General features: G+C 47.9%; 58 protein-coding genes, 3 tRNA genes and 1 pseudogene (2 of these 62 running past the window's edge). 40 read left to right on the forward strand and 22 right to left on the reverse strand.

Going from position 1 to position 55,825, the window contains the following annotated elements; all coding sequences use genetic code 11:
- Positions 1-173, forward strand: partial view of an ATP phosphoribosyltransferase gene (gene hisG / locus WHS43_03425; protein MEJ5338689.1) — the 3' portion only. 433 nt of this gene lie to the left of the window's left edge; 173 of the gene's 606 nt are visible here — the last part of the coding sequence; its start codon lies beyond the left edge, outside the window; the stop codon is at positions 171-173.
- A gap of 26 nt (positions 174-199) precedes the next feature.
- Positions 200-421, forward strand: coding sequence for a DUF2283 domain-containing protein (locus WHS43_03430; GenBank protein ID MEJ5338690.1), 222 nt, complete (start codon positions 200-202; stop codon positions 419-421).
- Here the strand turns inward: WHS43_03430 and WHS43_03435 are convergent.
- Positions 397-1,041 (reverse strand): hypothetical protein, encoded by a 645-nt coding sequence (locus WHS43_03435; protein MEJ5338691.1) that lies wholly within the window; start codon positions 1,039-1,041, stop codon positions 397-399. The two genes, WHS43_03430 and WHS43_03435, sit on opposite strands and share 25 nt — an antisense overlap.
- Before the next feature lie 60 nt (positions 1,042-1,101).
- On the opposite strand from WHS43_03435, the gene WHS43_03440 reads away from it, so the two are divergent.
- The 6 genes from WHS43_03440 (at position 1,102) to bioA (ending at position 7,469) form a co-directional block, all read left to right on the forward strand.
- Positions 1,102-2,169, forward strand: coding sequence for a bis-aminopropyl spermidine synthase family protein (locus WHS43_03440; protein MEJ5338692.1), 1,068 nt, complete (start codon positions 1,102-1,104; stop codon positions 2,167-2,169).
- Positions 2,170-2,207: 38 nt separating this feature from the next.
- Positions 2,208-2,283 (forward strand) — tRNA-Glu (locus tag WHS43_03445).
- A 10-nt stretch (positions 2,284-2,293) separates the two neighbouring features.
- The gene (gyrB, locus tag WHS43_03450) at positions 2,294-4,675 is read left to right on the forward strand and encodes a DNA topoisomerase (ATP-hydrolyzing) subunit B (protein MEJ5338693.1); all 2,382 of its coding nucleotides are present in this window, start codon (positions 2,294-2,296) and stop codon (positions 4,673-4,675) included.
- The gene (locus tag WHS43_03455; protein ID MEJ5338694.1) at positions 4,665-5,459 is read left to right on the forward strand and encodes a universal stress protein; all 795 of its coding nucleotides are present in this window, start codon (positions 4,665-4,667) and stop codon (positions 5,457-5,459) included. Before gyrB ends, WHS43_03455 begins: the two co-directional genes overlap by 11 nt.
- Before the next feature lies 1 nt (position 5,460).
- A complete protein-coding gene (gene rsmI, locus WHS43_03460; protein MEJ5338695.1) occupies positions 5,461-6,132 on the forward strand; it encodes a 16S rRNA (cytidine(1402)-2'-O)-methyltransferase in 672 nt (223 codons plus the stop codon).
- Positions 6,129-7,469 (forward strand): adenosylmethionine--8-amino-7-oxononanoate transaminase, encoded by a 1,341-nt coding sequence (gene bioA / locus WHS43_03465; GenBank protein MEJ5338696.1) that lies wholly within the window; start codon positions 6,129-6,131, stop codon positions 7,467-7,469. The genes rsmI and bioA overlap by 4 nt, the downstream gene beginning before the upstream one ends.
- 163 nt (positions 7,470-7,632) lie before the next feature.
- Here bioA and WHS43_03470 read toward each other — a convergent pair whose 3' ends face one another.
- From WHS43_03470 to WHS43_03485, 4 genes are read right to left on the reverse strand one after another with little or no spacing between them, the layout of a single operon-like run.
- Entirely contained in the window at positions 7,633-7,887 is a 255-nt protein-coding gene (locus WHS43_03470; GenBank protein MEJ5338697.1) for a hypothetical protein, read from the reverse strand.
- The gene (locus WHS43_03475; protein ID MEJ5338698.1) at positions 7,856-8,143 is read right to left on the reverse strand and encodes a nucleotidyltransferase domain-containing protein; all 288 of its coding nucleotides are present in this window, start codon (positions 8,141-8,143) and stop codon (positions 7,856-7,858) included. Before WHS43_03475 ends, WHS43_03470 begins: the two co-directional genes overlap by 32 nt.
- Positions 8,097-9,026 (reverse strand): folate-binding protein, encoded by a 930-nt coding sequence (locus WHS43_03480; GenBank protein MEJ5338699.1) that lies wholly within the window; start codon positions 9,024-9,026, stop codon positions 8,097-8,099. The genes WHS43_03475 and WHS43_03480 overlap by 47 nt, the downstream gene beginning before the upstream one ends.
- Before the next feature lie 52 nt (positions 9,027-9,078).
- Complete coding sequence (locus WHS43_03485) at positions 9,079-10,713, reverse strand: lipopolysaccharide core heptose(II) kinase RfaY (protein ID MEJ5338700.1); 1,635 nt, start codon at positions 10,711-10,713, stop codon at positions 9,079-9,081.
- Between the two features lie 71 nt (positions 10,714-10,784).
- Here WHS43_03485 and sucC point away from each other — a divergent pair, with 71 nt between their 5' ends.
- From sucC to WHS43_03515, 6 genes are all read left to right on the forward strand, one after another.
- The gene (gene sucC, locus WHS43_03490; GenBank protein ID MEJ5338701.1) at positions 10,785-11,942 is read left to right on the forward strand and encodes an ADP-forming succinate--CoA ligase subunit beta; all 1,158 of its coding nucleotides are present in this window, start codon (positions 10,785-10,787) and stop codon (positions 11,940-11,942) included.
- Positions 11,943-11,945: 3 nt separating this feature from the next.
- Positions 11,946-12,827 carry a succinate--CoA ligase subunit alpha gene (sucD, locus tag WHS43_03495; GenBank protein ID MEJ5338702.1) on the forward strand — a complete coding sequence of 294 codons (882 nt, stop codon included), beginning with the start codon at positions 11,946-11,948 and terminating at the stop codon, positions 12,825-12,827.
- Positions 12,828-12,898: 71 nt separating this feature from the next.
- A complete protein-coding gene (locus WHS43_03500) occupies positions 12,899-13,117 on the forward strand; it encodes a ferredoxin (GenBank protein MEJ5338703.1) in 219 nt (72 codons plus the stop codon).
- The gene (locus WHS43_03505) at positions 13,081-13,302 is read left to right on the forward strand and encodes a ferredoxin (GenBank protein MEJ5338704.1); all 222 of its coding nucleotides are present in this window, start codon (positions 13,081-13,083) and stop codon (positions 13,300-13,302) included. The genes WHS43_03500 and WHS43_03505 overlap by 37 nt, the downstream gene beginning before the upstream one ends.
- A gap of 1 nt (position 13,303) precedes the next feature.
- Positions 13,304-14,059, forward strand: coding sequence for an MBL fold metallo-hydrolase (locus WHS43_03510; GenBank protein ID MEJ5338705.1), 756 nt, complete (start codon positions 13,304-13,306; stop codon positions 14,057-14,059).
- Positions 14,059-14,535: a VTT domain-containing protein gene (locus WHS43_03515; GenBank protein MEJ5338706.1), complete on the forward strand. Its 477-nt coding sequence runs from the start codon at positions 14,059-14,061 to the stop codon at positions 14,533-14,535. The genes WHS43_03510 and WHS43_03515 overlap by 1 nt, the downstream gene beginning before the upstream one ends.
- Here WHS43_03515 and WHS43_03520 read toward each other — a convergent pair.
- Positions 14,536-14,607 (reverse strand) — tRNA-Ile (locus tag WHS43_03520).
- An 83-nt stretch (positions 14,608-14,690) separates the two neighbouring features.
- Between WHS43_03520 and WHS43_03525 the strand changes: the two genes are divergently transcribed.
- Entirely contained in the window at positions 14,691-15,296 is a 606-nt protein-coding gene (locus WHS43_03525) for a M23 family metallopeptidase (protein ID MEJ5338707.1), read from the forward strand.
- Here WHS43_03525 and WHS43_03530 read toward each other — a convergent pair.
- From WHS43_03530 to atpC, 3 genes are read right to left on the reverse strand one after another with little or no spacing between them, the layout of a single operon-like run.
- A complete protein-coding gene (locus WHS43_03530) occupies positions 15,293-15,844 on the reverse strand; it encodes a DUF507 family protein (GenBank protein ID MEJ5338708.1) in 552 nt (183 codons plus the stop codon). The genes WHS43_03525 and WHS43_03530 overlap by 4 nt on opposite strands.
- A gap of 29 nt (positions 15,845-15,873) precedes the next feature.
- Entirely contained in the window at positions 15,874-16,578 is a 705-nt protein-coding gene (locus tag WHS43_03535) for a methyltransferase (GenBank protein ID MEJ5338709.1), read from the reverse strand.
- Positions 16,565-16,966: an ATP synthase F1 subunit epsilon gene (atpC, locus tag WHS43_03540; protein ID MEJ5338710.1), complete on the reverse strand. Its 402-nt coding sequence runs from the start codon at positions 16,964-16,966 to the stop codon at positions 16,565-16,567. The genes WHS43_03535 and atpC overlap by 14 nt, the downstream gene beginning before the upstream one ends.
- Before the next feature lie 17 nt (positions 16,967-16,983).
- Between atpC and WHS43_03545 the strand changes: the two genes are divergently transcribed.
- From WHS43_03545 to thiD, 12 genes are all read left to right on the forward strand, one after another.
- Positions 16,984-17,775 carry a lipoate--protein ligase family protein gene (locus WHS43_03545; protein ID MEJ5338711.1) on the forward strand — a complete coding sequence of 264 codons (792 nt, stop codon included), beginning with the start codon at positions 16,984-16,986 and terminating at the stop codon, positions 17,773-17,775.
- Positions 17,776-17,793: 18 nt separating this feature from the next.
- The gene (locus WHS43_03550; GenBank protein MEJ5338712.1) at positions 17,794-18,270 is read left to right on the forward strand and encodes a DUF29 domain-containing protein; all 477 of its coding nucleotides are present in this window, start codon (positions 17,794-17,796) and stop codon (positions 18,268-18,270) included.
- Positions 18,271-18,306: 36 nt separating this feature from the next.
- Positions 18,307-19,878 carry a flagellar hook-associated protein FlgK gene (flgK, locus tag WHS43_03555; GenBank protein ID MEJ5338713.1) on the forward strand — a complete coding sequence of 524 codons (1,572 nt, stop codon included), beginning with the start codon at positions 18,307-18,309 and terminating at the stop codon, positions 19,876-19,878.
- Positions 19,879-19,889: 11 nt separating this feature from the next.
- Positions 19,890-21,062 carry a flagellar hook-associated protein FlgL gene (gene flgL / locus WHS43_03560; protein ID MEJ5338714.1) on the forward strand — a complete coding sequence of 391 codons (1,173 nt, stop codon included), beginning with the start codon at positions 19,890-19,892 and terminating at the stop codon, positions 21,060-21,062.
- A 177-nt stretch (positions 21,063-21,239) separates the two neighbouring features.
- The gene (gene dnaK / locus WHS43_03565; GenBank protein MEJ5338715.1) at positions 21,240-23,105 is read left to right on the forward strand and encodes a molecular chaperone DnaK; all 1,866 of its coding nucleotides are present in this window, start codon (positions 21,240-21,242) and stop codon (positions 23,103-23,105) included.
- Between the two features lie 16 nt (positions 23,106-23,121).
- Positions 23,122-23,520: a hypothetical protein gene (locus tag WHS43_03570; GenBank protein ID MEJ5338716.1), complete on the forward strand. Its 399-nt coding sequence runs from the start codon at positions 23,122-23,124 to the stop codon at positions 23,518-23,520.
- A 23-nt stretch (positions 23,521-23,543) separates the two neighbouring features.
- Positions 23,544-24,635 (forward strand): L,D-transpeptidase family protein, encoded by a 1,092-nt coding sequence (locus WHS43_03575; GenBank protein MEJ5338717.1) that lies wholly within the window; start codon positions 23,544-23,546, stop codon positions 24,633-24,635.
- The gene (locus WHS43_03580) at positions 24,632-25,177 is read left to right on the forward strand and encodes a DUF882 domain-containing protein (GenBank protein ID MEJ5338718.1); all 546 of its coding nucleotides are present in this window, start codon (positions 24,632-24,634) and stop codon (positions 25,175-25,177) included. Before WHS43_03575 ends, WHS43_03580 begins: the two co-directional genes overlap by 4 nt.
- Positions 25,177-25,734, forward strand: coding sequence for an RNA 2',3'-cyclic phosphodiesterase (thpR, locus tag WHS43_03585; GenBank protein MEJ5338719.1), 558 nt, complete (start codon positions 25,177-25,179; stop codon positions 25,732-25,734). Before WHS43_03580 ends, thpR begins: the two co-directional genes overlap by 1 nt.
- Positions 25,727-26,728, forward strand: coding sequence for a phosphoribosylformylglycinamidine cyclo-ligase (gene purM, locus WHS43_03590; GenBank protein MEJ5338720.1), 1,002 nt, complete (start codon positions 25,727-25,729; stop codon positions 26,726-26,728). Before thpR ends, purM begins: the two co-directional genes overlap by 8 nt.
- Positions 26,712-29,045 (forward strand): outer membrane protein assembly factor BamA, encoded by a 2,334-nt coding sequence (bamA, locus tag WHS43_03595; GenBank protein MEJ5338721.1) that lies wholly within the window; start codon positions 26,712-26,714, stop codon positions 29,043-29,045. Before purM ends, bamA begins: the two co-directional genes overlap by 17 nt.
- Entirely contained in the window at positions 29,045-29,845 is an 801-nt protein-coding gene (gene thiD, locus WHS43_03600; protein ID MEJ5338722.1) for a bifunctional hydroxymethylpyrimidine kinase/phosphomethylpyrimidine kinase, read from the forward strand. The genes bamA and thiD overlap by 1 nt, the downstream gene beginning before the upstream one ends.
- Here the strand turns inward: thiD and acpS are convergent.
- The gene (gene acpS, locus WHS43_03605; GenBank protein ID MEJ5338723.1) at positions 29,827-30,180 is read right to left on the reverse strand and encodes a holo-ACP synthase; all 354 of its coding nucleotides are present in this window, start codon (positions 30,178-30,180) and stop codon (positions 29,827-29,829) included. The genes thiD and acpS overlap by 19 nt on opposite strands.
- A gap of 15 nt (positions 30,181-30,195) precedes the next feature.
- On the opposite strand from acpS, the gene ccsA reads away from it, so the two are divergent.
- From ccsA to bioF, 5 genes are all read left to right on the forward strand, one after another.
- Positions 30,196-30,954, forward strand: a complete 759-nt coding sequence (gene ccsA / locus WHS43_03610) for a cytochrome c biogenesis protein CcsA (protein ID MEJ5338724.1) — start codon at positions 30,196-30,198, stop codon at positions 30,952-30,954.
- Positions 30,944-31,459, forward strand: coding sequence for a shikimate kinase (locus WHS43_03615; GenBank protein ID MEJ5338725.1), 516 nt, complete (start codon positions 30,944-30,946; stop codon positions 31,457-31,459). Before ccsA ends, WHS43_03615 begins: the two co-directional genes overlap by 11 nt.
- A gap of 20 nt (positions 31,460-31,479) precedes the next feature.
- Positions 31,480-32,223 carry a DsbC family protein gene (locus tag WHS43_03620; GenBank protein ID MEJ5338726.1) on the forward strand — a complete coding sequence of 248 codons (744 nt, stop codon included), beginning with the start codon at positions 31,480-31,482 and terminating at the stop codon, positions 32,221-32,223.
- 69 nt (positions 32,224-32,292) lie between these two features.
- On the forward strand, positions 32,293-34,899 hold the full coding sequence (locus tag WHS43_03625; protein MEJ5338727.1) for a hypothetical protein: 2,607 nt from the start codon (positions 32,293-32,295) through the stop codon (positions 34,897-34,899).
- Between the two features lie 48 nt (positions 34,900-34,947).
- Positions 34,948-36,063: an 8-amino-7-oxononanoate synthase gene (gene bioF / locus WHS43_03630; GenBank protein ID MEJ5338728.1), complete on the forward strand. Its 1,116-nt coding sequence runs from the start codon at positions 34,948-34,950 to the stop codon at positions 36,061-36,063.
- 43 nt (positions 36,064-36,106) lie between these two features.
- Here the strand turns inward: bioF and WHS43_03635 are convergent, their stop codons facing one another.
- From WHS43_03635 to WHS43_03645, 3 genes are read right to left on the reverse strand one after another with little or no spacing between them, the layout of a single operon-like run.
- Positions 36,107-37,477, reverse strand: a complete 1,371-nt coding sequence (locus WHS43_03635; GenBank protein ID MEJ5338729.1) for a flagellar hook protein FlgE — start codon at positions 37,475-37,477, stop codon at positions 36,107-36,109.
- Positions 37,478-37,479: 2 nt separating this feature from the next.
- On the reverse strand, positions 37,480-38,154 hold the full coding sequence (locus tag WHS43_03640; protein ID MEJ5338730.1) for a flagellar hook capping FlgD N-terminal domain-containing protein: 675 nt from the start codon (positions 38,152-38,154) through the stop codon (positions 37,480-37,482).
- The gene (locus WHS43_03645; protein ID MEJ5338731.1) at positions 38,114-38,371 is read right to left on the reverse strand and encodes an AbrB/MazE/SpoVT family DNA-binding domain-containing protein; all 258 of its coding nucleotides are present in this window, start codon (positions 38,369-38,371) and stop codon (positions 38,114-38,116) included. The genes WHS43_03640 and WHS43_03645 overlap by 41 nt, the downstream gene beginning before the upstream one ends.
- 127 nt (positions 38,372-38,498) lie before the next feature.
- Here WHS43_03645 and WHS43_03650 point away from each other — a divergent pair, with 127 nt between their 5' ends.
- From WHS43_03650 to WHS43_03670, 5 genes are all read left to right on the forward strand, one after another.
- A complete protein-coding gene (locus tag WHS43_03650) occupies positions 38,499-40,079 on the forward strand; it encodes a dehydrogenase (protein MEJ5338732.1) in 1,581 nt (526 codons plus the stop codon).
- Positions 40,076-40,741 (forward strand): nicotinamide-nucleotide amidohydrolase family protein, encoded by a 666-nt coding sequence (locus WHS43_03655; protein ID MEJ5338733.1) that lies wholly within the window; start codon positions 40,076-40,078, stop codon positions 40,739-40,741. The genes WHS43_03650 and WHS43_03655 overlap by 4 nt, the downstream gene beginning before the upstream one ends.
- Position 40,742: 1 nt before the next feature.
- A complete protein-coding gene (gene lpxA / locus WHS43_03660; protein MEJ5338734.1) occupies positions 40,743-41,534 on the forward strand; it encodes an acyl-ACP--UDP-N-acetylglucosamine O-acyltransferase in 792 nt (263 codons plus the stop codon).
- Between the two features lie 10 nt (positions 41,535-41,544).
- On the forward strand, positions 41,545-42,930 hold the full coding sequence (glmU, locus tag WHS43_03665) for a bifunctional UDP-N-acetylglucosamine diphosphorylase/glucosamine-1-phosphate N-acetyltransferase GlmU (GenBank protein MEJ5338735.1): 1,386 nt from the start codon (positions 41,545-41,547) through the stop codon (positions 42,928-42,930).
- A gap of 32 nt (positions 42,931-42,962) precedes the next feature.
- Positions 42,963-43,035 (forward strand) — tRNA-Lys (locus WHS43_03670).
- On the opposite strand, the gene WHS43_03675 is transcribed toward WHS43_03670, so the two are convergent.
- The 5 genes from WHS43_03675 to purS are packed head-to-tail and all read right to left on the reverse strand — an operon-like array spanning position 43,033 to position 47,292.
- Positions 43,033-43,752: a Crp/Fnr family transcriptional regulator gene (locus WHS43_03675; protein ID MEJ5338736.1), complete on the reverse strand. Its 720-nt coding sequence runs from the start codon at positions 43,750-43,752 to the stop codon at positions 43,033-43,035. The two genes, WHS43_03670 and WHS43_03675, sit on opposite strands and share 3 nt — an antisense overlap.
- Complete coding sequence (locus tag WHS43_03680; GenBank protein ID MEJ5338737.1) at positions 43,710-44,786, reverse strand: aminopeptidase; 1,077 nt, start codon at positions 44,784-44,786, stop codon at positions 43,710-43,712. Before WHS43_03680 ends, WHS43_03675 begins: the two co-directional genes overlap by 43 nt.
- Before the next feature lie 32 nt (positions 44,787-44,818).
- The gene (locus WHS43_03685; protein MEJ5338738.1) at positions 44,819-46,387 is read right to left on the reverse strand and encodes an MlaD family protein; all 1,569 of its coding nucleotides are present in this window, start codon (positions 46,385-46,387) and stop codon (positions 44,819-44,821) included.
- Between the two features lie 15 nt (positions 46,388-46,402).
- Complete coding sequence (gene purQ, locus WHS43_03690; protein ID MEJ5338739.1) at positions 46,403-47,083, reverse strand: phosphoribosylformylglycinamidine synthase I; 681 nt, start codon at positions 47,081-47,083, stop codon at positions 46,403-46,405.
- On the reverse strand, positions 47,080-47,292 hold the full coding sequence (purS, locus tag WHS43_03695) for a phosphoribosylformylglycinamidine synthase subunit PurS (GenBank protein MEJ5338740.1): 213 nt from the start codon (positions 47,290-47,292) through the stop codon (positions 47,080-47,082). The genes purQ and purS overlap by 4 nt, the downstream gene beginning before the upstream one ends.
- Before the next feature lie 25 nt (positions 47,293-47,317).
- Between purS and pdxA the strand changes: the two genes are divergently transcribed.
- Together pdxA and WHS43_03705 are read left to right on the forward strand one after the other, a co-directional pair.
- On the forward strand, positions 47,318-48,280 hold the full coding sequence (gene pdxA / locus WHS43_03700; protein ID MEJ5338741.1) for a 4-hydroxythreonine-4-phosphate dehydrogenase PdxA: 963 nt from the start codon (positions 47,318-47,320) through the stop codon (positions 48,278-48,280).
- Positions 48,271-49,719, forward strand: coding sequence for a GGDEF domain-containing protein (locus WHS43_03705; GenBank protein ID MEJ5338742.1), 1,449 nt, complete (start codon positions 48,271-48,273; stop codon positions 49,717-49,719). The genes pdxA and WHS43_03705 overlap by 10 nt, the downstream gene beginning before the upstream one ends.
- Here the strand turns inward: WHS43_03705 and WHS43_03710 are convergent.
- A complete protein-coding gene (locus tag WHS43_03710; protein MEJ5338743.1) occupies positions 49,716-51,101 on the reverse strand; it encodes an FAD-dependent oxidoreductase in 1,386 nt (461 codons plus the stop codon). The genes WHS43_03705 and WHS43_03710 overlap by 4 nt on opposite strands.
- Positions 51,102-51,866: 765 nt before the next feature.
- On the opposite strand from WHS43_03710, the pseudogene WHS43_03715 reads away from it, so the two are divergent.
- Positions 51,867-52,999, forward strand: a pseudogene (locus WHS43_03715) (DNA/RNA helicase domain-containing protein).
- Here the strand turns inward: WHS43_03715 and WHS43_03720 are convergent.
- The 3 genes in view from WHS43_03720 to ilvB are tightly spaced (at most 23 nt apart) and all read right to left on the reverse strand, a layout consistent with a single transcriptional unit that may run on beyond the window.
- On the reverse strand, positions 52,982-54,445 hold the full coding sequence (locus WHS43_03720) for a leucyl aminopeptidase (GenBank protein ID MEJ5338744.1): 1,464 nt from the start codon (positions 54,443-54,445) through the stop codon (positions 52,982-52,984). The pseudogene WHS43_03715 and the gene WHS43_03720 overlap by 18 nt on opposite strands.
- Before the next feature lie 23 nt (positions 54,446-54,468).
- Entirely contained in the window at positions 54,469-55,044 is a 576-nt protein-coding gene (ilvN, locus tag WHS43_03725; GenBank protein ID MEJ5338745.1) for an acetolactate synthase small subunit, read from the reverse strand.
- Positions 55,045-55,066: 22 nt separating this feature from the next.
- Positions 55,067-55,825, reverse strand: the 3' end of a protein-coding gene (gene ilvB / locus WHS43_03730; protein MEJ5338746.1) for a biosynthetic-type acetolactate synthase large subunit. 996 nt of this gene lie beyond the right edge of the window; 759 of the gene's 1,755 nt are visible here — the last part of the coding sequence; the start codon falls outside the window, past its right edge; its stop codon occupies positions 55,067-55,069.

Genomic DNA, 55,825 nt, shown 5'->3' on the forward strand with positions numbered 1-55,825 from the left:
TGGGACTTTCCGACTTTATAGTGGACCTTGTGCAGACGGGAAGGACTCTGAAGGAAAACAACCTAGTGGTTGTGGAAGAGATAACCACATCCACTGCCATGCTTGTTTGCAACAGGGCAAGCTACAGAAACATGCGGGAGGAGGTGATGGAAATCTTAGAAAAGCTCTTGTAAATGCACATGGAATAGAATAAATTCAGATGAGGATAACCTACGACCCAGTGGCTGATGCGGTGTATGTTTACCTGAGGGAGGTGGAAACTGTTCGTGTGGCACGCACTGAAGAAATAGCTGAGGGTATATTAGTAGACTACGACCACGAGGGCAATCCCGTCGGCATAGAAATCCTATGGCTGAAGGAAAGGAAGGCAGACCTAAGCACCATAACCACCACCATCTACTCACATTCTGCAAGCGGATAGCTGAAGGGCGGTAGCTCCAACTCTCCGTAGGGAGTTCTTACCGGGTTCTGGAGCAGTTTTTCTATGAGCTTTAGCTTGTCCTCAAGGCTTTCCGCGGGCATACCGTAGATTTTGGCAAGCTCCTCAAGCTCTGGTGCTTTGCCCAGTTTTCTGGCTATCTCCCTTGCTATCACATACACCTTCTGGTCTATTTCGGGGTATATGTCCTTTATGAAGGTGACCACATCAGAGGAGTAAACAACTACCCTGTGAACCCTTGCCATGAGCTGAACCATCTGCTCCACCGTTGTCTGCTCGTAGATATTTACCTCTTGCCCGAATTTTAACCCAGCCATAAGCTTGCCGTTTGCCTCCTGAGCATGATATATGCAGTAAGTCTGTGGCACCTCTTCCCACCCGTGCTCCATGGCCACGCTGAGAAAGGCTCCCATAGCTTCTTCTCTGCTCTGGAATATACCGGTGAGCCTTTCAAAGTCTCCATCTTCTATAGTGGCCACCACAAGGGTGCAATCTCCTAGGGGGTATTTCTCAAAGGTGGGGGATAGCTCCTGCCAGTCTGAAAAGGGTTCAAGCCCCTTCAGGTCCTGCTGAACTTCTCTAAAAAGCTTCTGTATTTTCATTTTGCCCTCCTGACTGTGCTATAATTATACAGCTTTGACTCTTTTACTGGAGGTGGTATATTGAGCATCCTCGTTGAACTTGCAGGCAGAGCGAGGGAGATAGGCGGCGTCAGGGTTTACAAGAAGAACATAGAGCGTGTGCTTTCTGCTCTGCTCAGAAGCGGAGACTTCTGGGAAGTGGTGGACATGTCAGACCTTCCAGTCCCTGCTGCCTCTGGTATAGTGAAAACTCTGGTTGAGAGGGGCATAGCTTTTATAGATGATGAAGAGAACATAAGGCTTACCCAGAAAGGTTTTGACCTTGTGAGGGAACTGGGCATAGAGCCCTACGTGGATTACGTATGTCAGGCGTGCGAAGGCAGGGGCATACCCTTCTATGCAGACATAGACTTCTACAGAGAGTTTCTTCAGGTCACAAAGGACAGGCCAAAGGCCATAAGGGATTACGACCAGGGCTCTGTCACCCCTGAGACTACCGTTGCCAGGGTCCTCTTTATGGATTCAAGGGGCGACCTCAGGAACAAAGACATTCTAGTCCTCGGTGCAGAGGACGATCTGACGGGTCTTGCAGTTGCCCTTTCAAGGAAGGCACGCAGCGTGCTGGTTATAGATATAGACAAAAGGCTCATAGACTTTGACAATAGAATCTTCAGGGAGCTAAACATAAACAACGCAGAGGCAAGGGTCTGGGACCTCAGGAATCCCTTTCCTGAGGAGATACTCGGACATTACGATGTGTTTGTCTCAGACCCACCTGAGACACTGCCGGCTTTCAGGGCCTTTATAGGCAGGGGGATAGCAACCCTCAAGGAGGATGGCGGCGTCGGATACTTTGGTCTCACCCTCAGAGACTCCTCTGTCTTCCGCTGGAGGGACTTTCAGGTGGCGCTGACCACAGAGTTCGGTGTAGCTATAACGGACATAGTCCAGGACTTTAATGCCTACATAACATGGGATTATCATCCTGAAACAAAGGCGGCAGAGGTTGCCCCAGTTAAAAGACAACCCCAGGGCGTATGGTACAGGTCTGCGTGGTATAGAATAGAGGCTCTGCCCGGCTTTAAGAGGTGGAATGAGCCAATTTCAGAGGATGTTTTCTACCTTGATGAGGAAGGCTCCACCACTTGACACAGAACTTTATGTATGCTATACTTTATAAAGATTTAGCCCCCATCGTCTAGCCCGGTCCAGGACACCGCCCTTTCAAGGCGGAGATCGCGGGTTCGAATCCCGCTGGGGGTGCTTTACAAACATGAGCGAGAAGAGAGAAGAAAACACCCAGATAGACTATCAAGCAACAGATATAAAGGCAGTCACCGGTCTTCAACACGTTCGCCTCAGGCCCTCCATGTATATAGGAGACATAGGGGAAAGGGGCTTTCATCATCTAATATGGGAAATCCTTGACAACGCCGTGGACGAACACATGGCTGGCTATGCCAGCCATATAACAGTGATAATTCATGTAGATGGCTCTGTGGCTGTGGAGGATGATGGAAGGGGAATACCTGTAGACATTCATCCAGAGACGGGTATTCCTGCCGTTCAGATGGTCTTTACCATGCTGGGGGCAGGGGGGAAGTTTGACAAGAAGGTATACAGATACTCTGGCGGTCTTCATGGCGTGGGTGCATCTGTGGTAAATGCCCTCTCCGAGTGGCTTATGGTGGAGGTTTACAGGGAGGGCAAAATTTACAAGCAGGAATACAGGAGAGGAGAGCCACTTTACCCTGTGAAGGTGGTGGGTAGCACCACAAGGCGCGGGACAAAGGTGGTTTTCAAGCCTGACCCGGAGATTTTTGAAACTACAAAAATAAAGTTTGACATAGTGGAAAGACGCATAAGGGAGCTGGCATACCTCAATCCCGATTGCACCTTCAGACTGATAGACGAAAGAAGTGGCAAGGACATAACCTTCAGGTTTGAGAAGGGCATAGAGGACCTTGTGAGGTTTCTCTCTGCTGGCAAAGAGCCCCTCTTTGAGGAGATTATAAGAATCAGAGGAGAAAGAGACGGAGTTTATGCGGATATAGCCTTCAGTTATACAAAAGACTACAGGGAGTCTGTGGAGACCTTTGTAAACAACATAAAGACCCTTGAGGGTGGGACACACCTTACAGGCTTCAGGTCTGGGCTTACAAAGGCGGTTATGAAGGTCCTTCCCAGCATAAAGCTGCAAAAAGAGCTAAAGGAAACCATAACAGGCGAAGACCTCAGGGAAGGTCTTGTGGCAGTCATATCCTGCAGGGTGCCAGAGCCGCAGTTTGAGGGTCAGACAAAAACCAAGCTGGGAAACCAGAATGTAAAAAACATAGTGGAGTCCATAACCTACGAATACCTCTCTGAATACTTTGACACCAACAGAGACCTTTTCAGACTTATAGTGGAAAAGGCTGTGGAGGCTGCCCTTGCAAGAGAAGCTGCCAAGAAGGCAAAGGAGCTGGTGCGGAGAAAGTCTCCCCTTGAGGATTCCTCTCTTCCCGGAAAGCTGGCGGACTGCTCTGAAAAGGACCCCAGCAAGTGTGAGATATTCATAGTGGAGGGCGAATCGGCAGGTGGCTCTGCCAAACAGGGCAGAGACAGGAGAACTCAGGCAATCCTGCCCCTAAGGGGCAAAATCCTTAATGTGGAGAAGGCAAGGCTTGACAAGGTTTTCTCCAACGAAGAGGTCAGAACCATAGTGAGCTCCCTTGGCTGTGGCATAGGTGAAGACCTTGACACTTCAAAGCTAAGGTATCACAGAATAATATTGATGACGGATGCTGACGTGGACGGCTCGCACATAAGGACGCTCCTTCTTACCTTCTTTTACAGATACATGCCAAAGCTGATAGAAGAGGGGCACCTTTACATAGCTCAGCCGCCCCTTTACAGGGTCAAAAAGGGCAAGAAGGTTCAGTATCTCAAAGATGATAGGGAGCTTGAGGGCTTTCTGCTCAAAGCCCTTGAAGAAGAAGCATTGCTCACAGACAGCAATGGAACAGAGCTCAGGGGTGAGGCACTCCTCCAGGTCCTTAGAGAAATCAGAGATATTGAAGAAAGCTACAGGGCAATAGCAAGGCTCAAGGGTGAGGACATTCTCAGAGCCCTTCTGACCGCAGGGCTTACGGAGGAAAGCCTCAGAGATGCTTCAACCCTCAGCCAGAAGGTGAAAGAGCTGGAGAAAGAGCTCCCAGACATGGTCATAGATGTGCGCTATGACAGGCTTGAGGATGCCTATGAAATAGTCTTCAGAGACAGGCTTACGGGCAGAAGGGTAATGGTGGATGCGGACTTCCTTTCTTCTCTCTCTTACAGGTCCCTCCTTGAGGGCTCTAAGGTGAGGTTTCCCGTGAAGGTTTCTTACGAAAGGAAGACGGTGGAGATTGAAGCTCCTCAGGACTTTTATTCAAAGGTTTTTGAGCTCGTCAAAGAGTCCTTTGAAATACAGAGATATAAAGGTCTTGGGGAGATGAACCCAGAACAGCTCTGGGAAACCACCATGAACCCGGCCACAAGGAGGCTTCTGAAGGTTACCATAGAAGACGCTGCAGAGGCAGACAGGATATTCTCCATACTGATGGGAGAAGAAGTGGAGCCCAGAAGGGAGTTTATAGAGGCCTATGCAAGAGAGGTAAGGAACCTTGACGTTTAAGAGAATAGTAGTGGGCATAGATGGCTCAAGTGCTGGCTGGACTGCCAAGGATTACGCCTTTGAGCTGGGGGAGAAGCTATCCATTCCTGTGGTGGGCGTTCACATAATAGACAGCAGGCTTCTGGAGGAGAGCTTTCTGGAAGACCTTGCTGGCGTGCTGGGCTTTACCTATTATCTGGGCATATCCCAGAAGGTGAGAGATTTCTTTGAGGAGCAGGCAAATGCCCTGATTGAGGAGTTTCTCACTGAAGGAAGGCAGAGAGGAATAAGGGTTTCCTCTTTCCAGACGGTGGGAATTCCCTATGAGGAGCTTGTTAATCAGGTAGACCCGGAGGACCTTCTCATAATCGGGAGAAGCGGGAAAAGACCGGTGAGGGGCTTTCTTCTGAGCTCCACTGCAGAGGTGGTATCAAGAAGGAGCAGAGCTCCCGTTATGCTTGTGCCTGAAGAAAAGGCCCCAGTAAGCAATATATGTGTTGCCTACGACGGAGGAGAGGTATCAAAGAAGGTCCTGAAACTGGCAAGAGAGCTTTCAGGGATATACGGTGCCCGGCTTCATGCCCTCTACGTAGGAGAAGAGCCACCTGAAAAGCCCGAGGGAGTTGAGCTTCAGGTTGTGCCCGGGATACCGGAAGAAAGAATATTAAGCCACTGTCAGGAGACAGGTGTTGACCTTCTTCTTATGGGTGCTTACTCAAAGGGTAGGGTTAGGGAGCTTTTCCTTGGAAGCGTCACCAGCTTTGTGATGCATCACATAAACATACCCCTTCTTCTGGTGAAGTGATATGGGGAAGCTCTATGTGGTGGCTACGCCCATCGGAAACCTCAAAGACATAACCCTGAGGGCTCTTGAGGTCCTCCAGAGCGTGAACTTTATAGCCTGTGAAGACACAAGGAGAACCCTCATACTGCTAAACCACTACAACATAAAGGAAAAAAAACTCATATCCTACTACGAGCCCAAGGAAAGCGTGCAGGTGCCAAAGGTGCTCAAGCTCCTTGAAAAGGAAGACGTGGCGCTGGTGAGCGATGCGGGCATGCCATCCATTTCAGACCCGGGTTACAGGCTAATTAGAGCCTGCATAGAAAAGGGCATTCCAGTGGAGGTCGTCCCCGGACCAAGTGCAGTGCTTACAGCCCTTGTGGGCTCGGGCCTGCCCACCGACAGGTTTGCCTTTGTGGGCTTTTTGCCACGAAAGGGGCTTGAGAAGTTCTATGAAGAGCTAAAAGCTTATACAGACACTACCCTCATAGCCTTTGAGTCACCCAACAGACTCCTGAAAAGCTTGCAGGCGATGGAGAAAGTCTACGGTGGGGAGCTTCCCGTTTGCGTTGCCAGAGAGCTCACAAAGCTTCACGAAGAATACATCAGAGGTAAACTTTCTGAGGTGCTCAAAGAGCTGGAAGGCAGGGGAGATATAAAGGGTGAGGTGGTTGTGTCGTGGAGGATTTCATGACAGACCCACAGCTCCTTGACCGCTGGGATAAGGAATACTTCTGGCATCCTTTCACCCAGATGAAGGTCTACCGGGAGGAGGAAAACCTCATATTTGAAAGGGGAGAGGGCGTTTATCTGTATGACATAAAGGGGAGGAGATTTATTGATGCCATATCTTCGCTGTGGTGCAACGTGCACGGACACAACCACCCAGAGCTAAACAGAGCCCTCATTGAACAGCTTCAGAAGGTGGCTCACACCACCACCCTCGGAAGCTCCAACGTGCCTGCCATATTGTTGGCAAAAAGGCTCATGGAGATTGCTCCAGAGGGTCTTACAAAGGTCTTTTATTCGGAGGACGGTGCGGAGGCAGTGGAGATTGCCCTCAAGCTGGCTTATCAGTACTGGAGAAACATAGGAGAAAGGAGAAGGGTCTTTATTACCCTTTCGGAAGCCTACCATGGGGACACCCTTGGAGCGGTAAGCGTTGGAGGCATTGACCTTTTTCATGGCACCTACAGAGACCTGCTCTTTGAAACCATAAAGCTACCTTCACCCTACCTATTCTGCAGAGAGAGATATGGCGGGCTCTGTGAAGAGTGCAGGGATGAGCTTTTGAGCATGCTGGAGGAGACTCTCAAGAGCAGGGATGACATTGTGGCAGTTAGCCTTGAGGCGGGCATTCAGGGTGCAGCGGGCATGCTTCCCTTTCCAAGGGGCTTTTTAAGGGGTGTGAGAGAGCTAACGAGAAAGTACAACACACTCCTTATAGTGGACGAGGTGGCAACGGGCTTTGGAAGGACGGGAAGTATGTTTTACTGTGAGCAGGAAGGGGTTAGCCCTGACTTTATGTGCCTCGGAAAGGGCATCACTGGAGGATATCTTCCCCTTGCGGCAACGCTCACCACAGAGGAGGTCTTCAACGCCTTTCTGGGAGAGTTTGGAGAGCTAAAGCACTTCTATCATGGACACACCTACACGGGCAACAACCTCGCCTGTGCGGTGGCTCTGGCAAACCTTGAGGTCTTTGAGAAGGAGAAAACTCTGGAAAAACTCCAGCCCAAGATAGAGCATCTCTCAAAGAGGCTCCAGGAGTTCTGGGAGCTTCCCCACGTGGGAGATGTGCGACAGCTGGGCTTTATGGCAGGCATAGAGCTGGTAAAGGACAGAAGCACCGGCGAGAAGTTCCCCTACGGAGAAAGAACCGGCTTTAAGGTTGCTTACAGATGCAGAGAAAGGGGCGTCTTTCTCAGACCCCTGGGCGATGTGATGGTGCTCATGATGCCACTGGTGATAAGCCTTGAGGATATGGACTATGTGCTGGACACTCTCAAGTGGGCTATAGCTCAGCTTTGAACCTGTCCTTCAGTGTTTCTGTCTCCACAAAGAGCTTTTTTGAGAAGTCCACCACCACTTCTAAAAGTTCGCCAAGCTCTTCCGGGAGGTATGTGTGAGCTATCTTGTTTCTCAGAAGCCTCGCACTGAGCCAGAGCTCCGCATCTTTAACAAAACCCGCCCTCTAAAGCCTGAGAAGTCTGTTTCTCAGAGTGTCTGACTTTTTGCCAAAAAGATACAGCTCAAGGGTGGTAAAAAAGCTCAGTACGGTTTCCACAAACTTTTCAAACCTGAAGCTCATAGCATCATACCTTTCAAGCTCCTCCGGCTCATATTCCCTCTTTGGGTCGTAGGGTGTGTAGCCCTTTATGGAAGCCTCCAGAAGTCTTTTGCTTTTCAGCACATCTTCAAAGCTCTTCTGGACGAATCCTTTTTGCATTCTTCAGCATCTCTCTGAAAAAGGGCTTATCTCTGTAGACGAGCACGTCTATGTCCTGCTCGCATTCCATGAAAAACTTTGTCTGAACTCTGAGGGCGAGCTCTACGGGGTTTTCCGGCTTTGAAGGAATCAGCAATATGTCTATGTCCCCACCCCTGAGGTCGTCCCTCAGCCTTGAGCCAAAGAGATAAACCTCACCCTCAAAGCCTTCAAGTGCTTTCTTTAGAGCCCTTCTCTCCTCCTCCGACAGCCTCATCGCACAGCCTCAACAATTCTACCCTGTTTCCCCTGTCCGTCTCAAAGACTTTCTGGGTCTGTGTCTTTGCTCTGAGCACATAACCAAGGGCAAGAGGTCTGAGAGGGCTCACAGAAGTTATAACGCCTATGTCTTTGTCTTCATGCCTTATCTTCTCACCCTCTGAAAGCCCCTCACCTTCAAAGAGTGCCAGCACCCTCGGAAGCCTTCCCCTGTAGTGGACCCTTGCTATGGCTTCCTGACCCACATAACAGCCCTTTGTAAGGCTTATGGCATATTTTAGAAGGCACGCCTCAAGAGGGGAAAAGCCATCCTTTAACTCTTTGCCAAGCGCTGGCACGAGCCTTTCAACCCTGAGGTCTTCAAACTCCTCCTCAGAGAGCTCTTTTCCGGGAAGCTCCAGACCCGAGAGGTCTCCCACAAGGTCGTAGCCCTTCTCTCTGAGCCTTATGGGGTTGCAGGCTACAAGAACACCCTTCGCCTCCCTTACCTCACCCTCCTGCTGTGCAAAACCGAAGCGAGAAAGGAGAAACTCATCTACACCTTCACCAAAGACAAAAACATGCTCCATGCTGAGCACCTCAAAGTAAACCCTCATGGAGAGCTTAAGACGGTTGAACTCCTCCACCACCCTATCAGGGTCAAGGGGGGTATCAAGCAGGTAGCTGTCCCCCAGCCTGTAGACAAAAAATTCCCCTATAGGAAAGCCGTTCTGTCTGAGCCAGAGGTTGTAAGTGAGGGTGTTTTCTTTCATACCCTTTATGTCGTTGGTGAGCAGGTTGTGCAGGAAGGCGGTATGCTCTTCTGCCATGCCCTTTGGAAGTAATTTACCGGTTTTTCCGTAGACCTTTATCTTTCCTCTCCTTAACCTGAGCCATTGCATAGGTGAAAATTATCTGAAAAGCAGAACTCCCTTTCAATGACAGGGGTCAAGCCTACGTCTTTCTCAGCTTCACGAAACCATAAAGCACCATCAGGATGGTCAGTCCGGCCATCAGGTAGACTACAAACTCCTTCAAAAGATGTGGAACTACAAAAAGAAGGATTATGGCTGTGGCTATCATAAAGCCGAGGGTTATAACGCTCATGGCGAGTCTGTTTATATCTTTTCTAAGGTCTTCAATAAGCTTTTCCTCTCCAGTATAATCAACGGATACCCTCAGCTCTCCTCTCTCCAGCTCTCTTAAGAACTTCTTTGTCTTTGGCACCGCCTCAAGCCCCAGCTTCGTGAGCATTAGAGTGTTCTTCACAAACTCACTTTTTGTGAGCATGGGAAATATCATGCGCCTGAACCCCTTTTTCACAAGAGGCTCTATCTCCTTAACAAGCCTGAAGTCCGGGTCAAGCTGTATGGCAGTCCCCTCCGCAAGAGCGAGGGTTTTAAGAAGAAGGAATAGGTCTGAGGGCAGTTTCATCCTGTATTTGTAGGAAAGCCTCAGAGTGTCGTTCACTACCTTGGAGAGTTTGACCTCCCTCACGGGTTGCATAAAGTAGTAAGAAAAGAGTATTTCAAGCTCCCTGCTGAGGAATTTCTCGCTCCTTGTTCTCGCAGAAACTCCAAGATCGTAGAGGGCATCCATCACAAGGTCAAGGTCATTCCTGAGTATGCCATACATGAGCTGAAAGAGGTTTAGCCTGTCCATGTTGCTCACAGTGCCCACCATGCCGTAGTCCAGAAGGGCTATTCTTCCATCTTTCATGACAAGAAAGTTCCCCGGATGTGGGTCAGCATGGAAGAAGCCATCTTCAAATATCATCTTTATGTATATCCTTGCACCTCTCTTCGCAAGAGCCCTGAGGTCGTATCCCGCTTTTGTTAGTTCAGGCACGCTGTTTATCTTTATGCCCTCCACATACTCAAGGCACAGAACCCTCCTCGTAGTGTAGTCCCAATAAACCTCTGGCATGTAGACACCCCTGTAATCCTGAAAATTCTTTCTAAAGGTTTCACAGTTCCTCCCCTCCCTTATGTAGTCCAGTTCATTCCTTATGGTGTAAGAAAACTCCTCCACAAGGGACTGTATGTTCCACCTTCTACCAAGTTCTGTTCTTGAAGCTCTTTCTGCAAACTCTTCAAGTATGGCAAGGTCCTCTTCTATTTCCTTCTCTACACCGGGCTTCTGGACCTTGAGCACTACCTCCTTTCCATCCTTTAGCCTTGCCCTGTGCACCTGCCCTATGGATGCGGAGGCAAGGGGCTCATCCTCAAAGTATTCAAAGACCTCCTCCACAGGCTTGCCAAGCTCTTCTTCAATTATCCTCCTTATCTGCTCCGGTTCCGAGGGTGGAACCCTGTCCTGAAGTTTTGAAAGCTCAAGTATGTAGCTTTCTGGCATAATGTCTGGCCTAGTGCTGAGTATCTGACCTATCTTTATGAAGGTTACTCCAAGCTCCTCAAAAGCAAGCCTAAGATGTTCCTCCTCCCTGTAGGGCTCCTTCTTCTTTCTGTGTCCCATGACACCCCAGTGGAAGGGAAGTAAATAACCAAGTCCAGCTTTTGCCAACACAAAGCCAAAGCCATGCTTTGCAAGAACTTTTGCTATGTGTAGTTTCCTTCTGGTGTGTGCCATATTTAAAGCATACCTAAAACCCTATGACCTCTGCTATAATCTTTTAACCTAAAAATCTTCTGGAGGCAGGCATGAAGCTGCACGAGCATCAGGCAAAGGAGCTTCTGAAAAGATACGGACTACCCGTTCCAGAGGGAAGGGTTGCCTTTTCTCCACAGGAGGCTCTGCAGGCGGCAGAAGAACTCGGTGAGTTTCCCCTTGTGGTAAAGGCACAAGTGCACTGTGGTGGGCGTGGAAAGGCTGGAGGCGTAAAGCTGGTCAGGAATATGGATGAGCTTCAGCAGGCGGTAGAGGGAATGCTTGGCAAGGTTCTCAAAACCTTTCAGTGTCCCGATGGCAAGCCCGTCAGCAGGGTCTGGATAGAGAAGGCGACCAACATTGAAAGGGAATACTACCTTTCCATTACCCTTGACAGGGCGGTTTCAAAGCCCGTGCTCATGGCTTCTTCGGAAGGTGGTATGGAAATAGAGGAAGTGGCAAAGGAAAAGCCCGAAGCCATACACATGCTACACATAGACCCAGCCCTTGGTCTTATGCCCTCTCAGGCAAGAAAAATAGCCTTCAGACTGGGGCTTCCGGTAAACGAGTTTGTGAAGATAGCTCTGGCTCTATACAGAGCATACATGGAGCTGGATGCAAGCCTTGTGGAGATAAACCCTCTTGTGCTCACTAAGGAGGGAAGCCTTGTGCTTTTAGACGCCAAGGTGGAGCTGGATGACAATGCCCTCCTCAGGCACAGAGACCTTGAAGAAATTGAAGACCTCACCCAGCTTGACCCCCTTGAGGTGGAGGCAAAAAAATACAACCTCAACTACATAAAGCTGGATGGGAACATAGGCTGTATGGTAAACGGTGCAGGACTTGCCATGACCACCATGGACATAATAAAGCTTGCCGGAGGCGAGCCCGCCAACTTCCTTGACGTGGGTGGAGGAGCAAACGTGGAACAGATAGCCAACGCCTTCAGAATACTCATGGCAGACCCAAATGTAAAGGCAGTCTTTATAAACATCTTTGGTGGAATTCTGCGTTGCGACAGGCTGGCAAATGGTCTCATAGAGGCAGCAAAAATCGTGGAGATAAAGGTGCCCGTGGTTGTCCGCATGGAGGGCACCAACGTTGAGGAGGGAAGAAGACTCCTTGCAGAATCTGGGCTCAACTTCATAAACGCAGAGGACATGTGGGATGGAGCCAAAAAGGCAGTGGAGAAGGCATCTAAAGGAGGTTAGACCATGTCAATCCTTGTAGACAAAAACACAAAGGTAGTCGTTCAGGGCATCACGGGTAAAGAGGGCTCTTTCCATGCCACCCAGTGCAAGGCATACGGCACTCAGGTGGTGGCAGGTGTTACGCCCGGCAAGGCAGGTCAGCAGGTGGAGGGTATACCTGTTTTCAACACCGTAGAGGATGCAGTCAGAGAAACCGGTGCCAACTGCTCTCTTATATTCGTCCCTCCAGCTTTTGCAGGGGATGCTATAGTGGAGGCCCTTGATGCAGGCATAAGGCTTGTAGTCTGCATCACCGAAGGCATACCCGTCAGGGACATGATGATGGTAAAGGACTATATGAGGAAAAACTACCCTGATGCAAAGCTTATAGGACCCAACTGCCCCGGGGTGATAACCCCTGGAGAGGCAAAGGTGGGCATAATGCCCGGACACATATTTAAAAGAGGAACAATCGGCATAGTTTCAAGGAGCGGAACGCTCACCTACGAAGCCTCTTACCAGCTCACCCAGTATGGGCTTGGACAATCCACTGCCGTGGGCATAGGCGGGGACCCTGTGCACGGGCTTTCTCACAGGGATGTTATTGCCATGTTCAACGAAGACCCGGAAACGGAAGCCATACTCATGATAGGGGAGATCGGTGGAACCGCAGAGGAAGAGGCGGCGGAGTATATAAAGGGCTATGTAAAAAAGCCCGTCTTTGCCTACATAGCTGGCATAACCGCACCACCGGGAAGACGCATGGGACACGCAGGAGCCATAATAAGCGGAGGTAAAGGCACCGCTCAGGCAAAGATGGAAGCTCTCAGAGATGCAGGGGTTCATGTTATAGAAAACCCTGCCTTCATAGGTAAGAGAGTGGCGGAGACACTTGGCAGGCTATGATTAAGTTTATATTGATAAATTGAACCTGTGATATATTTTTTAAACTCAATCTTTTCAAAGGAGGTGTTAATATGGCTTTGAAGACTATGGTTGACCCAGACACCTGTACCTCATGCGAGCTCTGCTACGATAGAGTTCCAGAGGTTTACAAGAATAGAGGCGATGGCATAGCTGAAGTTGTCAGCCCCGGACCCGACGGTTGGATGATGGTGCCTGCCGAGCTAGAGAACGAGGTTAAAGAGGTTACAGACGAATGCCCGAGCGGGTCCATAATAACGGAAGAAGTTTAAGGATAAAGGTTGACATAGATACCTGCACCGCATGCGAGCTCTGCTACGACAGACTACCAGAGGTCTTCGTTGATAGGGGGGATGGCATCCCCCTCGTTATGATAAAAGTGCCCCTTGAGAGCGTCTACGGGGAGCTTCTTCAGGTAGCAGAGGACTGTCCCAGCGGCTCTATCATTCTTTACTGAGTTGGACAGGATTGTTTTTCTCGGAACTGCAGGCGGTAGAGCGAGCGTATTCAGGTTTTTGAGAAGGTCTGGAGGTTTTTTGCTCTTCCTTTCGGGAAACACAGTGCACGTGGACCCCGGACCAGGAGCCTTTGTTTATCTTCATCAAATGGGGATTGACCCGCGACATATTGACCTTGTAGTTCTCTCTCATATACATCTTGACCACTCCTCTGACGTGAACTCTGTGATAGAATCGGCCACCGATGGCGGAAAGATAAGGCGCGTGGCGCTGTTTGCTCCAAGGTCGGCCTTTGAGGGACAGCACAGAGTAGTTTTGCCTTTCATAAGAGAAAGGCTTGCAATGGAGGGCTTTCTGAAAGAAGGAGAAGAACTCTCCTACGGGACTGTAAATGTAAGTGCAGTTATGAAACATACCCATCACGGTGCAGAAACCTATGCCCTTCTGTTTAACCGTAAGGTCCTCTACGTATCCTGTGCTCTGTATGAAGACAGAATGCTGCAGGCATATCCCCATAATGTGGATTTAATGATTATAAACACCACCCTCTACAGGAAGACAAAGCCCATAGACCATCTTACCGTTGAGGATGCAGAAAAGCTCATAGCCAACCTGAAACCCAGGAAGGTTATACTTACCCATTTTGGGTATGAGTTCCTGACACAGCATGACCCAGAGAGGGTCGCTGAGGAATTATCCCATAAATACGGAATTCCCGTCCTTTCAGCAAAAGACTTCATGGAGGTAAGCCTTTAGTGCTTGAGCACCTCTTCCCCCAGCTGAAAAAATGGGCAGAGGAGTTTGTGCAGGAGCATGGCTATACAGCCCTCTTTTTGCTCTCCTTTACAGAGTCCATAATACAGCCGGTCCCACCCTACCCTTTTATAGTAAGTGCTCCCATATTCAGGCTAAGCCCCTATACTGCTGGGCTGGTTGCTTTTGCAGGGAATATACTGGGTGCTCTGGTTGCCTACTATCTTGCAAAGTTTCTTGGAGAGGCCTTTGTAAAAAAGATTTTTGGCAAAAGGCTGTATCTGAAGGGAGAAGCCCTCTTCAACAGATATGGCTTCTGGGCTGTTCTTGTGGGAGAACCTTACAAGCTGGTGTGCTGGCTTGCGGGGCTTTTCCACATGCCCCTGTGGAGCTTTATAGTGGCAAGCCTTATAGCAAGGGCACTGAGGATTGGAGTCTTCGTTCTCTTCGGGGATGTTCTGGAGAGGATTCTGAATTAATGGGTGCGGGAGGACTCGAACCCCCAACCGGGCGGTTATGAGCCGCCCGCTCTGCCATTGAGCTACGCACCCTCAGAAAAGATATTATAAAACCTCTTGACAAGCTTTGCAACCCTGTGGTAGAGTTTTGGAAACTAGGCCAGGGAGGTATAGTCATGAAGAAGTATATCTTTGCCATTGCCCTGGTGGGAGCTCTCTGCAAGCCCATAATGGACGCGTCTCCCATGGGTATAGGTGGGCCTTCAGAGGTCTCTTACCAGAGCGGTGAACAGCCCGGCGATGAAATTTTTGACGTTGATACGGTAAGCAAGATTATAGCCACTGAGATGTCTCTTGAAGAGGCCATGAGGGAGCTTGTCAATGTGAAAACCGTTGAGACTGTAAGACCAGACCTCTGGCCCGTTGTGGGTGTTATAACCTCCGACTACGGATGGAGAAATATGGGAGGAAGAAGGGAGTTTCATACTGGAATAGACATATCGGCACCCTATGGGACCCCAGTGGTTTCAGCGGCAGAAGGCAGAGTCATATATGCAGGATGGATAAGAGGCTACGGAAAGACTGTAATAATCTATCATGGTTATGGCTTTGCCACCATATATGCTCATTTATCAGACATCAAGGTTTCCTACTCAGACAGGGTTGTAAAGGGTCAGATAATAGGAAGTGTGGGAACCACCGGAAGAGCCTTTGGTCCACATCTCCACTATGAGGTTCTGAAATACGGAGTGAGGCAGAACCCCATAGCCTATCTGCCTTAGAGAAGCCCCCTTCTCTTCAGGGCATCTTCGTATATCCTTTTGTAGAGGTGATTCCACTCTGGAGTGCCTTCCACGATTCTCTTTGAGTAGGACCTTATCCTTTCTCTCACCTCTCTGTCTATCTCTTCTTCTTCCTTTACTGCCTCCATGAGTATTTCCCTTATCCTGTTTCTTATGATACCGGGCTCCTCGTATATCTCCACTTCAGGGTCTTCCATTATCATATCCCTTATCCTGTGGGCTATCTGGTTCATCCTCTCCCTTCTACTTGTGTGTATGTTCATCTCCTCTGCCAGCTTGCTCCTGACTGTTTTGTATGCTGTTCTGTAATCAAGACTGGTTTCTTCAAGAAGCTCAAGCTTTTCTTTGAGTATCTCCTTCGTTTTTTCATCAAGCAGTCTCTCCTGCTCCTCTGCTTCCCTGAATATGGCAACTATCTTTTTCTTAAAGGCATAAGGGTCCTCCGGCTCTATTATTCTTTCATTTTCATAAAGTTCCTTTAAAATCCTGTCTGCTATTCTCTCCACAAGCTTCTCGGGTAGCCTCATACACCGCCTCCTAAATCTTATCAATTATATCATATAAAACACTCAAGAAGGTTCATTACCTCTTGCGTATATCCACCGTCATCCTCGTTAATTATCAGAGGTTTTTCAATAACCGGGTATGGTCTTAGATTTTTTAAACCATGTATGCGCACTATTTTTGAGTTTTTATGCAGTTTTGGATAAAAAAATCTAAGGTGTGCTGCTTCTATTCTGTTGTTTTTCATGTGTATAATAGCATCTACCAGACGACCTGAAGCTATTAGAAGGTTAAAATGTCCTCCATCTTTAAGCAGAAAGCCTGCAGTTTTTATAAAATCTTCAAGACTTGTATCTGTCTCATGATGATACTGATTGTAGGTTGATTGTCCCCTATAGAAGGGTGGATTGGCAACTACCACGTTAAAACTCTGTGCCCCTAAAAAATCCCTTGCCTTTCTGAGGTCAAGCTCAAGAATATGAATTTTCTCTTCCAGTTTGTTGAGTATTACATTTTCTTTCAGAAGTTCAAGCATTAAATGGTCTCTCTCCATAGCCCAGACCTCACAACCATATCTGAGAGCTGTAAGTATGGAAAGAGCGCCAAAGCCTGCACCAAGGTCAAGAACTCTTGAGTTTTTCTTTATGCCCCTGAGGTTTGCCACAAAAAGAACTTCCACTATGGAGAGCCTGTGGGCTTTTGGTTGTCTGAACCTTACCTTCCCCCTGAAAAAAACAAACTCCTTAAACTCTTCCAAACCTCTCAACGAGTTCGAGCAGTGTTCTAGCCCTTTCCCTGACCTTTTCCCACTCTTCTATCTCCTCCATGGTCTGGGCTGTTGCCAGCTTTCTCATCGCCTGGTCAAAGAGCTCCTTCTCTTTACCCGGGTCAATATCCCCCATGTTGTAAGCTTCCTCTGCAAGAATTATGACCTTTTCTGGAGTCACATCCACAAAGCCATAGGTGACCGCAACACCGTTTTCCATCTTACCGTCAAAGTAAACAAGCCCGGGCTTGAGCATGGTCATGAGATACATATGCTTTTCAAGAACACCTATTTCACCCTCTGCAGTGGGTATGTTTACAGAGTGAACCTCCCTTGAAAAATGTAGTCCCTGGGGCGTTACTATTTCCACCTTTATCATGGCGTTAAAATTATACCATGAAGGTATATGCCCTCGGAAAACTCTCGCGCATGCTCTCCACAACCCTTTTCCACGCGATGGCAGAGCTGGGTTATACAGGACTTGTCCTCTGTGAGCCAGAAGACACTTATGTGAGTCTTGGTTACTTTGACAGGGCTCAGGAGCTCATAGACCTCAAAAGGTGCAGGGAGCTCAGCATAGGAATCATAAGGAGGCAGATTGGGGGAGGTGCAGTCCTGCTTGCGCCAGGTCAGGTTTTTTACCAGCTTATACTTCCAAAGAATCTGGTCCCCTTCAGGGTAGAGGACGCCTATAAGAAGCTCTCTCAGCCCGTCATAAGGGCTTATAATAGGCTCGGGCTTGAGGTGGAATACAGACCTATAAATGACCTTTTGGTGAAGGCATCACAGAGGAAGATAAGCGGGCAAGGGGCAGGAGACATAGGAAAGTTCTTTGTGTTTGTGGGAAACATTCTTATGAGCTTTGACCCTGACCTTATGGCAGAACTTTTTTTGCTTCCCCATGAGGCTCTCAGAGAAGAGGTCAGAGGGAGTCTCTGGGAAAACATAGGATGGCTGGAGAGGGAGCTGGGAAGGTCTTTCTCTTTTGAGGAGGTCTCTGGGGCTCTGCTTGAGGAGTTTGTGCAGGAGTTTGAATTTGATGGATACGCGGAAGTGCCCTCCGATGCCCTCGAGCTTGCAGAAAAGCTAAGAATAGATATGACCTCAGAGGAGACCATACTTGAGGACACGGGAAGAAGGCACGAAGCCATAAAAATAAGGGAGGGGGTGTATGTCTGGAAGGGCTAACCTATATTTTAAAAAACCATGCTGAAGACAGAAGAGATTAGAGAGCTCTACGAGAAGGATTTTTACAGATGGGTGCATGAAAACCTTGAGCTTCTGAGGAAAGGGGAATACGACCTCGTAGACTGGGAGAACCTTCTTGAAGAGGTTGAGTATATGGCGAGAAAGTATGAGGATGAGCTTAAGGAAAGGCTTGGAGTTTATATGGAGCACAGGTATAAGATAGAAAACTTCAAGAAACTTGCCGGGAACGAAACAGCCGGGTCTGGATGGAATAAAAGCATATTAAACCAGCTTGTTGAAATATCAAGAATACTTGAGGATAACCCGAGCCTCAGGAGTAAACTTCCGGGGCTTTTACAGCCCGCATGGGGTTACGCTTTAAAGAGGCTAAAGGCATGGCTTATCAGAAACAAGTTCAACCCAGAAGACTTCAACCTGCCAGAAATGTGTCCCTATGGCTACGAGGACATTATGAAGGATATTGCTAAATTTTAGACAGTGCTTTACGATAATAAGAAGAGGGAGGTGTAAATGTTTGGTGCTACCTTTGGCATAGTGGCTCAGGGGCTTGAACTTTTCAGAAAGTCTGCAGACATCAGAAACAGAAACATACTGAACGCCAACAATCCCGACTACGCCCAGGAAGACCCGGTCATAAAGAGCCTTGCACCCGTGGGTATAAGGCTGGAGGATATTCTCAGAAGTCAGAACTTTTACTACATGTCTCTGAGAAATCAGAAGCTCTCGGTGGTCTCCTCCCTTGACACCGCCATAAAGGGAAACTCTCAGATAGAAAACCTCTTTCAGGAGTTTACTCAAGGGCTGGGGGGTAGCGAATACATAAACCGCTTTTTCACCGCCTACCAGAACCTGATGAAAGAGCCCACAAACGAAGGAGCAAGAAGTGAACTCTTAAACTCTGCCCAGAGCCTTATTTCATACCTGAAGGACAGAAGAAAGGACATGGACAGAACCCTTGCCAGCACGGACTATGACATGAGGCAATACATAGGCAGGATAAACACACTCACAAAAAAGATTGCTCAGATAAATCAGGAAATACTCACGGGCTATGCCCAGACTTACGCAAGAGGAAGAGATTACAAAAATCTTCTGGATGAGAGAGATAGATATCTCAGAGAACTGTCTGAGCTTATAAACATACAGGTTCAGGAGGATAATATGGGCAGGGTAAGGGTGGAGACAAGCCAGGGCTTTGTGCTTGTAGAGGACAGATACAGCTGGGAGCTGAAATACGACTCTGGAAGCAGAAGAGTTATGTGGAAGTCAAAAGATGGTTCAGAGGTGGACATAAGCGGTCTCATAAGCGGAGGAAAAGTCAGAGGGCTTCTGGACTTTCAGAAAGACCTTCTGGATTACATAAACCAGCTTGAGGGGATAGGCAAAAAGCTCATAAGCGAGGTAAAACTGCCCCTTAACGCACAGGGAACGAACAGCTGGTTCTGGCTCAGAAATGTAAGCGACCCAACTGCACCCCTTGGCTTTTCAGGAAGCATAACCTTTAACTTTCCCGGTGGCCCTGTGGTTATAAGCTACAACTCCACAGACAGCCTCAACGACATCATAAACGCCATAAACACAGACCCAACCCTCAGCCCCAACTTTACCGCAAGCCTTGTTCCAAACCCTGACGGAAGCTACACCATGCAGATAACAGCCAGCGACCCCAGCTATACTGTAGAGGAGAGCAACAACCTTATTCAAAGGTCTGAACCCCTCTTTACAGGAACGGGAATAGGGGACATGGCTCTGAACCCCAACATAAACACATACGTGCAGAACCTTGATTACGAAAAGGCTGACGAGTTTATGGACTTTTCAAGGAGCTGGTGGGAAGGTGTAAAGGCTCTATACAATGGGCTTGTAGATAGAGTTGCCTCAAGGCAGAATGACCTCAAAACAAAGCATGAGATAGAGAGGGCACTCCTTGACTCTCTGAACGCAAGGCTTCAGGAGATGCAGGGGGTTTCAATAGACAATGAATTTATTGAACTCATGAAGCTCCAGAGGAGCTACGAAGCCCTTGCAAGAACCATAAACGCCATGGATGAGATGCTTCAGGCAACGCTGAATATGGTGTGAGGTGAGAGGCCATGAAGGTGCCAGATAACCTGCTCTTTTCCCTGTTTCAGGAACAGGATGCAAGGATAAGAAAACAGCTTTCAGAAAAATCTCTTGAGATTGCCACCGGCAGGAAGTATCAGAGTATATCCGACGAGCCATCAGCCACCTACAATGTGCTTGAGCTTAAAAAAGAGATATCCCAGCTTTCTCAATATGCAAAGAACAGGCTGTTTGCGGACACAGCTCTGAGCTATTCAGACTTTAACCTGGGGAAGATAGAAGACAGTCTGAAACTCCTTTATGCAAAGACCATACAGGCTAAGAATCAGACGCTTCAGCCAGACCAGCTCTTGGCAATAGGAGAACTCTTTTCCTCAAGCCTAAGGTCTCTTCTTGACAGAGTAAACGACCAGCTGGGAGGAAACTACATCTTTGGAGGTGCAAGTCTTACTCAGAAGCCCTTTGATGATAACACACTTGAATACAGAGCTTCTTCAGAGGGTTTTAAGGTGTGGCTTTCAGACAGCTACAGGGTTGATGCCCTTCTGAACGGGGCAGAGACCTTTGGTCTCAACGTGGCAATCTCAAGGGCAACCTTTTCAAGCCCTGGCACAAACTTCAGCAACTCTGGCACTTTGAATATAACGGTGGGAACCACCACCATCAGTGTAAACTACACCACGACCCAGACACTGAATGACCTCGTAACCCTTATAAATTCCAACTACTCCAGCACCCTTCAGGCGAAGGTCAGCCAGAACCCAGATGGGACTTACTCCCTTATGCTTATGCCTGTGGATATAGGTAAGGAAACATTTGTCTCTGACACCAGCGGTGGTGACTTTGATGTGGGTGCAACGGACTTTTACTCTCCTAACTTGCTTCAGGCAGTAAAAAGGGTGGGAGACAAGCTCAGCTCCGCACTCTATCCGGATGACTCCGACCTTATGCTGCTACAGAGAGCCTTTGATAGGGTCGCCTTCAGAAGGTCTCAGGTGGGTGCAGTCCTCTCTCAGGTAAAGAACCTTCAGCCTGTGCAGGAAAACCTCACAGACAACCTGAATAAACAGAAGTCTGACCTTGAAGATGCAGAGCTTTCGCAGAGCATAATGGACTACACGCGCTACAGGCTTGCCTACGAAGCCCTCATGCGTATAGTGGCAGACCAGAGGGATATGAGCATTATAAGATATCTGAAATAACCTCCAACTTAAGAAATTCCTATGACCGTAAACCTTTGAGGTTATATTTCTGAGCACTTTTACAGACCTCTCTCTCAGTCTGCCCCCTTAACATTCTAAAAGTCATTATAAAAAACTTGACATAAGTTTACTAAAGTTTTATATTAGATAACACATTCTGGAAAAAGGAGGTGCCTTATGGCGGAGAAGATAATAGGTATAGACCTTGGAACTACCAACTCGGTGGTGGCTGTGATTATAGGAGATGAGCCAGTGGTAATAGCCAATCAGGAGGGCTCAAGGCTTACGCCCTCTGTTGTCTCATGGACAAAGGAAAAAGAGGTGCTGGTGGGTGAGCCTGCAAAGAGGCGTGCCATCCTTGACCCAGAGAACACCGTCTACGAGTCTAAAAGGTTTATAGGTAGAAAGTATGAAGAGGTGCTTGATGAGGCAAAGAGAGTTTCCTACAAGGTGGTGGCGGACGAAAAGGGCGATGCCAGCTTTGAAATACCCAACATAGGAAGGACTGTTCGCCCGGAGGAGGTAGGTGCTCAGGTGCTCAAAAAGCTCAAAGAGGCTGCAGAGGCATACCTTGGAGAAAAGGTCACAAAGGCGGTAATAACCGTGCCCGCTTACTTCAACGAGCGTCAGAGACAGGCAACAAAGGATGCCGGTAAGATTGCAGGGCTTGAGGTGCTAAGAATCCTCAACGAGCCCACCGCTGCAGCTCTGGCATACGGGCTTGACAAGAAGAGCGATGTAAAGATTCTTGTCTATGACTTTGGAGGAGGAACCTTTGACGTCTCCATCCTTGAAGGTGGAGAGGGCGTTATAGAGGTAAAAGCTACCGCAGGAGACACTCACCTTGGGGGTGCCAACATAGACGAAAGAATCATGGAGTGGCTCATAGAAGAGTTCAAAAGAGAAACAGGCGTTGACCTCAGAAAGGACAGGACTGCCCTTCAGAGGCTCAAAGAAGCCAGCGAGCAGGCAAAGAAGGAGCTCTCCTTCAAGCTGGAGACTGAAATCAACCTGCCCTTTATAACCATAGACCCATCCACCAACCAGCCATTGCACCTTCAGAAAAAGCTCACAAGGGCAAGGCTTGAGGAGATGATAAAGGACCTTGTGGACAGGACTATGGAGATAGTAAAGAGAGCCCTTGAGGATGCCAAGCTGAGACCTCAGGATATAGACGATGTGGTGCTGGTGGGAGGTTCCACGAGGATTCCTCTGGTCCAGCAGAGGATAAAGGACTTTTTTGGGAAGGAGCCCCACAAGGGCGTAAACCCCGACGAGGTGGTGGCAGTGGGTGCTGCCATACAGGCTGGTGTTCTATCTGGGGAAGTAAAGGAGATACTGCTAGTAGATGTGACACCTCTATCCCTGGGTGTGGAGACCTACGGTGGGGTTATGACGGTCCTTATACCCAGGAACACGCCCATACCTTACAGAAAGTGTGAAACCTTCACCACCGCCAGCGACTATCAGACAGAGGTAGAGGTTCATGTGCTTCAGGGCGAGAGACCCATGGCTAGGGACAACAAGTCTCTGGGTAAATTCTATCTTACCGGCATACCACCAGCACCCAGAGGCGTTCCAAAGATAGAGGTGTGCTTTGACATAGACGTGGACGGTATTCTTCATGTGACGGCAAAAGACCTTGGCACGGGTAAAGAGCAGTCCATAAGGGTTCAGGCATCTTCGGGACTCACGCAGGAAGAGATAGAGAAGATGGTAAAAGAAGCCCAGCTTCACGAGGAGGAGGACAGGAAGAAAAAAGAACTCGTGGAAGCCAAGAACCAGCTTGACCAGCATGTTTACAACCTTGAAAAGGTGCTGAAGGAAAACAGGGATAAAGTGCCCGCAGACGTGGTCTCTGAGGTAGAAAAGGCTATAGAAGAGGCAAAGAGGGTATTTGCCAGCTCACAGGATGTGCAGGAGGTAAGAAGGGCCACAGAGAAGGTGCTTGAGGTAGCTGGAAAGTTAGGAAGCTATCTTTATCAGGGACAGGCTACGCAGAAGGGTGAAGGTGGAGACGTAATAGAAGGCAAGCCCATGTGATATAATAAGACCGCCTATGGCGGTCGCCCTTCCTTTTCTCATAATTCTTCTTGCCTTAGAAACTGCATTATCTTATGAGAAAAAGATAAGGGAAAACTGGTCAAAGTTAGCCTATCCTCAGAAGGTTTATCAGCTATACGGTCTTCTGGGCTTCAGATGCATATGGTATTGTGATGGCAGAGCTACGGAGAACTTTCAAACCCTGCAGAGCATACTCAGGGAGGTTGTCCACCTGGACTTGACCCCAGAGATTACAGACCGGTTAAAGACCTTGACCCAGAGCTTGCCACAAGCGACAGCCTGCTCAGGCTTGCATACGACCTCTACTATGGTAGGACAAGACCCTCAGAACTCTACAGGGGCTGGAGCGTTCCAAAAAGGCAGGACAGGGTTGTTGAAAAGGTTGCAGCTCTGATAAGGGAAGAGAGACTGGGGGACTTGCTGAGGGAAATCACACCCAAGAGCCAGGAATACTGGTTCCTTGTAGAACAGGCAAAGTCTCTGCAAGAGCTATCTTCCATTGAATGGAAGCCCATAAGGCTGTCAAGACACCTGCGTCATGGAGACAGAAGCACCTGCCTTGAGGAGATAAGGTTCAGGCTCTTTCTTCTTGGAGACATTAGAGAATACACCCCCTCTGATTTTTTTGACCATACACTGCTTGAGGCAGTAAAAAGATTTCAAAAAAGACACGGGCTGCCAGAGACGGGAACAATTGGTTCAAAGACCATTGCCGAGCTCAACATCAGCCCAGAAGAGAGGTTGATGCAGGTATACCTGAACCTTGAAAAGCACAGATGGTTGCCAGAAGACTTTGAAAGAGCCGTGGTGGTAAACATACCATCCTTTGAGCTTTTTCTGATAAACAAAAATTCTGTGGAGCTGCACTCTAAGGTGATAGTGGGCAGGAATTACAGAGAAGACTTCAGGCCTACGCCAATACTTTACAGCAGGATAGAGAGCCTCACCATAAATCCTTCATGGCATGTTCCCAGAAGCATCTCCGTCAAGGACATACTACCCAGAGTGAGAAAGGACCCAGATTACCTCAGAAAAAAGAGCTTCAGAGTCTTTCTTGGAGGTGAGGAGGTTGACCCTCTGCAGATAGACTGGAGCTTATACAGTGAGAAAAATTTTCCCTTCAGGCTTGTGCAGTCCCCAGGACCACAGAACGCCCTTGGCAGGATAAAGTTCAACTTCCAGAACCCCTTTGATGTCTACCTGCACGACACGCCTGATGTGGAACTTTTTAAAAAGCCAAAAAGAGCCTTTAGCTCAGGATGTATAAGGGTAGAAAAGGCAAAGGAGCTTGCTCTGGCACTTCTTGGAGAGGGATGGAACTCAAAGAAGTTGGAAAACCTCATAAAAGAACAGCAGACCCAGACCCTCAGCCTCAGAAACCCTATACCCATATACATACTCTACCTTACCGCCTTTGAAAGGGATGGCGAGCTTCATTTCAGAGAAGACATATACGGGTATGATACAATTTTGTCCCGTGCACTTTCAAAAGTTGGAGGCAGGAAATGACAAGGAGAGAACTTCTAAGGTCAATGGGATACATAGGATGCATGCTTCTGACAGGTTCTTTTTCCTACGCCTCAGTTTCTGGAATTAGGGGTCTTTCAGAAGGAGCCAGGTCCCTCAACTTATACTCTGTAAACACCGGGGAGAGCCTTAAGGTTGCCTACTGGGTGGATGGAGAGTATATAGATAGTTCTCTGAAAGAAATAAACTGGCTTCTGAGGGATTACAGAAGTGGAGAGGTAGCTCCCGTAGATTTAAAGCTTCTTGACCTTCTTTTCCTCATAACCAGACTTTCTAACAGGGAAAGGATAGAGGTAATATCTGGCTACAGGTCACCATCTACAAACGCTTACCTTCACAGGACAAAAAGGGGCGTAGCAAAAGACAGCTACCACACGCGCGGGAGGGCTGTTGACATAAGGCTGGAGGGCATGAGCCTGAGCAGTCTCAGAGATCTGGCAATAAACCTGCGTGCTGGTGGTGTTGGATACTATCCCAGGTCTGGTTTTGTGCATCTTGATACTGGACCCTTCAGGTGCTGGTAATGATAAGGGTTTTTGTGGGTTTTTTTGTCACGAAAAGGATACAGGAAGCGGTGGAAAAGCTCCAGTCACAGAGCGAGAGGTTCATAAAGGGCAAGTGGGTTGAGCCTCAGAACTTTCATATGACCTTCCAGTTTATAGGGGATGTGGAGCAGGAAAGGCTGGCTGACCTTCTTAAAAACCTTCAGGAAATTGCCCAAAGTAGCAAAGCCATAAGGGTAAAATACAGGGGGCTTGGTGTTTTTCCGAGCCCTGACAGAGCCAGAGTTCTGTGGATTGGTGTATCGGAAGGTCATAGACAGCTTATAGACCTTGCCAGAAGCATAGTAAGGGCTAACAGGCAGGTGGGTATAAGGGACGAGGGTAAGCCCTTCCATCCCCATGTGACCATATGCAGGATAAAGGAGTTTGACAAAAAAGCCCTCAAAGAAATACTGCGTCAGCATGAAAACACCTTCTATGGGGAAGACCTTGTGGACAGAGTGGCTCTTGTTAAGAGTTCTCTGACCTCTGTGGGACCCATATACACTGTAATAGAGGAGTTTTACTTCCATGGGTGAATGGACTTACGAAAGAGCAGGAGTGAGCATAGAAAGGGCTGAAGCCTTTGTGGACTACATAAGGGAAAAGGTAAAGACCTTACCAAAAAAAGCTCTCCTCTTTGGATCCTTTGCCAGCGGGCTCAGGCTTGAGGGATACAAGAAGCCGGTTCTTATGCTTACAACAGACGGGGTTGGAACAAAGCTTAAGGTGGCTCAGGCTGTGGGTGTTCATAACACAGTGGGCATAGACCTGGTTGCCATGAATGTAAACGACCTCCTCACCACAGGTGCGGAACCTCTCGCCTTTCTTGATTACATAGCCACAGGCAGGATAGAACTTCAGGTTATGAAGGAGCTTATGGATGGTATAGTGGAGGGGTGCAGGCTTGCAGAGGTTGCCCTCGTGGGTGGAGAAACGGCTGAGATGCCAGACTTTTATCCCGAGGGTGTATATGACCTTGCAGGCTTCTGCGTGGGCGTGTGCGAGGAGGAGGAGCTTATTACCGGTGAGCGTATAAGACCCGGAGATGTTATACTGGGTTTTCCCTCAAGCGGTTTTCACAGTAATGGATACAGCCTTATAAGAAAGGTGCTTGAGGCAAAAGGTATAGGCTATGAGGATAAATTTGAGGACAGAAAGTTGTGGGAGATACTCCTTGAACCCACTAAAATATACCTGCAGGAGGTGCGTGCTCTGAAATACTGTGGAATAGGTATAAGGGGGATGGCACATATAACGGGCGGTGGCATACCGGGAAACCTTATAAGGATATTGCCGGAGGGTCTGAGAGCGGTAGTGGAAAAGGGGAAAATACCAGTAAACCCCATCTTTGACTGGATAGGGAGGCTGGGCAACATATCCTCTGAGGAGATGTTCAGAACCTTTAATATGGGCGTGGGTTTTATGGTAGTTCTTGAAGGAAAAGATTTGGACACAGCTCTGAGAGCTGTCCCTTCTTCCTTTGTATGTGGCTTTATTGAGGAGGGTAAAAGGGATGTGGTTATTGTTTAGAGTCTTATTGCCAGTTTTTCTCTTGCTGGGTCTTTCCTTCGCACAGGTGGTGAAAGAGATAAGGGTTGAAGGAGCCAGGTATGTGCCAGAGGATGTAATAATAGGTCTCATAAACATAAGACAGGGAAGCCTATACATCCCCGATATGGTCCGTGAGAGCATAAGACGCGTGTTCAGAACAGGCTTTTTTGACGAGGTGGAGGTCTATGAAGAAAGGGTGGGTGAGGATGTGGTGCTCACATACAGAGTTAAGGACCTTCCTGTTATATACAGAATAGAGTTTGTGGGCAACAGGAAGATAAAGTCCGACGAGCTTGAGAAAAAGATAGGAATAGAAACGGAGGTGGGCAAGATTGAGCCAGAAGAGTTTATAAAGGGCTTTACCTCAGCGCCGGCTGTAGAAGAAAGACTGGAAATACAGAGAAGGCTGAGGCTCGGAAGGGTTCTCACCCGTGAAGAGCTCGAGTTCATAAAGAGAAAAATAGTGGAAGCATACACGAAGGAGGGCTACACAAACGTTCAGGTAGATTACGAACTTGTGCCCAGGAAGGGTGCTTCAAAGGTTGTTTACAGAATAGTGGAGGGAGAGCCAGAGTATGTAAGAAGTATAAACTTTACAGGGAACAGGACCTTCAGCAGAGGTAGACTGCTCGGGCTTATGGAGACAAAACCTGTGAGCCTTCTTGCCTTCAGGCTAAAGCCCCCCTTCAGTGAGGATGTTCTGAGGGAAGACGTGAGAAAGATAAGAGACTTTTACCGTTCTGAGGGCTTTCTTGAGGCTAAGGTTGACTACTCTGTAAAGAAGGAGGGAAACAGATACGAGATAAACATAAAGATTGAAGAGGGACCAAGATACAGGTTATCGGAGCTGAAAATAGAGGGCAACAGCCTCTTTGCCTACTCAGAGCTCGTCGGGGACATACTCAAAAAGAACAGGGGAGGATACTACAGAAGGGAAATTCTTGACAGGATAAAGGAGAACATAAGGAGGAGATACTCGGAGATTGGCTATCTGGGCGTTTTCGTAGAGGAAAGAGAGAGTGTGGACAGAGAGGGTAAAAGGGTAAGCGTAAACCTCCAGCTGCAGGAGGGTGAGCCTGTTTATGTTAGCAGGATTGAAGTGCAGGGCAATTACGAATCAAGGGACTATGTGATAAGAAGGGAGCTAAGATTTCAGGAGGGTGAGCTGGCAAACCAGAGGGAGATAGACAGGTCAAGGACAAGGGTTTTTAATCTTGGCTACTATCAGGATGTTTCTATAGACCCCTTTCCTACAGAGGGCAAAAACTGGGATTTTGTGGCAAAGGTAAGGGAAAGGTTTACAGGGCAGTTTTCCATAGGCCTTGGATACAATCAGGTGACAGGCGTTTCCGGCTTCATATCCCTCCGTAAGGGTAACTTTCGCGGGACAGGAGACATAGCGGGTATTTCCATATCTTACGGAAGCAAATATAAGGATAATTCCCTTTCCTACACTAAGAAGTGGTTTCTAAACCAGCCCATAGACCTCACGGGTTCAGTTTATGACAGAAGGATAGAATACACCACCTACACGGTAGACAGAACGGGTATAGACCTCATATTCTCAAGGGAGTTTGCAGAGTTCTGGAAGGCAAGCGCAGGGGTAAGTCTTCAGAGGGTAAGGTATACAAACATATCACCCGATGCCTCACCCCTCATCAAAGAAGAAGCCGGAACCAGACAGTCAAGAAAACTGCTCTTTGGTCTGACAAGGGATACGAGGGACAATTACCTCTTTCCATCCGCGGGTGCCCTTACAGAGCTGGGCTATTCAGTGGCTGTGCCAGTGCTCGGGGGTAATGAGAGGTTCAACAAGATAACCCTTTCCCACCAGCAGTTTTTCAAGGATAGATGGCTGGACACAGGTCTCATACTCTCCTTTAAGGGCTCTCTTGGACTGGTTGAACCCTACAGTGGCAAAAGAGTGCCCCTTGATGAAAGGTTTTTTGTAGGCGGAGACTTCACCGTAAGGGGCTACAAATACGGCTACGCAGGACCCCTTGACCCCAATACAAAGGACCCTATAGGAGCAAAAAGACAGCTAATCTTATCAGCGGAGGCAAACTACCCCCTCTACAAGAACATACTCTACGGTGCAGTTTTCTACGATACAGGTCTTGGCTTTAACGACTGGAGCGAGCTAAAAACTCAAAACCTTAAGGGTGGCTTTGGCATAGGTATAAGGTTCATAACCCCCTTCGCACCCATAAAGTTAGACTGGGCTGTCAAAACGAAAAAAGTGCCCGGCGACACCTCAAGAAGCAGGATACATTTTGTTCTTGGAGTGTTTTTCTGATGGTGCCGAGAGCTCTGACAATAGCGGGTTCTGATAGCGGTGGAGGTGCAGGCATTCAGGCTGACCTGAAGACCTTCACCGTTCTTGGTGTATACGGCACGAGCGCCATAACCTCAATAACCGTGCAGAACACGCAGGGCGTCTACGGAGTTGTGGACCTTCCGCCAGATGTGGTCTACGAACAGATTAGGGTCGTGGTAGAGGACATTGGTGTGGATGCGTGCAAGACGGGCATGTTATCTAATGAGGAAATCATCAGGGCTGTTGCGGGGGCAATAAGGGATTTGAAGATGGAAAGGATTGTGGTTGACCCTGTCATGAGGGCAAAGTCAGGAGACCCCCTTCTGAAACAATCCGCCAGAGAGACCCTCATAAAAGAACTCCTTCCCCTCGCCCTTGTGGTGACCCCCAACGTGCCAGAGGCAGAGGAGCTGTGCGGTTTTGAGATAAAGAGCCTTGAGGACATGGAGAGGGCATGCAGAAAAATAATCTCATACGGTCCCTCTGCGGTTGTTGTGAAAGGGGGTCATATGGAGGACGAGGAGTCCGTGGATGTGCTCTACGACGGCGTATCCTTTGAATACTTGAGGGGAAAGTTTATAAGGACAAAGAACACTCACGGCACCGGTTGCACCTTCTCATCTGCGATAACTGCATATCTTGCAAAGGGCTACAGCCTTAAAGATTCCCTTCTCAAAGCAAAAGAATACATCCAGGGAGCTATAGAAAACTCCCTAAATCTTGGCAGAGGGCATGGACCCCTCAACCACATGTGGACCTTCTACTCTTTCAAAACATAAGCCACCGCAACGGAGAACTCTCTCTCATGAGAGAGAGAAACCAGAACCTTCGCTTCTTCAAAGCCTTCTCTCAATATTCTTACCCTCGCTGGTCTTCCTCTGTCTCCGAGGACCTCTATCTCTGAAAATCTCAGCACAACTCCGTAAACCTGATAAAAAGCCTTCAGCACCGCCTCCTTGCATGCCCACCTTGCTGAAAGGCATTCATAAAAAGTTTGCTGACCCATACAGTATCTGAGTTCCTCCTCTGTGTAAACTCGTCTGAGAAACCTTTCTCCGAACCTTTCTACTGCCTCCTTTATCCTTTTGTTGCTGACTATATCAACGCCTACCATGATAAACTATCTTACATGTCCCTGCTTACGCTGAGCATAGTATTTTACTTCTTAGCCTTTGTATCCTCTTTACTTTCCCATTTTTTTAACACACTGAAGAAGCTCACACGATTTGTGATTTTCCTCGGACTTCTACTTTACATGCTTCATATAACAATGCTGTCCATTAAAGTGCGCAGTTTTCCCTTTGCGGACGCTCATGGCTTTTATTCCCTACTGGGAAACCTTATGCTGGGCGTTCTTGTGCTGGTATCCTTCAAGTATGACTATCTCTGGAAATTTTCCGCTTTTTTTGCCATACTGGGCATACTTTCAACGCTCCTTGCCATGCCTGCAGAGCCATCACCCTACAGAAGCCCTCTTTATTCTCTTCATATAACCTCAGCCCTTGCATCCTATGCCTTTGCCTTCCTCGGTGGGCTTTCTTCCATACTTAAACTCTTCCTTGAGAGCAGACTGAAGCACAAAAGCATTACGGGCTTCTTTATGCCCCTCAGTCTTCTGAGGGGAGTTGAGAGACTTTCTATGAACCTTAGCTTTCTATTCTTTACCCTCACCCTTATCTTTGGAAGTTTCTGGAGCAGGAGCTTTTTTGGAAAGCACTGGGTAAGCGACCCAAAACTGATCTTTGTGCTGTATCTCTGGACATACTATGCGGTTGTGGTTCATCTTAATCTCCTTAAGAGGATAAAGCCAAAGACGCTCTCTTACGCCATTATACTGGGTATGTTCTTCACTCTACTTAACATACTCTTTGTCAGACATGAACTGTGAGAGGGTTTTTCTTGTGGGGTTTATGTGCAGTGGAAAGACTACTGTGGGAGAACTTCTTGCCAGCAGGCTGGGCTGGAATTTTCTGGACGTGGACAGGGAGCTTGAAAAAGTGGAGGGGATGAGTATACCTCAGATTTTTGAGACAAAGGGCGAAGAATACTTCAGAAGACGCGAGCTGGAAATCCTTATGAGTCTGACAGAAGGAGAGAAGCTCGTCATAAGCACTGGAGGTGGACTTGGTGCAAACCCACAGGCTATGGATCTCATGAAAAGCTCAGGACTTGTTGTGTGGCTCAGAATAGACTTTGAGACCTTCCTCAAAAGGTGCGGTGAAGACTTATCAAGACCACTTCTGAAAAAGGGCAGGGAGGAGCTTTTTAAGCTTTTTGAGAAAAGGTCTGAAAATTACAGGCATGCCCATGTTGAGCTGGATGGCACACTGGAGGCTAACCTGCTTGTAGAACAGATACTCCATGCTTGCAAAAATTGGCCCCTTGCCTTATAATCAATTGAAAAGGAGGTAATATGCTAAGAAAGTTAAGCCTTTTCACATCAGTTTTAGTTGCGGCTTTTGCCCTCGGTGCCTGCGGGCAGGGTTCAGCCAAGTGCCCTACAAAGGAACAGGTGAAAAGCTCAGTAAAAGAACTTATACCTCAGGACTTTACCGTTGAGTCCGTATCCCAGCTTCAGAACATAAGGGATCTCTGTGAGGTAGTTGTAAAAGTTGGCGCACAGCCCCTTGTTTTCTACATGGATGGGAAGGGGGAATATCTGCTTGCGGGCAATCTCATAAGTCTTAAGGACAAAAAGAACATAACAAGGGACAGACAGCAGGAATTTATGAAGGTATCTGCAGAACAGCTAAAGGAGCTTGAAAAACATGTGAATGTAAGGCTCGGAGAGGGGAGCAAGTATGTCTACTTCATAACCGACCCGGACTGCCCCTTCTGCAAGAGAAGCAACCCAGTAGTAGAAGAGTGGGCGAAGAAAAACAACGTTCAGGTAAGGCTTATCTTCTTCCCACTTCCCATACATCCAGAAGCTTTTGGCAAGGCTGTGGCGGTCATATGCGATAAAAAGGGCTTTAAGGAATATGCGGAGGGATACACTTCTCAGAACCAGTGTGAAGAGGGTAAAAAGGCAGTTCAGTCAAACCTTGAGCTTATGAACAAACTTGGAATAGGTGGAACGCCCACCTTCATAGGTATGAACGGTAAGATGCACTCAGGACTGCCCACAGAGGAAGACCTAAACAAGCTGGTGAATTAGTGAACTTTCTGGCAGGAGGATATTACATACCCTTTTGACTCCCTGTAAATAGGGGAAAGGAGGTGGGCTATGGCTGTCTTAGCCATCATATTAGTATCTCTTTCCTTGTTGTTTGCAAGAACCTATGGGCAGGAAGGCGGGCCTATACCACAAAAGGAAGGAGGCGGTGTTAAGGTGGGTCCTTCCATAATAATCCCTTTCATGCTGATACCAGCTATCATAAAAAAGCTCACTGAAAAAGGTGAGCTTCCTACATATCCCGTCCTTGACAAAAAGCCACTAAACATATCTCAGAGCGGAAATACCTATACGGTGGACTGGGTCATTTACTATGCAAACAATACCAATAGCACACAGAATGGTATTACAATAACAGAAGGTCCATTAAACACCATAGTGCCAGGCTCCCTTCAACAGCCTTCTGGCTGGTCTGGTTCCTTGAACTCTACAAATACGGTGGCAACATGGACAGGTAATGCGCCCCCAGTGAACGGCTACATGAGTGCAAACGTCAACACAGGCATGGCTTCCTCTTTCAATGTAACAGGTGGGGGAGATGGCTACAGAGCTTTCCCCTACAGGCATATGGCTTCGGGTGGAAAGCTAAGAATATACTTCATTAATCATCATGAGCCCATGTTCAACAATACAAGCACAGGACAGATTTTTAAATGCGTAGACACTTTAACCGGTAATTACTGTTCTGGGTTTCCTAAAAACCTCCCAAAGGGTGATGGCTCTGGAAAGTTCTCCTCATCGGGTATGTATGATGAAGAGTATTACATTGATAGTTCAGGCAGACTTTATTATGCGGTTACCGCCAATGATAAGGAATTTGGTCTTGGATGTTACAATCTTGAAACAGACACAGAGTGTGGTTTTTACAAGCTTGGTGTTAACCCAACCAAGACATGGTCTTACGTAAAGGGTCCGTGGAAGGTGGGAAATGAGTTATACATGGTAGGTGGTGACAGGAAGCTTTACTGCCTTGATGCCACTAACCCTGCAAACTTCTGCATGGGATTAAGTGGTTATTACACAGGCTTTAGCTTTCCAGCCGGTGCTTTTCTTGACCCTAATACGGCAGGCACAACAATGTCACCAAACATGAGCTTTGGTCCCGGTGTATTTGGAGAAGTTGTTGGTAGCAGGATTTATTTTATTACCGACAGCCACGCAAATGCAATACCAAAAACATTGAGGTCTTTTTGCTTTGATACTGTTACAAAATCACCCTGCGCTGGCTGGACAGTATCCTCACAGACTCATGGCACCCCAATGACATATCCGAGGGTATGGTCTTCCTTTATATACTACAACAATGCAATGAACCCAGTGCACATCTGCGCAAGGCTCAACGGTCTTTCCCAGTACTGCTTCAGCCTATCCAGCGGTCTTCCTTCATCACCGCCGGTAGTTTTCTCTGGGCTGTCTCTAAACACTGGTTTCGGCTCAGAGATTACAATGGGTTCAAGGAGCTATTTTCCAGATTTCATGTATCAAGCAATGAGCTCTAACCCTGGTAGAGTTCTGTGCTGGGACTGGTCAACGGGCGCGCCCTGTGCTCCCACCTGGGAATACAAAAGCTGGACACATCCTACAAAGGGTAATCCGAGAGACTACACAGTTAACGTGGACGATAAAGGGTGTATATGGGTGGTTGGTGATAATGCTCCTGCCATGTGGTATTTTGACCCAGCAAAACCACCTGACAGGAACGGTCATGCAGGTAAATGCGAATCAAGAGAGGGAAAGTTTGAACAAACCTTTCAGCCATGGCAATACTGCTCTGGACCAAAGCCCTTCTTATGGCTCAGGGTAGACGTAGCCAATGCCAGTCTTTCCGACTTCAGTAAACTTGAGATTAGAATTAAGGACAGCTCTAACAACACTATTTTTGTATACGACTGCCTAACAAACAGCAGCCTTTCTGCAAACCTCTCAGGTATATCAGCTCAGACCAGTGGACAGCCGCTGAATGTAGAAGTGTTTTATGCTCTATCCTCTGGCGTTAATCTTCAAAGCTTTGAAATAAGAGCTTATTATCATGCATCACCTCTGGAGTTCTGTCTTAAAAGTAGACATGATTGTCTCCAAGATGCTATAAAGAACCCTGTAAACGTGTCAGGGCAACAGGTAAGCCTGCAACCGAAGGTAGAGGTGGAACTTACCAAGCCAGAGGAGTGTCCTGTACTGGGAGAGGGTGCTGGAAGTAATGGGCCTGGTGGTGGAACTGGCGGAAGCGGTCCTTCCAGTGGTGCAGGAGGAACAGTTGGTCAGACAGGAGGAGGTTCGGGCAGTTCCAGCACAGGGGCAGGACCCGGAATACTTCTTACCCCATCACCTCTTCCTTCAACAGGCAGTTCTGGAGCCAGTGGAGCAATTGTGCATCCTCCAACTGCTGGCGGCGCTCAAGTAGTAGAAAAAGATGGTCAGCTTCAAATCCTTCCCGAAGCAAAACAGAGATGTTACTGGAGACCAAAGCAGAAACATTTAGAGGCAACTCAAAAGCCTCCAACAAAACCCGCAGTTTCAAAAAAGGCCTCTGTTCAGGCACAGAAGCCCAAGAAGGATGCAGGCAAACCAGTGGCACAGAAGCCAAAGAAAAAGCCAGCAAAGGCAAAAGTGGCCACACCTCAACAGGATATGGAGTATGTGTGTGAACCGGAAAAGTAACTCAAAAAATTAAGCACATCCTGTTAAATTTAAAATTTAAGACCTCTCATGGACTGGGTAAGGCGGGAACTCAGCAGGATAAAGGAAGAGAAGCTCTTCAGATATAGGTTTCTGAAGGAGGGTCTTATAGACTTCTGTTCCAACGACTATCTCGCACTGAAAGACCATCCGGAGGTGGTTGAAGAGGCGATAAAGGTTCTGAAAGAGTATGGTCTTGGTTCTGGAGCATCTGCACTCGTATCTGGCTATACAAAACATCACAGGGAGCTGGAGGAGAAGCTGGCGGAGTTCAAGGGAACACCGTGCTGTGTGCTTTTTGGCTCAGGATACCTTGCCAACTTAGGCACTATTCCGTCCCTTGCAGGTGAAGGAGACCTTATACTGAGCGATGAGCTAAACCATGCCAGCATAATAGACGCCTGCAGGCTTTCAAAGGCTAAGGTATCTGTGTTCCGTCACAGGGACTACGGGCATCTTGGGGAGCTTCTCGCAGAGCTCAGAAAAAGTCATAGAAGATGTATTATAGTGACGGACACGGTTTTCAGCATGGACGGAGATGTTGCGGACATTAGAGAGCTCAAAAGACTTTCGGAGAGCTTTGACTGTATGCTTTATCTTGACGAAGCCCATGCGACAGGCGTGCTTGGTGCCACTGGGAGGGGTGGACTTGAAGAATACGGGGAGAAGTGGGAAGAATACATGGTAATCATGGGAACTCTCTCAAAGGCGATAGGTTCTTATGGAGCCTTTGTGTGCGGTTCTGTAGTGCTGTGTGAGTATCTTGTAAACAGGGCGAGGAGTCTTATATTTTCCACATCCCTGCCCCCAGCGGTATGTGCAGGTGCGGGCAAAGCTCTTGAAATAATCCAGAGAGAACCATGGAGGGTAGAGAGGCTAAAGGAATTAAGCAGAAGAATCTACTTCAGGCTCTCTTCTTTGGGCTTTGAAGTGCCATTTTATGGAACCCCTATCCTACCCATAATGGTGTATGAAGAGGGTAAGGCACTCAGCCTGAGGGACAGACTACTTGAACATGGGATACTTATTCAGGCCATAAGGTATCCAACAGTTCCGAGGGGAAAGGCGAGACTAAGGCTTACTACAAGCCTCAGATACACAGAAGAAGACCTTGAAAGACTTTTCAGAGCTTTTGAAAGCCTTTAACCCCCTCCCACCCCTTCAGTCCCTCCCACGCCCATCTTGTAAATTACCTTACCAGGTTTATTGTATCATCAAGCACTGCATTGGAAGAAGTTATCACCCTTGTGTTTGCCTGATAGGCCCTCTGGGCGGATATGAGATTTATGAATTCTGCGGCTATATCCACGTTGGACATCTCTAACATGCCAGACCTCACCTTCTCCGCACCACCAGGTGTCATTATGGTGGGCGTGGATATGGAGGTATACAGGTTTGAGCCTTTCTTTGTAAGCTCTTCAGGGTCAGAAAAAACAGCCACAGCAACCCTGTAAAGAGGCAGGGATTTACCGTTGGAATAAACACCCACGACGGCACCATCTTCAGAGAGAACGTACACATCCACAAGGTCCCCTTTTGCATAGCCGTTCTGGTCTGCTGTGACAAGAAAGTCTGCAGAATACTGGGTTACGTATGAATTGGGAATTGGGTCTCCATTATTCACTGTCACAGACTGAAGGGACTCACCTACGTATATTCTCCAGTCAGTGTTTGCAGGAAAGGTGCCACCGCTGGGCGTGGTTGCAGGCACGGTGAGACCACCCGGGTCAAGGTAGTAGTAGAAACTTTTTCCATCGGGAGACGGTTCCCTTGTGACCACCGTTCCATCGTAGATTAACTTACCAGAGGCATCAAACTGAACACCCGTCCAGTCACCAGAGAGTTCGTAGCCAGGATTGTTGGGGTCAATGTCCGCTCTCAGGTATATGTCCCATGTATTTGTCCCGCTCTTTCTGAAAAAGAGGTCAGCCTGATAGGGTGTGCCAAGGCTGTCGTATATGGTTATGGTGTATTTGTAGTTGTAGCTTGCCGGGTCGTTGGGGTCAAAGGTGGCAGCAGGAACTCCAGCGTCTGCGTTCAGGTTGGTGGGACCAAGGAACTTTATCTGACCAGTTGCCTTGGGAGGAAGCTGAGGTATCACATGAATATCCTCAAGCCCTGTTCCTACGGTTCTGCCCCTCTCATCAACTCTGAAGCCCTGCAGTTTAAGACCGCCTGAGTTTACCATGTATCCATCCCTGCTGAGCCTGAACTGACCATCCCTCGTATAGTAATTAGTTCCGGAGATGGGGTCTTTTATTATGAAAAGCCCTCTGCCCTGTATGGCAAGGTCTGTGTTTATGCCCGTCTGTTTAAAGTTGCCTATGGTCCAGAGCTTTTGCGTGCTGTCAACCAGAACACCTGCTCCGTAGGTGGTTGATTTTACCGTGTTGGTTACAGTGTTGAGTCCTATGGTAACGGAGGATATCACATCCTGAAAGATGGGCCTGCTTCCCTTGAAGCCTATGGTATTTACGTTTGCCATGTTGTCGGCGGTTATGTCCATCCATGTCCTGTAGGCGTTCATTCCTGTTACTGCGTTGAAAAAGCTCCTCATCATGGTCACATCCCTCCTGCATATATTAGTCTTGAAGGAGATACAAGCTCGCCATTTTCAAGCTCAAAAAGGAGCTCACCCCCAGAAACACTGACAGACTTCACTCTACCCATAATGCCAAGGCTGACCCCTTCAAGGGGTAGACCATTCTTATAAAGCTTTATGCCGAACTGACCCTTTGGCAGTCCGCTTAGGTCAAGAGGGTTCAGTCCCTTTTTTATGTCTATCTGAAGCTCCTTTACCACCTCATCCCCATCCATAACTTTCATGGTAATTCCTTTCATTTCCTCAGAGGACAGAAGATAATACTGACCGCCCTTCAGAGTGTCTACCCTGTCAGTGGAGAAGACAAACTCTTTACCTATCAAGTTGAGGCCTGAAAGAAGGGTTATCTGGTTGAACCATCCCTTAAGACCCTCCATAAAACTCCTCATGTCGTTCATGTATTTGACCTGATTGAGCCTTGTCATGTCTTCAAGCATCTTTGAAAGGTCCTGAGGCTGGAAAGGGTCCTGATATTTGAGGGTTTCCATGTATATTTTCAGGAAATCATCGGAAGAAAGATTATCAACGCCCTGAGTGTAGTTTTTGGGCAGAACTTTTGGTTCTGGGGGCTTTATATGGTAGGGGTCTGTAGCTCTAAACTCCGCCACCTTTCTTCCCTCCCTTGTGTTTTTCATACTCCTCCGCCAGTATCTGGGCAAAGGTTTTCTGCTGGGTATGCTGTGATTGAAGGCTACCTTTGAGGTCGTAGACCCTCTGTTCCTTCCTTATTATGAGCTGGTCGTCCTTAACTTCAATCCTTACCAGGTCCCCTTCCTTTAGACCCAGCCTCTTTCTCACATCGCTGGGCAATGCCAGCAGACCTCTTGCCATTATTTTGGCTACCTCGTCCATGGGTATGATTATATACCTCAATTAGAAAATGTCAAGAGGTTTGATATTTTTTACTGTCAAACAGTAATGAACCGTCAAGAAACCCAGAGAATAGACCTGCAGAAAATGTTGTATAATTCTCTGTTCAATGAGCCTTCAGCCCACAGGAATACCTCTTACGGTAAAGGAATTTGACAGACAGAAGGTAGGCTTCTGTGCAGGCTGTGGATGCGGCTGCGGATACATACTTTACGAAAGAGAAGGCAAAATCGTAGACCTTTACGGCCACCCAGCAGACCCGAGAGGAATGGGAAGTCTCTGCACCAAGGGAATAACATACATACAGGAAATACCCGGCAATCAAATGAGGTTAAGGGGGATATTCATGAAAAAAGAGGAGGAGTTTACCCCTATTGAATATACCCAGGCTCTTGAAATTCTCAAAGAAAAACTTCTGAAAGGTAAAACTGCCTTTCTGCTTGGAAGGCAGACAGGGCTTGAGGAATATATTCTGGCAAAGAAAGTTTCAGAAGATGTTTTTGTTGATGCACCTGTTGTGGACTTTATGCCTTCCACTCTTGAGCCCACCCAGTGGAAGAAGGTAAGGTTCATACTATCTGTTGACGCTGAGCCAGTTTTCTCAGAAGTGATGGCAACGCGCTGGCTTGTGGATGCTGTGGAGGGTGGAGCATACATTTTCTGCCTCTCCAGCAGATATGAAACCCTGTGCGCAAAGGCAAGGGAAAGGCTCCTTGTGAAGCCAGATATTATGATGCAGTTCCTGCAGTCCCTTCTCAGTCCAGAGAAGGGTGATGAGAAAGTGGAATTTGTGAAAAAAAGCCTGTTTCTTATGAGGGGTTCTCTGGTTCTTGTAGGGGCACATCTTCTCAATTCTCCCTTCAGAAAAGTTCTTCTTAACTTACTTTCAGGGCTTAGACGCAAGTTTGGCGTGCATTACAGCTTTGTGGGAGATGTGATGCCCTTCCCGGCAAAATCCCTTGAGGAGTTTTTTGAAAGGTTTGAAGAATTTGAAAACCTGCTTGTGATAGGAAATCTCTTCAGATACTTAAAGGAAGAGCATCTGAAGGCACTTCATAAGAAGTTTGTGGTAAGCTTCCAGGTTTTTCCCAACATAACAGCTAACTACTCAGACCTGCTCTTTGCAATGAAGCTCTTTCATGAGAGAGAATTTGTAAACTACAGGCATGGCTTTGGATACCTTGTATATTCGCCCAGGACACTCCAGCAGGAAGGGGTTTACGCCCCCTACAGTGTGCTTGAAGATATTTTTGAAACAGGCGTAAGCCCTGAAAACTTCCTCAGAGAATACGGCGTTGATTACCAAAAACTCATGGCAGAAGGTGAAGCAGCTCTTAAGATGGAGGAAATAAGCACCATAGAGACCGAAGGTCAACAGATACAGAAGGGAGATGTTTTCCTCTACACGGACAGCACCCTTGTGGAAGACATGGGGCACTGGAATCCATGGACTCATGAGATGGAAAGGCTCCAGAGGGCTTATGTAAACCCCCATACGGCAAAAAGGCTGGGTGTGCGCGAAAACATAGAGATTGGGGGTGTCAGCTTTGAACTACTAACTACAGAAAACGTGGCAGAGGGCGTGATTTTTGTCCCTTCTGAATATGAGGAGTTTCAGCCCTTTGACCCGGGTCACAGGGTGGGGGCCTTTTTGAAAAGACCCTTCTACAGGTATGAGGTCCTCCCATGATGGTAGGATTGTGCGAGGACCCTGTTGAGTTTGAAGGCTTTCTGGTAAGGACCATAGGTCTGAAGGACCTTGAAGGATACAGATTCAGGAGATGGGCTGGCGGAGTTGATTTTTTCCTCAGGAGTGAGGAAGAGCTAAAGCTTTTTATGGAAAAATACGGGGACTTTGTCTACGCCCTTGGAAAAGAGAGCATGGAAGAAGTTGTGGGAAGACTCCTAAGAGAAAAAGGGTTGAAGCTTGCCACAGCAGAAAGCTGCACCGGAGGACTTCTCTCTGCAAGAATCGTAAACGTTGCAGGCTCTTCCCATTACTTTGTGGGTGGTTTTGTGGTTTATGCCAACGAACTGAAGACAAAGCTGCTTGGAGTTGAAGAAGGCTCTATAAAAAGGCATGGCGCCGTATCGGAGGAGGTTTGTAGACAGATGGCAGTAGGTGCCCTTGAGGAAACCGATGCAGACGTGGCTCTTGCCATAACGGGCATATCTGGACCGGGGGGTGGCACGGCGGATAAGCCTGTGGGACTCACCTTTATAGCTCTTGCCACAGACAGGGAGGTTGTAGTCAAAAAGTTTGTCTTTGAAGCCGGAAGGAATGAGAACCGTCTCATGGCTACCCAGTGGGCCCTTGAGGTGCTGAGGCAATATCTTCTAAAGGGGGTTTAAGATGGCAAAGGTGCATTCTACAGCCATAGTAAAGGGAGAGGTAGAGCTGGGAGCAGATGTGGAGGTGGGTCCCTACACCATAATAGAAGGTAAAATAATAATAGGTGAGGGCACAAGGATAGGTGCAAGGGTCTCCATAAGGGGGAAGGTCTCTATAGGCTCAGGTTGCAGGATTTATGACGGAGCAATCATTGGGGAAGAGCCACAACATCTGAGGTATGCTGGGGAAGAGAGCGAGGTGGTTGTGGGAAACAATGTGATAATAAGAGAATACGCAACAATTCACAGAGGGACGGCCATAGACAAGATGAAAACGCTCATTGAAGACGATGTTATGCTCATGGCTTATGCCCACGTAGCCCATGACTGTATCGTCCGCAGGGGTGTTATAATGGCAAACTGTGCCACTCTGGGGGGTCATGCGGAGGTGGGAGAGTATGCCTTCATAGGGGGGCTTTCTGCCGTTCACCAGTGGGCAAGGGTTGGAGCCTATGCTATGGTTGGCGGGCTCTCTGGTGTATCCCTTGATGTCCCACCCTTTACAAGAGCCTCGGGCCAGCACGCCCATCTGTATGGTATAAACACGGTTGGGCTTGAAAGAAGGGGGTTTCCAAAGGATGTAATCACCGCCCTCAAAAGGGCATACAGAATTCTCTTCAGAAGCGGTATGCTCAAAGGGGAGGCAGTGGAGTTAATCCTCAAGGAGTATGGCGAGTATGAGGAGGTAAGAAGGCTGGCGGAGTTCATAAGAACTTCGAAGAGGGGCACAGCAAGAGACGCCGGAAGGGGGTAAAATATTTCTCATGCGAGCCCTTGTTCTTTCAGCAGGTCTTGGAACGCGTTTTAAAAGCGAAAAGCCAAAGGTCATGCATACCATACTTGGAAAGCCCATGCTCTGGTATGTGCTGAAGACCCTGAAAGAGCTCAATCTTTCAGAGATTGCTCTTGTGGTAGGATACAGAGCTGAGGACATAAAGTCATACTTTGGAGATGCTTACAGATACTTTTATCAGTCAAATCCAAAGGGAGGCACGGGAGATGCAGTGCTTTCTGGAATAGACTTCTGGAGAGATTATGAAGGCTATCTTCTTGTAATAAACGGTGATGCCCCGCTTATAAGACCACAGACTCTTAAGAACATGCAGAGATATATACACATGGTGGAGGAATACGAGGGCATAAAGTTAAGTGCCCTTCTGCTCTCCGCACAGCTTCCAGACCCAACAGGCTATGGCAGGGTGGTAAAGGACCAGCAAGGAAGTGTGATAAGGGTGGTAGAGGAAAAGGATGCCAGTTTTGAAGAGAAGCTCATAAGAGAGATAAACGGAGGGGTCTACATATTTTACTGCCCACATCTTCTTGAAACCCTTTTCAGGGTGAGTCCCAGCCCTGCAACTGGTGAGGTATATCTGACAGAGGTTTTTAATCTCATGCACCAGCAGGGATATGTGGTAAGGAGCTTTATGGCAGAGGACCCCGCTGAGGCAATGGGGGTTAACAACAGATGGGAGCTGGCAATAGCGGAGAATGTGATAAGGCTTAGAATACTTCAGGGGTGGGCAGAAAAGGGCAATACGCTCCATCAGCCCGAGAGCCTCTGGATTGAGCCTGATGTGGTGCTGGAGGGAGAAGTGGAAATACACCCGGATGTTATGCTCAGGGGGAACACGAGACTTGGCAGGGGTGTTGTGGTGGGGAAAGGGAGCTTGCTTGAGAACTCTGTGGTGGAAGAGAATGCAGTAATAGAAGCCTATTCTATAATCAGGAGTTCACACATAAAATCGGGGGCCCTTGTGGGGCCCTTTGCCCACATCAGGGAAAACAGCCTTATAGGGAAAGAGAGCCACATTGGAAACTTTGTGGAAGTTAAAAAATCCTTTGTTGGGGAGAGGGTAAGGGCAAAGCACCTTGCCTACATAGGCGACGCAACCCTTGAAGAGGATGTGAACGTGGGAGCGGGGGTTGTCTTTGCCAACTTTGACGGAAAGAAGAAGCATCCCAGCTATGTGAGCGCGGGGGCCTTCATAGGCAGCAACTCTCTTATAATCGCGCCTGTTAGGATAGGGAGCTACTCCTTCGTGGCTGGAGGTTCTATAATAAGCAGGGATGTGCCCGACAATGACCTTGCCATAAGCAGACCAAGGCTCAGGATTCTCAAGGGTAAGGGCAGAGAAAAACTTGTTGACTGATAGTTGAGAAGATGCTATAATAATAAGCTTTAGAGCCGGTAGCTCAGTAGGCAGAGCAACGGACTTTTAATCCGTGGGTCGCGGGTTCGACTCCCGCCCGGCTCATACTGCAAGCCTTTCCAGCTCCCTTCTCTTTATTATCTCAATGTATCCCCGTTCTGCGTTTATTATACCCTGCTTTTTCCACTTGCTCATGACCCTTATGGTGGTCTCCACAGTTGTTCCTGTCATCTCCGCTATGTCAAGCCTTGTAAGAGGTGCGTCTATTACGATAACATCCTCGTATTTCTTGCCTATTCTGTCCGCTATCTCAAGGAGGACTCTTGCAATCCTCTCTTCTACCTTACCTCCTGCTATGCTCTTGAGGGTCTCGTAGCTGTGAAGAAGGGTGGCAGTAGCCTCACAGGTCATCTTTATGGCAATGGCCGGATGTTTTATGGAGAGGTTTATAAAGTCCTTGTTGGAAATGTAAAGAGTTTTGCTCTCCACCATTGCCTTGGCAGTGTATGTGTTTCTGGGCACCTTTTTCCCCCACTCAATCCAGCCAAATATATCTCCAGGATACACAAGCCTCACTATAACAATCCTTGCGTCATGGGTCTCCTTCAGGAGCTTTATAAGACCATCTATGAGGATATAAACACCAGGCTCCGCCTCTTCTTCAAAGAAAAGGTATTCGTTTCTTCTGAAGTCCCTTACCTGCATGTATTTCAGAGCATCCCTGAGTTCATCCTCTGACAGGTCTTCAAAGATGTGAACCTTTCTGAGCATTTCCAGCTTTAGGTCCTGAGCCTGCCCTTCTCTAAAAGCCTCTTTTGCCATCCCTTACCTCCTATGGTTACTTGTGGTTCAAATACTACATAATCGGTGTGAAAGGAAACTCTGTTTGTTCCTCCAAAGGTGTGGTTGTCACCTATGGCTATATGCACCGTGCCCAGAATCTTTTCAGCTTCTAGCACATTGTCTGGCCTTCTTGCGCCAGGATTTGTCCCAACACCAAACTCTGCAATTATACGAGCGTTATCGTAGGTTTTGAAAACTTCCTCAAGGTAATATCTGTATGGCTCAAAGCCTTCAATCTCTTCCACACAGCCATTTCTGAACTTTAGTGTGATGGGTCTTTCAAGCCTCCTGTCAGGACCGTAGGTTATGGTTAGCCTTCCAAAGGCTGAGTTTTCAATGGGTGCAACAAAGGCCTCACCGGCAGGCAGGTTTCCATACTGACCTTTGAGGTGGAAAAGCCCAGTATCCGCTATCGCCCTTCTTTCCTTTACAGAGAATTCCATGTCCGTCCCTTCACCTTCCACATGGACCCACTCCGCCTCTGAGAGCATGTCCGCCACATCAATGCTCAGACTGGCCACATAATTCCAGTCAACCTGCATTGGACCTGTGAACATATGCGGTTCAAAGAGGGGCATGCTTGCGTATCTACAGCCAAAGCCTTCTGTGAGAGCTTTTCTGAAAAAGGTATGGGTAGTTGAATAGTAGGGGAAGGCAACCACCACATGGGGCACATCCTCTGAATAGGTCCTGAGTATGTGCATAACCTCGGGTTCTGAGTATTCTTCCTTTAGAAGAACTCTTTCAAGAAGACGGTTTTTTTTGAGCTCCTCCACCGCTCTCTCTCCAAAGGCAAGCCTCCAGACCTCCTCAGGCGGTTCCTTACCATGACCTTTCAGGGAAGGATAGACGAAGTGTTTTACCCTTCTGGTTAAACCCTCTGCCACGCTGACAAATTCATCCATAAGCTCCACAAGGTAGTCTTTCTCTGTATCCGTAAGAAGAAGAAGCGATTCCTCTTCCCTCAGGTTCATATTCACCCTGTAAAGCCTGTAAATATACTCCTCGTGCATGGCTCTAAATCATAAATTTATTTCAATTTATCTCATGGCAAGGGAAGTCTTAAACCGCCAAGCAGGTATTTGAGGTCGTTGTCGGTAAACATAAGGCCAGCCCCACCAAAAACACCTCTTAGCTTTGAATTTAGTAGGTCATCACCCCCAAACCTTACATACAGCGGGCCGCTTACCCTGTAGTTTACACCCACCTGAAGGTTGGGTTTCAGGTCCTTGTCCTGAGGTCTGTCTTTTCTTCCAAAGTCCCACAGGTCTGAGGTAAAGGTGAGCCTTTCTGAATACACAAGGTCGGCACCTATACCACCAGTGGACTCCTTCAGACCACCCCTGAGAACCAGCTCCCTGCCGAAGAGAGGAAATATCCTTGCATATTGAAGTGTAACCTCTGGCTTGAACTCCTTTTTTACTATCCACTGATTGGGAAGTATTTCCTCCTTGTAAACCCTGCCCCTTGAGTCTCCCACCACTTCTAAAAGGTAATACTTCTCATTGTCTGGCTGTAGCTTTAAAGTCAGAACACCCTTAGAATCGCCGCCCCTGTATAGCTCGCCCCTGAAGCCAATGTGGAGGTTTGTCCTTTCCGCCACTTCACCAGTTTTCCCAAGAACTCTTACTCCAGAGGTTACGTTTCTGTAAAGCTCCTCGTCTTTTATGAGCTTTCCAAGTGTTCCCTCACCCCTTTCTATATGAGCTATAATGCGGTTTAGCCTTTCGGAGCTCTCTCTGAGAGATGCTGTAAGCTCGGAGAGGTTGGAAGTGGTGCTCCTTATGTCCTGCCTGTTTTCCACCACAAGGGCGTTCAGGTTCTTTGAAAGCTCGTTCATATTCCTTGAGAGCTCTGGAAGTGTGATCTTTAGGTCGTCGCTTAGCCTTCTGAGGTTTGCCACTGTTTCCCTTATGTCCTGCCTGTTCTCACTGGCTATGGCATCAAGATTCCTTGCAAGCCTGTCAATGCTCTCTATGGTCTGTGGGAGCGTTCTGTTAAGGTTGTAGGCAAGGGAGTTTATGTTTTGTATGGCTCCCCTCAGAGCCTCCCTGTTTTCAAGGGCTATCAGATTGAGGTTATGGGTGAGCACCTCCAGGTTCTGAACCACCTTCCTTATATCCTCTCTGTTTTCTGAGAGTATAAGCTGGAAGTTTTCCACCATAAGCTTCAGAGCCTCGGAGGCGTCTGTCATCTGCTTTATAAGAAGGTCCGTATCCGCATAGCCAAGGGTTCTGCTTATAACCTGACCCTCCTGAAGCACACCTGCCTGCGGATTTCCCGGGTATATGTTCAGGTATTTGTCTCCCATGAGACCCAGCGTTCCTATCTCCGCCTGAGCATCCCTGTAGATAGGGATGTCTTTCTGAAGCTCAAAAACCACCTCCACCTTACCCTCTCTGAGAGCCACAGACCTGACCTTTCCGCTCTTTATACCCGCCACCCTTACCTCTGCACCCACGCTCAGCCCCGCCACGTTGTCAAAGTAGACTCTGTAGGTCTTTACCGCAGGCCTGAAAAAGGGCACCTCTCCAAAGGTAAGTATAAGAAAGGCAAAGCCAAGGGAAAATACGAGGACCAGAAAACCCACCTTGGCTTCGCTGGAAATCTTCATGCTTAAATTATAGCCTCAGGCCACAAGAGAATGCCAGAGAATTATGCCATCCCGATAGCCAAGTAAATCCTCACAGGCCCTTTCTGGATGGGGCATGAGACCAAAGACATTTCCCTCTCTGTTGCACACCCCTGCAATATTACCCACAGAACCGTTAGGGTTTGACTCCGGGGATACGTTCCCATTCTCATCACAGTATCTGAGCACAATCTGACCCCTCTCTTCCATCCTGCTCAGCTCTTCTTCAGGCACATAGTATCTACCCTCTCCATGGGCAATGGGTAGCCTTATGACCTCATCCTTTTCAAAGCTTCTGGTAAAGGGCAGAGAGTTGTTCTCAACCCTGAGATAGACATCCCTGCACACAAACCTCATGTTCTCGTTCTTTAGCAGGGCTCCCGGCAGGAGGTGAAGCTCCGTGAGTATCTGAAAGCCATTGCATATACCCAGCACAAGGCCACCCTTCTGTGCAAACTCTACCACCGCATTCCCAAGGGGTGTCTTGCTGGCAAGCACACCGGCCCTCAGATAATCACCAAAGGAAAAGCCACCTGGAAGCACCACACAGTCAAAGCCCTCCAAATGCCCCGTGTTGTGGTCAACAAAACTCACTTCACACCCCAGAAGGTCTCTTATCACATAGAAAGTATCGTAGTCGCAGTTGGAGCCCGGGAACACACATACAGCAAATTTCATTCTATAACATACTCCTCTACAAGGGGGTTTACAAGATATTTTTCAACAAGTGTTTTTATATCCGTTCCTTCTCCAACCTCAAGCTCCACAACCTTTCCCACCTTTACATCTTTTACATCAAAGCCACCATCAAGGAGCATCTCCTTCACTGCCCTGCCCTCAGGGTCAAGGAGCCCTCTCTTGGGAAGTATAAGAACTCTTACCTTCATCGCCTGTGTATTATATCATTTTAACATGCTCAAAATAGGTATAACCATAGGTGACCCTGCAGGTGTGGGACCAGAGCTGATAGTCAGGCTCTCAAGATACTTTGACCCTGAAAAGGCCTACGTCATATACGGAGAGAAAAAGATAATAGAAGCGGTTCAGATAGAGCTTGGTGTAGACCTTGAGCTGAGGGAAGTGTTCACAGTGGATGAGGTAAAAGAGCCCGGCGTATACATAGCAGACCTGAACATAAGCGAGACGGACAGACCCCTGCCTTCCCTCACCTCCGGCAAAGTGGCGGTTGCCTACCTGGGAAGGGCTGTGGTGGATGCAGTCTATGGAAAGGTGCATGGGCTATTAACTATGCCCATAAACAAATTCTGGGCAAGGCTTGCTGGCTTTTCCTACGAGGGGCAGACGGAGTTTCTTGCTCAGGCCTGCAATGTGAGGGAATACGCCATGTTCATGCACTCAGAAAAGCTAAAAGTAGTGCCTTTTACCACACATATACCCCTGAGGGATGTGCCAGAAAGGGTAAGAAGGGATGAGATAGTCAGAAAGGTAAAACTCATAAGCAGGGAGTTCAGGAGGCTTTTTGAAATTGAGCCTTCCATCGGTGTTCTTGGACTTAACCCTCATGCAGGAGATATGGGAGCCATAGGTGAGGAAGACATGAGGGAAATAGCCCCTGCGGTGGAAGTCCTGAAGGAGGAGGGCTACAAAGTTGACGGACCCCTTTCCCCAGACAGCGCCTTTTTAAACCCCAGCTACGACCTATACCTCTGCATGTATCACGACCAGGGTCTTATACCCTTCAAACTGCTTGCTTTCAGAGAAGGTGTTAACCTTACCCTTGGGCTGCCCTTTGTGCGAACCTCCCCGGACCATGGCGTTGCTTACGATATAGCCTGGAAGGGCATAGCGGACGAGGGTCCATCTCTTAGTGCTCTCAGGCTGTGTGAAAAGCTTGCAGGGAAAACATGTCAATAAAAAGGAGGGTGGCACTCAGCCTCATCGTCTCTCTTGCCATAACCCTCTCTGTCGCCTTTGTCCTTCTATACTTTATATCTTCTCAGATTCTTGAAAGAAGGATTGAAGAAACTTACAGGCTTATTTATGATAACTACAGAGAGCTTTTAAAGAGAGAGGAGAAAAACCTCAAAATTCTCGCTGGCTACACGCCACTTCCTTCCACTTACTACTACAAAGAAAAAATCTCAGAAACAAAATGTGAGGAAGTATCATACTACTCTGTAACTTCTGCAGGACCCTACTATGGTATAAACAGGCAGTATTCTGAGGGCTGTTTCTTTGTAGGTATAAACCTTGAGGAAATACTCAGATTTATGGAAAGCATGATGGGTGTGGACTGGGTGGTATACTACGATAGAGAGTTTGTCCCTGACTTTGCAAGGGGAGATCTTGACGCCTTTATGAAGGATAAGGTGGTTATCGGCGATGTGGTTATAGACAGGTTTTCCAGACAGGATGTGCTTACCTTACCCCTCAACGTCAAGGGCTACGTGCTGTATGGTGGTTTACTTGAAAAGAATCTGCTTATGGAAATCCCCCTTACCAGTATGAAAGGTTTGCCTGTGGGCAGAATAATTCTTATAAAGGATGTTTCCGGGCTCTACAGGGAAGCCTACATGGTTTTTCTTGTGCTTGCCATCTACTCAGCCTTCATGGCGTCCTTTTTAGCCCTTATGCTCTTCAGGGTTGTTTCAGGGGTTGTAAACAGGATAGCTTTTCTGAAAAACATAACAGCAAGAATAGAGAAGAAGGACTTTTCTGTAGTGCACCTTCTTGAGAACTCAGAGGAGAAATTGAGAGATGAAGTCTATGAACTAAAGCATAGCATACACAACATGGCTCTGAGCCTGAAATCTGCCTTTGAGGAGCTCCAAGAAAAGAAGTCTGAACTTGAACAACTTGCATACTACGACCCACTCACCGGGCTTCCCAACAGAAGATTTTTCTTTGACCACGCAAGCCTGATTCTTGAGAGTTCAAAAAGATACGGAAATCCCCTTAGCCTTCTGGTCATGGACATAGACCACTTTAAGAAGATAAACGACACCTACGGTCACGAAGCCGGCGACCTTGTATTGAAAAGTTTTGCGGATATTGTGAGAAAGAGCATAAGACAGTCAGACCTGCCAGCAAGGCTTGGGGGAGAAGAGTTTGTTCTTCTAATGACCAACACAAACCTCCAGCAGGGCAAGGTTGTTGCAGAGAGGATAAGGGTCAGTTTCCAGAACAGTCTTATAGTTTATGAAGAAAGGGAGATAAGGGCAACACTTAGCGGCGGTCTTGCCAGCTTTGCTCCAGGCATTGAAAGCATTGACGACCTTATAAGAATGGCAGATGAGGCCCTTTACAGGGCAAAGGAGTTAGGGAGGAACAGAATAGAGGTTTATAAGCCTTAAAATATGGGAACATCAAGGGCTGGATTGGATAGAGACCTCAACATGCCAAGCCTTATTGCCCTGATTACCTCCTCTTCCAGCTTCCTTTCTCTGAACCTTATGAAGTGATGGAAGAGAACACCACTTGCCTCAAGACCAAGCCCCCTGTCAAGGAGTAGCTTCTCAGACCAGCTCTTTATCTTTTGAGAGTTTAAGAACCTGTTTCTGAGGTTCAGCTCTCTTTTCTTCTCAAGCCCTACAAACTGGTATCCACACACGCTTCCATCTTTCATAAAAACCTTTACCAGCTTCCCCTCCCATTCAAAGCTGAAGGAGCTGTCTGAGTCTTCAAAGGTCCCGCCGCTTCCGGCGGTGACAGACCTTGTCTTTACCGCATTGTAGTCTACAAGACCCGGGTTTTTAACCTTCAGTCCTGCCATGTTAAAACCTGCTACCGCTCCAGCCTGCTGTGCCGGCGGGAAAAGGGCAATCCATCTGTGATTACCCCATGCATCAACTCCAGAGCATATATCACCGGCGGCGTAAACATCCGGGTCTGAGGTCTGCTGGTATTCGTTCACAAGAATACCACCCACAACCCTGCCTGTGGCTTCATTTATGTGAAGCTTTATATCCGTGTCCGCCACCAGGTTAGTTCTCGGTCGGACGCCAGTGGAGAGAATGACCATGTCCGTCCTTATGAACCTGCTCCTGTCAGCACCGTTAGGACGTATCTCCACAGCCTCCACCCAGCCATCTTCACCGTGTATGGTAACCACCTGATGGTTCAGATAGAAATGAATCCCCTCCTCCTCAAGGGGCTTTAAATACCTCTCTGCCATAAACTTGTCTAACATCCTTGGCAGAACTCTGTCAAAAAATTCCACCACATGCACCTCAAGCCCCATGTGCCTGAGAGTTTCCGCATCTTCCACACCTATAGGACCCGCGCCCACTATTACGGCGCTCCTTACCCTTCCAGAAAGCACCCACTCCCTTATCTTTTTTGCATCGTAGAGGTTCTTGGCAGTGGTCACACCCCCAAGCTCCACGCCGGGTATGGGTGGGACAAAGGCATAAGCTCCGGCGGCAAGAAGACATTTGTCGTAGGGCACTTCTTCTCCCCCTCTGACAATAACCACTTTTCTTTTGTTATCTACGCCTACCACTTCCTTTTTTGGTCTGAAGTCCACCCTGTATTTCTCATAAAAGGACAAGCCGCCCTTGTAAAAGAGGGCTTCCTCTGAGATGTCCCCCCTTATGACATTTTCCATACAGTTGGGTGCGTAGGTGGGGAACTCCTCATCAGACAGGACTATAAGGTCTGAATCTCTGTCCACTTTCCTGAAGGCTTCTATGGCACTGGCGGCTGCAGGCCCGTTGCCTACTATTACAACACGCATAAGGTTAAATTATATTCCATGAGGGCGTATTATCATGGCAGGATTGAAGATTTTACAAAGAGTTTTGGCAACGCCCAAGATTTCAGAGCATTCATAAGCCGACAGCATAGGATGTTTCATGGTGAGGATGCAAGCATAGAACAACTCAATGCCTAGGAAGAGTCATTTTCACACATTTATAAACTTTTTGAGCGGCTCATAAACAAAGGCCTTGCCAACCTTTACTGTATTTTTGAATACTTTTTGCCAACCTCTCAGGAAAGAATCGACCTCATAATTCTTGGGAAAAGTGAGAGCAAAGCCAAAGCACTGATCCTTGAACTCAAGGGCTGGGGTACTACCGGTCTTAAATCAGGTAAGTGGACTGTGAAAGTAGACAAGGAAGAGGGATATGACCCTCACTTGCAGCTTCAAAGCTATGTGGAAAAGTTACGTTTTTTTCACTCTGCTTCTCAAGCCTTTGACTTTGACGGGCTTCTCTGGTTTTATGGAGTAGAGCCTGCCGCCCAAGAATCTGAATACACATTTGTCGGCCCCTGCTACAATCTACTTTCTAACAGGGTAGCATCTCTCCTACATTCGGCGCTGGATGAAGGGGGTATAAGGGCTTTTCTCTGTGGCGAATACGTTCAGTCCAGCAGTCTTTTCAGCTTCGTGAAAGAAAGGGGTAAAGATATCTTACAGAGAGGCCTTGACGTGCTTGTGGAAACCGCCTTTTCTCCGAGTGAGGAACAGGCAAAACTTATTGAAAGGGTTATAAGGGCAATGGAAAGGGGTGAAAGGGTAAACTTTCTGGTAAAGGGTGGGCCTGGGTCCGGTAAGACATATCTGGCCCTTATTTTGATGATTGAAGCTGTAAGAAGAGGATACAGAACTGTTATAGCATACAGAAACAACAGATTCGTGAATTCTCTAAGAAAGCTTCTGGATAGCGTGGAAAGGGGTCTGTCAGGGCTGGTAAAGTTTTATTCTACGGGTAGGAGGGATGGAATCGCTGAGCAGTATGGAAACTGCAACTTTGAGTTTGTGATATACGATGAGGCTCAAAGGATGAGGAGGGAAAACATAAGAATTGCAATGCAGAAAGGGAAGATTAACCTCTTTTTTTACGACGACTCTCAAATTCTTAATGCAGATGAAGAGGGGTGGAGGGAGAATTTTCTTGAAGAAGCAAGGCTAAGTAGTCTGAAAGTTGAGGAGTTCCAGCTGGAGGGTAGCTACAGAGTAAGGGGAGGACATGTCTATACAAGCTTTGTGGAGGGCCTGTTGGAAAGTGACCTCCATATAGACCCAAGAAGCCTTGGAGACTACGAGTTAAAACTATTTGAAAGAATAGAGGAAATGCTGAGTCTTCTGAGAAAAAAGGCCTGTGAAGGCTACAGAGTTGCACTCATCGCCGCCTTTACGGAATCACCGGGGGACAGAAAAAACAAAACAGGAAAACTCTAAAGAACAGAAGAATAGGTTATCCACTCTACAACACAGACTTTGAACTCTATAGGAACTGTAATGTAGACATATACTGGTTAATGGACGAAAAAACCCAGTATCCAAAATTCTGGCTTGAAGGACATTCCAACAATCTCACGCATTGTGCATCCATATACGGATGTCAGGGCTTTGAGACGGAGTATGCAGGCATCGTATGGGGTAGAGATTTGGTTTGGAGGGACGGTGTATGGAGTCTGGGCGACAACTGTGAGGACAGTGTGGCTGGACTAAAGGACCTTTTCTACAGAGGTAAAAGAGGAGACCTGGAGTCAGCAAACCTTGCCATAAAGCTTCTGAAAAACCGCTACAGAATACTTCTCACGAGAGGTATAAGGGGAACATACATATTCTGCGAAAACCCAGAAACGGCATCCTACCTGCGAAAACTTTTAGGAGGAGCCGTCTAACTTCATTATATACTCCACGCATGTCCTTACTCCAAAGCCCGTTCCACCCTTTGAGTAGTAAGAGAACTCCTCTCTGAGATGTGCAGGTCCGGCTATGTCAAGGTGCACCCACTTTATCCCTTCACCCACAAATTCTTCCAGGAACATGGCGGCGGTTATGGCGCCCCCATAGCGACCACCAGAGTTGAGCACATCACCTTCTCCTTTTTTAATCTTTTCCCTGAGCCTTCTGTCATCCATGGGCAGCTTCCAGAGCCTCTCTCCAGTTAGCTTTGATAGTGCAAGGATTTCTTCTGCAAATTCCTCGTCGTTGGTAAAGAGCCCTGCTGTGTATTCGCCCAGTGCGACCATGCAGGCCCCAGTCAGCGTTGCCATATCTATTATCCTTGAGACGCCGAGGTTTGACGCGTAAGAAAGGGCATCTGCAAGGGTGACCCTTCCCTCAGCGTCCGTGTTGTCCACCTCTATGGTTTTTCCGTTCATCGCCCTGATTATATCGTCAGGTCTGTAGGCGGTTCCGCTGGGCATGTTCTCCGCAGCACCAAATATGCCATGCACCTCCACCTGAGGTCTTAGCTGGGCAAGAGCCTTCATTATACCAATCACTGCACATGCGCCCGACTTGTCCATCTTCATGGTCCTCATGTAATCTCCCGTCTTTATGTTAAGACCACCGCTGTCAAAGGTAAGACCCTTACCCACAATGGCTATCCTTGCCCTTGGCTCACCTTCTGGTCTGTAAACCATATGAACAAACCTTGGGGGTGTGGCAGAGCCCTTGCCCACGCTCCAGAGGGCCTGCATACCCATCTCCTGTATTTCCCTCTCGTCGTATACCCTGCACTCAAGCCCTTGTTCCTGAGCTACTCTCTGGGCAATTTCTGCAAGAGTTATGGGGTTTATCACGTTACCGGGTTCGTTCACAAGGTCTCTCGTAAAGTTCTGAGCCTCTGCGAGGATTTTCCCCACGCTGACGGCCTCCCCTTCAGCCCCGTGTATGAATACCTCCTCTAGTTTTAAGCTGTTCTCTTCTTCCCTTTTTGTCTTATATTTGTCAAAGCGATAACTCCCGAGGATTGCACCCTCCGCTATTGCCTTGCTCAGCCTGTAGTCAAGGCTTCCAGCATATATGTAAAGACTCCTCACCCTGTCTTTGCCCGCCCTCTTTGCCACCAGAGCTGATGCCACTCTGTAAGAGTCCTCTCCCGCCTTTTCCCTTTTGCCAAGGCCTGCTACATAGAAAACCCTTACCTGACCATTCACAAGCAGGCTTACTTTTGAAAGGCTCTCCTCCTTGCCCTTGAAGTTCTCTGCAGAGAGGAGTTTTTCCACTGGCTCTTTTAACTCTCCCAGAAAGTTAAGGTTTTCCATACTATCTTCAAAGACAAAAATAGCAAGGGGTTCTTTTACCTCTTCCGCTTTAAAACTGACAGTTCTTACTTCCATCTCAAAACCTCCACTATGCTATTTCACTCTTCCTCCTGAGAGGAGCTTTCCCTCTTCATGGCAACCTTGCCAGTCCTTGCCATTTCCTTTATCCCAAAGGGCTTGACTAGCTCTATAAAGGCGTTTACCTTGTCCTCTGTGCCGGTTATCTCCACCGTGTATGTCTCAGGAGAGACATCCACTACCCTGCATCTGAATATCTCCACAAGCCTGAGAACCTCATCTCTTGCCCTTGGCGTTGCGGTGTGAACCTTTACGAGGGCAAGCTCTCTTTCCACGTGAGGCGTGTCTGTTAGGTCTTTTACCTTTATGGTATCTATTAGTTTCCTGAGCTGTTTTACCACCTGGTCTATGACCACATCGTCGCCTATAACCTCAAGGGTCATGCGGGAGGTGCCCCTCTCGTGGGTTTCTCCCACGGAAAGCCCCTCTATGTTGTAGCCTTTGCCTGCTATAAGGGTTGCTATGCGCGCGAGAACTCCGAGCTCATTCCGGACTGTTAAAGTTATTATGTGCTTGCGAACCTCTCCCTTTTTGACTTCTCTGAAAAGGGGAGCCTTTACTGCATCAAGCTGTGCAGTGCCAAGAGTATCTGCCATCTTCATGCCTCCTTTTGGGACTTTATCCTACCAGATACATGGTCTCAGCCTCTACAGACTTCTTACCATCTTCCAGTATCATGTCTCTGTAGGACTTTCCTGCGGGCACCATGGGAAGCACATTCTCTTCCCTGTCCACGTGGAAGTCCATGATAACAGGCCTGTCCTGAACCTTGAGTGCTTCTTCTATGATTTCTCTGACCTCTGAAGGCTTTTCTGCCCTGAAGCCAACCGCACCACAGGCCTCCGCCAGCTTTACAAAGTCTGGCTGGATGGAAAGGTCTACCTCTGAGTATCTTCTGTCATAGAAAAGCTCCTGCCACTGGCGCACCATACCAAGGTATCCGTTGTTTATTATGGCAACCTTGACCGGCACTCTGTATTGCACTGCGGTAATAATTTCCTGCATGGTCATCATGAAAGAGCCGTCTCCATCAATCACAAAAACTTCCCTCTCTGGCCTTCCGAGCTTTGCTCCTATACCTGCTGGAAAGCCAAAGCCCATTGTCCCAAGGCCCCCCGAGTTTATAAACTGCCTCGGGAAAGAATACTTGTAAAACATGGCAGACCACATCTGGTGCTGTCCAACACCAGTGGTGATTATGGCTTCACCCCTTGTTGCCTCGTATATCTGCTCTATCACATACTGGGGTTTTATCATGGTGCTGGAATTTCCGTAGGTGAGTGGGTGCTTTTTCTTCCATGTCTCAATCTGTTCAATCCACTTCTGCCTTTCCTCCGGGAAAAAGAGCTTTGCACCCTCTCTTTTCAGCTCCTCAAG

The sequence above is a fragment of the Aquificaceae bacterium genome (genome assembly GCA_037481935.1).
Taxonomy (GTDB): domain Bacteria; phylum Aquificota; class Aquificia; order Aquificales; family Aquificaceae; genus Pampinifervens.

Bases quoted from the DNA above. Each gene is read 5' to 3' on its own strand.
- WHS43_03430 (MEJ5338690.1), top strand. From the start codon at position 200: ATGAGGATAACCTACGACCCAGTGGCTGATGCGGTGTATGTTTACCTG.
- WHS43_03435 (MEJ5338691.1), bottom strand. From the start codon at position 1,041: ATGAAAATACAGAAGCTTTTTAGAGAAGTTCAGCAGGACCTGAAGGGG.
- gyrB (MEJ5338693.1), top strand. From the start codon at position 2,294: ATGAGCGAGAAGAGAGAAGAAAACACCCAGATAGACTATCAAGCAACA.
- rsmI (MEJ5338695.1), top strand. From the start codon at position 5,461: ATGGGGAAGCTCTATGTGGTGGCTACGCCCATCGGAAACCTCAAAGAC.
- bioA (MEJ5338696.1), top strand. From the start codon at position 6,129: ATGACAGACCCACAGCTCCTTGACCGCTGGGATAAGGAATACTTCTGG.
- WHS43_03470 (MEJ5338697.1), bottom strand. From the start codon at position 7,887: ATGCAAAAAGGATTCGTCCAGAAGAGCTTTGAAGATGTGCTGAAAAGC.
- WHS43_03475 (MEJ5338698.1), bottom strand. From the start codon at position 8,143: ATGAGGCTGTCGGAGGAGGAGAGAAGGGCTCTAAAGAAAGCACTTGAA.
- WHS43_03480 (MEJ5338699.1), bottom strand. From the start codon at position 9,026: ATGCAATGGCTCAGGTTAAGGAGAGGAAAGATAAAGGTCTACGGAAAA.
- WHS43_03485 (MEJ5338700.1), bottom strand. From the start codon at position 10,713: ATGGCACACACCAGAAGGAAACTACACATAGCAAAAGTTCTTGCAAAG.
- sucC (MEJ5338701.1), top strand. From the start codon at position 10,785: ATGAAGCTGCACGAGCATCAGGCAAAGGAGCTTCTGAAAAGATACGGA.
- sucD (MEJ5338702.1), top strand. From the start codon at position 11,946: ATGTCAATCCTTGTAGACAAAAACACAAAGGTAGTCGTTCAGGGCATC.
- WHS43_03500 (MEJ5338703.1), top strand. From the start codon at position 12,899: ATGGCTTTGAAGACTATGGTTGACCCAGACACCTGTACCTCATGCGAG.
- WHS43_03505 (MEJ5338704.1), top strand. From the start codon at position 13,081: ATGCCCGAGCGGGTCCATAATAACGGAAGAAGTTTAAGGATAAAGGTT.
- WHS43_03525 (MEJ5338707.1), top strand. From the start codon at position 14,691: ATGAAGAAGTATATCTTTGCCATTGCCCTGGTGGGAGCTCTCTGCAAG.
- WHS43_03530 (MEJ5338708.1), bottom strand. From the start codon at position 15,844: ATGAGGCTACCCGAGAAGCTTGTGGAGAGAATAGCAGACAGGATTTTA.
- atpC (MEJ5338710.1), bottom strand. From the start codon at position 16,966: ATGATAAAGGTGGAAATAGTAACGCCCCAGGGACTACATTTTTCAAGG.
- WHS43_03545 (MEJ5338711.1), top strand. From the start codon at position 16,984: ATGAAGGTATATGCCCTCGGAAAACTCTCGCGCATGCTCTCCACAACC.
- WHS43_03550 (MEJ5338712.1), top strand. From the start codon at position 17,794: ATGCTGAAGACAGAAGAGATTAGAGAGCTCTACGAGAAGGATTTTTAC.
- flgK (MEJ5338713.1), top strand. From the start codon at position 18,307: ATGTTTGGTGCTACCTTTGGCATAGTGGCTCAGGGGCTTGAACTTTTC.
- flgL (MEJ5338714.1), top strand. From the start codon at position 19,890: ATGAAGGTGCCAGATAACCTGCTCTTTTCCCTGTTTCAGGAACAGGAT.
- dnaK (MEJ5338715.1), top strand. From the start codon at position 21,240: ATGGCGGAGAAGATAATAGGTATAGACCTTGGAACTACCAACTCGGTG.
- WHS43_03570 (MEJ5338716.1), top strand. From the start codon at position 23,122: ATGGCGGTCGCCCTTCCTTTTCTCATAATTCTTCTTGCCTTAGAAACT.
- WHS43_03580 (MEJ5338718.1), top strand. From the start codon at position 24,632: ATGACAAGGAGAGAACTTCTAAGGTCAATGGGATACATAGGATGCATG.
- thpR (MEJ5338719.1), top strand. From the start codon at position 25,177: ATGATAAGGGTTTTTGTGGGTTTTTTTGTCACGAAAAGGATACAGGAA.
- purM (MEJ5338720.1), top strand. From the start codon at position 25,727: ATGGGTGAATGGACTTACGAAAGAGCAGGAGTGAGCATAGAAAGGGCT.
- bamA (MEJ5338721.1), top strand. From the start codon at position 26,712: ATGTGGTTATTGTTTAGAGTCTTATTGCCAGTTTTTCTCTTGCTGGGT.
- thiD (MEJ5338722.1), top strand. From the start codon at position 29,045: ATGGTGCCGAGAGCTCTGACAATAGCGGGTTCTGATAGCGGTGGAGGT.
- acpS (MEJ5338723.1), bottom strand. From the start codon at position 30,180: ATGGTAGGCGTTGATATAGTCAGCAACAAAAGGATAAAGGAGGCAGTA.
- ccsA (MEJ5338724.1), top strand. From the start codon at position 30,196: ATGTCCCTGCTTACGCTGAGCATAGTATTTTACTTCTTAGCCTTTGTA.
- WHS43_03615 (MEJ5338725.1), top strand. From the start codon at position 30,944: ATGAACTGTGAGAGGGTTTTTCTTGTGGGGTTTATGTGCAGTGGAAAG.
- WHS43_03620 (MEJ5338726.1), top strand. From the start codon at position 31,480: ATGCTAAGAAAGTTAAGCCTTTTCACATCAGTTTTAGTTGCGGCTTTT.
- WHS43_03625 (MEJ5338727.1), top strand. From the start codon at position 32,293: ATGGCTGTCTTAGCCATCATATTAGTATCTCTTTCCTTGTTGTTTGCA.
- bioF (MEJ5338728.1), top strand. From the start codon at position 34,948: ATGGACTGGGTAAGGCGGGAACTCAGCAGGATAAAGGAAGAGAAGCTC.
- WHS43_03635 (MEJ5338729.1), bottom strand. From the start codon at position 37,477: ATGATGAGGAGCTTTTTCAACGCAGTAACAGGAATGAACGCCTACAGG.
- WHS43_03640 (MEJ5338730.1), bottom strand. From the start codon at position 38,154: ATGAAAAACACAAGGGAGGGAAGAAAGGTGGCGGAGTTTAGAGCTACA.
- WHS43_03645 (MEJ5338731.1), bottom strand. From the start codon at position 38,371: ATGGACGAGGTAGCCAAAATAATGGCAAGAGGTCTGCTGGCATTGCCC.
- WHS43_03650 (MEJ5338732.1), top strand. From the start codon at position 38,499: ATGAGCCTTCAGCCCACAGGAATACCTCTTACGGTAAAGGAATTTGAC.
- WHS43_03655 (MEJ5338733.1), top strand. From the start codon at position 40,076: ATGATGGTAGGATTGTGCGAGGACCCTGTTGAGTTTGAAGGCTTTCTG.
- lpxA (MEJ5338734.1), top strand. From the start codon at position 40,743: ATGGCAAAGGTGCATTCTACAGCCATAGTAAAGGGAGAGGTAGAGCTG.
- glmU (MEJ5338735.1), top strand. From the start codon at position 41,545: ATGCGAGCCCTTGTTCTTTCAGCAGGTCTTGGAACGCGTTTTAAAAGC.
- WHS43_03675 (MEJ5338736.1), bottom strand. From the start codon at position 43,752: ATGGCAAAAGAGGCTTTTAGAGAAGGGCAGGCTCAGGACCTAAAGCTG.
- WHS43_03680 (MEJ5338737.1), bottom strand. From the start codon at position 44,786: ATGCACGAGGAGTATATTTACAGGCTTTACAGGGTGAATATGAACCTG.
- WHS43_03685 (MEJ5338738.1), bottom strand. From the start codon at position 46,387: ATGAAGATTTCCAGCGAAGCCAAGGTGGGTTTTCTGGTCCTCGTATTT.
- purQ (MEJ5338739.1), bottom strand. From the start codon at position 47,083: ATGAAATTTGCTGTATGTGTGTTCCCGGGCTCCAACTGCGACTACGAT.
- purS (MEJ5338740.1), bottom strand. From the start codon at position 47,292: ATGAAGGTAAGAGTTCTTATACTTCCCAAGAGAGGGCTCCTTGACCCT.
- pdxA (MEJ5338741.1), top strand. From the start codon at position 47,318: ATGCTCAAAATAGGTATAACCATAGGTGACCCTGCAGGTGTGGGACCA.
- WHS43_03705 (MEJ5338742.1), top strand. From the start codon at position 48,271: ATGTCAATAAAAAGGAGGGTGGCACTCAGCCTCATCGTCTCTCTTGCC.
- WHS43_03710 (MEJ5338743.1), bottom strand. From the start codon at position 51,101: ATGCGTGTTGTAATAGTAGGCAACGGGCCTGCAGCCGCCAGTGCCATA.
- WHS43_03720 (MEJ5338744.1), bottom strand. From the start codon at position 54,445: ATGGAAGTAAGAACTGTCAGTTTTAAAGCGGAAGAGGTAAAAGAACCC.
- ilvN (MEJ5338745.1), bottom strand. From the start codon at position 55,044: ATGGCAGATACTCTTGGCACTGCACAGCTTGATGCAGTAAAGGCTCCC.